General features: G+C 43.4%; 53 protein-coding genes (2 of these 53 running past the window's edge). 25 read left to right on the top strand and 28 right to left on the bottom strand.

What is annotated here, in order from left to right; all coding sequences use genetic code 11:
- Together purL and E7X57_RS03820 are read right to left on the bottom strand one after the other, a co-directional pair.
- Positions 1-1,854, bottom strand: partial view of a phosphoribosylformylglycinamidine synthase subunit PurL gene (gene purL / locus E7X57_RS03825; RefSeq protein WP_135610737.1) — the 5' portion only. The gene continues 294 nt to the left of window position 1, outside the view; 1,854 of the gene's 2,148 nt are visible here — the first part of the coding sequence; its start codon is at positions 1,852-1,854; its stop codon lies beyond the left edge, outside the window.
- Positions 1,855-1,938: 84 nt separating this feature from the next.
- Entirely contained in the window at positions 1,939-2,292 is a 354-nt protein-coding gene (locus tag E7X57_RS03820; protein ID WP_135610735.1) for a DUF192 domain-containing protein, read from the bottom strand.
- Positions 2,293-2,372: 80 nt separating this feature from the next.
- Here E7X57_RS03820 and yciH point away from each other — a divergent pair, with 80 nt between their 5' ends.
- The 6 genes from yciH (at position 2,373) to E7X57_RS03790 (ending at position 7,223) form a co-directional block, all read left to right on the top strand.
- Complete coding sequence (gene yciH / locus E7X57_RS03815; protein ID WP_048193589.1) at positions 2,373-2,681, top strand: stress response translation initiation inhibitor YciH; 309 nt, start codon at positions 2,373-2,375, stop codon at positions 2,679-2,681.
- Between the two features lie 181 nt (positions 2,682-2,862).
- Entirely contained in the window at positions 2,863-3,225 is a 363-nt protein-coding gene (locus E7X57_RS03810; RefSeq protein ID WP_135610733.1) for a transcriptional regulator, read from the top strand.
- Positions 3,222-4,442 (top strand): Nre family DNA repair protein, encoded by a 1,221-nt coding sequence (locus E7X57_RS03805; protein ID WP_135610730.1) that lies wholly within the window; start codon positions 3,222-3,224, stop codon positions 4,440-4,442. The genes E7X57_RS03810 and E7X57_RS03805 overlap by 4 nt, the downstream gene beginning before the upstream one ends.
- A gap of 43 nt (positions 4,443-4,485) precedes the next feature.
- Positions 4,486-5,421, top strand: a complete 936-nt coding sequence (locus E7X57_RS03800) for a tetratricopeptide repeat protein (RefSeq protein ID WP_135610728.1) — start codon at positions 4,486-4,488, stop codon at positions 5,419-5,421.
- Between the two features lie 75 nt (positions 5,422-5,496).
- On the top strand, positions 5,497-6,537 hold the full coding sequence (locus tag E7X57_RS03795; RefSeq protein ID WP_135610726.1) for an inorganic phosphate transporter: 1,041 nt from the start codon (positions 5,497-5,499) through the stop codon (positions 6,535-6,537).
- Positions 6,534-7,223 (top strand): TIGR00153 family protein, encoded by a 690-nt coding sequence (locus E7X57_RS03790; RefSeq protein ID WP_135610724.1) that lies wholly within the window; start codon positions 6,534-6,536, stop codon positions 7,221-7,223. The genes E7X57_RS03795 and E7X57_RS03790 overlap by 4 nt, the downstream gene beginning before the upstream one ends.
- Here E7X57_RS03790 and E7X57_RS03785 read toward each other — a convergent pair whose 3' ends face one another.
- Together E7X57_RS03785 and purC are read right to left on the bottom strand one after the other, a co-directional pair.
- Positions 7,224-8,657: an NAD(P)/FAD-dependent oxidoreductase gene (locus tag E7X57_RS03785; RefSeq protein WP_135610721.1), complete on the bottom strand. Its 1,434-nt coding sequence runs from the start codon at positions 8,655-8,657 to the stop codon at positions 7,224-7,226.
- 7 nt (positions 8,658-8,664) lie between these two features.
- Complete coding sequence (gene purC, locus E7X57_RS03780) at positions 8,665-9,375, bottom strand: phosphoribosylaminoimidazolesuccinocarboxamide synthase (protein WP_135610719.1); 711 nt, start codon at positions 9,373-9,375, stop codon at positions 8,665-8,667.
- 153 nt (positions 9,376-9,528) lie between these two features.
- Between purC and nikR the strand changes: the two genes are divergently transcribed.
- The 4 genes from nikR (at position 9,529) to E7X57_RS03760 (ending at position 14,104) form a co-directional block, all read left to right on the top strand.
- A complete protein-coding gene (nikR, locus tag E7X57_RS03775) occupies positions 9,529-9,951 on the top strand; it encodes a nickel-responsive transcriptional regulator NikR (RefSeq protein ID WP_135610717.1) in 423 nt (140 codons plus the stop codon).
- Positions 9,952-10,519: 568 nt separating this feature from the next.
- Positions 10,520-11,419, top strand: coding sequence for a GDP-mannose 4,6-dehydratase (locus E7X57_RS03770; protein WP_135610715.1), 900 nt, complete (start codon positions 10,520-10,522; stop codon positions 11,417-11,419).
- A gap of 167 nt (positions 11,420-11,586) precedes the next feature.
- On the top strand, positions 11,587-13,803 hold the full coding sequence (locus E7X57_RS03765) for a CDC48 family AAA ATPase (RefSeq protein WP_135610713.1): 2,217 nt from the start codon (positions 11,587-11,589) through the stop codon (positions 13,801-13,803).
- Positions 13,804-13,834: 31 nt separating this feature from the next.
- Positions 13,835-14,104, top strand: coding sequence for a PRC-barrel domain-containing protein (locus E7X57_RS03760; RefSeq protein ID WP_135610711.1), 270 nt, complete (start codon positions 13,835-13,837; stop codon positions 14,102-14,104).
- Between the two features lie 16 nt (positions 14,105-14,120).
- On the opposite strand, the gene E7X57_RS03755 is transcribed toward E7X57_RS03760, so the two are convergent.
- Together E7X57_RS03755 and radA are read right to left on the bottom strand one after the other, a co-directional pair.
- Positions 14,121-14,804: a phosphoglycolate phosphatase gene (locus E7X57_RS03755; RefSeq protein ID WP_135610709.1), complete on the bottom strand. Its 684-nt coding sequence runs from the start codon at positions 14,802-14,804 to the stop codon at positions 14,121-14,123.
- A 106-nt stretch (positions 14,805-14,910) separates the two neighbouring features.
- Positions 14,911-15,888 (bottom strand): DNA repair and recombination protein RadA, encoded by a 978-nt coding sequence (radA, locus tag E7X57_RS03750; protein WP_135610707.1) that lies wholly within the window; start codon positions 15,886-15,888, stop codon positions 14,911-14,913.
- Between the two features lie 181 nt (positions 15,889-16,069).
- Between radA and E7X57_RS03745 the strand changes: the two genes are divergently transcribed.
- The 3 genes from E7X57_RS03745 (at position 16,070) to E7X57_RS03735 (ending at position 18,914) form a co-directional block, all read left to right on the top strand.
- On the top strand, positions 16,070-16,534 hold the full coding sequence (locus E7X57_RS03745; RefSeq protein ID WP_135610705.1) for a phosphopantetheine adenylyltransferase: 465 nt from the start codon (positions 16,070-16,072) through the stop codon (positions 16,532-16,534).
- A gap of 228 nt (positions 16,535-16,762) precedes the next feature.
- Positions 16,763-17,623 (top strand): polysaccharide deacetylase family protein, encoded by an 861-nt coding sequence (locus E7X57_RS03740; protein ID WP_135610703.1) that lies wholly within the window; start codon positions 16,763-16,765, stop codon positions 17,621-17,623.
- A gap of 163 nt (positions 17,624-17,786) precedes the next feature.
- The gene (locus E7X57_RS03735) at positions 17,787-18,914 is read left to right on the top strand and encodes a GNAT family N-acetyltransferase (RefSeq protein ID WP_135610701.1); all 1,128 of its coding nucleotides are present in this window, start codon (positions 17,787-17,789) and stop codon (positions 18,912-18,914) included.
- A gap of 247 nt (positions 18,915-19,161) precedes the next feature.
- Here E7X57_RS03735 and E7X57_RS03730 read toward each other — a convergent pair whose 3' ends face one another.
- Both E7X57_RS03730 and E7X57_RS03725 read right to left on the bottom strand, forming a co-directional pair.
- Positions 19,162-20,787: a right-handed parallel beta-helix repeat-containing protein gene (locus E7X57_RS03730; RefSeq protein ID WP_135610699.1), complete on the bottom strand. Its 1,626-nt coding sequence runs from the start codon at positions 20,785-20,787 to the stop codon at positions 19,162-19,164.
- A 173-nt stretch (positions 20,788-20,960) separates the two neighbouring features.
- Entirely contained in the window at positions 20,961-23,927 is a 2,967-nt protein-coding gene (locus E7X57_RS03725) for a sugar-binding protein (protein ID WP_135610697.1), read from the bottom strand.
- A gap of 1,040 nt (positions 23,928-24,967) precedes the next feature.
- Between E7X57_RS03725 and E7X57_RS03720 the strand changes: the two genes are divergently transcribed.
- Together E7X57_RS03720 and E7X57_RS03715 are read left to right on the top strand one after the other, a co-directional pair.
- On the top strand, positions 24,968-25,981 hold the full coding sequence (locus tag E7X57_RS03720) for a polysaccharide deacetylase family protein (RefSeq protein WP_371413156.1): 1,014 nt from the start codon (positions 24,968-24,970) through the stop codon (positions 25,979-25,981).
- Positions 25,966-26,976 (top strand): GNAT family N-acetyltransferase, encoded by a 1,011-nt coding sequence (locus E7X57_RS03715; RefSeq protein ID WP_135610695.1) that lies wholly within the window; start codon positions 25,966-25,968, stop codon positions 26,974-26,976. The genes E7X57_RS03720 and E7X57_RS03715 overlap by 16 nt, the downstream gene beginning before the upstream one ends.
- Positions 26,977-26,988: 12 nt before the next feature.
- Here E7X57_RS03715 and E7X57_RS03710 read toward each other — a convergent pair whose 3' ends face one another.
- The 10 genes from E7X57_RS03710 to E7X57_RS03665 form a co-directional block, all read right to left on the bottom strand.
- A complete protein-coding gene (locus E7X57_RS03710; protein WP_135610693.1) occupies positions 26,989-28,413 on the bottom strand; it encodes an oligosaccharide flippase family protein in 1,425 nt (474 codons plus the stop codon).
- Between the two features lie 90 nt (positions 28,414-28,503).
- Positions 28,504-29,568 carry a non-hydrolyzing UDP-N-acetylglucosamine 2-epimerase gene (gene wecB / locus E7X57_RS03705; protein WP_135610691.1) on the bottom strand — a complete coding sequence of 355 codons (1,065 nt, stop codon included), beginning with the start codon at positions 29,566-29,568 and terminating at the stop codon, positions 28,504-28,506.
- 136 nt (positions 29,569-29,704) lie between these two features.
- Entirely contained in the window at positions 29,705-30,280 is a 576-nt protein-coding gene (locus tag E7X57_RS03700) for a serine O-acetyltransferase (RefSeq protein WP_135610689.1), read from the bottom strand.
- Between the two features lie 86 nt (positions 30,281-30,366).
- The gene (locus E7X57_RS03695; protein ID WP_167880876.1) at positions 30,367-31,380 is read right to left on the bottom strand and encodes a glycosyltransferase; all 1,014 of its coding nucleotides are present in this window, start codon (positions 31,378-31,380) and stop codon (positions 30,367-30,369) included.
- Between the two features lie 161 nt (positions 31,381-31,541).
- Positions 31,542-33,455, bottom strand: a complete 1,914-nt coding sequence (locus E7X57_RS03690) for a hypothetical protein (protein WP_135610685.1) — start codon at positions 33,453-33,455, stop codon at positions 31,542-31,544.
- 114 nt (positions 33,456-33,569) lie between these two features.
- The gene (locus E7X57_RS03685; protein ID WP_135610682.1) at positions 33,570-34,739 is read right to left on the bottom strand and encodes a glycosyltransferase family 4 protein; all 1,170 of its coding nucleotides are present in this window, start codon (positions 34,737-34,739) and stop codon (positions 33,570-33,572) included.
- A complete protein-coding gene (locus E7X57_RS03680; protein ID WP_244603582.1) occupies positions 34,739-36,070 on the bottom strand; it encodes a phenylacetate--CoA ligase family protein in 1,332 nt (443 codons plus the stop codon). Before E7X57_RS03680 ends, E7X57_RS03685 begins: the two co-directional genes overlap by 1 nt.
- A 28-nt stretch (positions 36,071-36,098) precedes the next feature.
- A complete protein-coding gene (locus E7X57_RS03675) occupies positions 36,099-37,142 on the bottom strand; it encodes a DUF354 domain-containing protein (RefSeq protein WP_135610680.1) in 1,044 nt (347 codons plus the stop codon).
- The gene (locus tag E7X57_RS03670; RefSeq protein ID WP_135610678.1) at positions 37,139-37,909 is read right to left on the bottom strand and encodes a hypothetical protein; all 771 of its coding nucleotides are present in this window, start codon (positions 37,907-37,909) and stop codon (positions 37,139-37,141) included. Before E7X57_RS03670 ends, E7X57_RS03675 begins: the two co-directional genes overlap by 4 nt.
- A 40-nt stretch (positions 37,910-37,949) precedes the next feature.
- The gene (locus E7X57_RS03665; RefSeq protein ID WP_135610676.1) at positions 37,950-39,500 is read right to left on the bottom strand and encodes a glycosyltransferase family 2 protein; all 1,551 of its coding nucleotides are present in this window, start codon (positions 39,498-39,500) and stop codon (positions 37,950-37,952) included.
- Between the two features lie 377 nt (positions 39,501-39,877).
- Here E7X57_RS03665 and E7X57_RS03660 point away from each other — a divergent pair, with 377 nt between their 5' ends.
- Positions 39,878-40,210 (top strand): hypothetical protein, encoded by a 333-nt coding sequence (locus E7X57_RS03660; protein ID WP_135610674.1) that lies wholly within the window; start codon positions 39,878-39,880, stop codon positions 40,208-40,210.
- Entirely contained in the window at positions 40,207-41,043 is an 837-nt protein-coding gene (locus E7X57_RS03655) for a TIM barrel protein (protein WP_135610672.1), read from the top strand. Before E7X57_RS03660 ends, E7X57_RS03655 begins: the two co-directional genes overlap by 4 nt.
- Positions 41,044-41,103: 60 nt before the next feature.
- Here the strand turns inward: E7X57_RS03655 and E7X57_RS03650 are convergent, their stop codons facing one another.
- On the bottom strand, positions 41,104-41,673 hold the full coding sequence (locus E7X57_RS03650; protein WP_135610670.1) for a GMP synthase subunit A: 570 nt from the start codon (positions 41,671-41,673) through the stop codon (positions 41,104-41,106).
- A gap of 171 nt (positions 41,674-41,844) precedes the next feature.
- Between E7X57_RS03650 and E7X57_RS03645 the strand changes: the two genes are divergently transcribed.
- From E7X57_RS03645 to E7X57_RS03620, 6 genes are read left to right on the top strand one after another with little or no spacing between them, the layout of a single operon-like run.
- On the top strand, positions 41,845-42,642 hold the full coding sequence (locus tag E7X57_RS03645) for a 2-amino-3,7-dideoxy-D-threo-hept-6-ulosonate synthase (RefSeq protein WP_135610667.1): 798 nt from the start codon (positions 41,845-41,847) through the stop codon (positions 42,640-42,642).
- Between the two features lie 22 nt (positions 42,643-42,664).
- On the top strand, positions 42,665-43,807 hold the full coding sequence (locus E7X57_RS03640) for a 3-dehydroquinate synthase II (protein ID WP_135610665.1): 1,143 nt from the start codon (positions 42,665-42,667) through the stop codon (positions 43,805-43,807).
- A 3-nt stretch (positions 43,808-43,810) separates the two neighbouring features.
- Complete coding sequence (aroD, locus tag E7X57_RS03635) at positions 43,811-44,512, top strand: type I 3-dehydroquinate dehydratase (protein WP_135610663.1); 702 nt, start codon at positions 43,811-43,813, stop codon at positions 44,510-44,512.
- Positions 44,509-45,321, top strand: coding sequence for a shikimate dehydrogenase (locus tag E7X57_RS03630; RefSeq protein ID WP_135610660.1), 813 nt, complete (start codon positions 44,509-44,511; stop codon positions 45,319-45,321). The genes aroD and E7X57_RS03630 overlap by 4 nt, the downstream gene beginning before the upstream one ends.
- Positions 45,318-46,643, top strand: a complete 1,326-nt coding sequence (locus E7X57_RS03625; protein ID WP_135610657.1) for a prephenate dehydrogenase — start codon at positions 45,318-45,320, stop codon at positions 46,641-46,643. Before E7X57_RS03630 ends, E7X57_RS03625 begins: the two co-directional genes overlap by 4 nt.
- 58 nt (positions 46,644-46,701) lie before the next feature.
- On the top strand, positions 46,702-47,022 hold the full coding sequence (locus E7X57_RS03620; protein WP_244603581.1) for a hypothetical protein: 321 nt from the start codon (positions 46,702-46,704) through the stop codon (positions 47,020-47,022).
- Between the two features lie 66 nt (positions 47,023-47,088).
- On the opposite strand, the gene tpiA is transcribed toward E7X57_RS03620, so the two are convergent.
- Entirely contained in the window at positions 47,089-47,754 is a 666-nt protein-coding gene (tpiA, locus tag E7X57_RS03615; RefSeq protein ID WP_135610655.1) for a triose-phosphate isomerase, read from the bottom strand.
- Between the two features lie 44 nt (positions 47,755-47,798).
- Positions 47,799-48,989: a bifunctional 5,6,7,8-tetrahydromethanopterin hydro-lyase/3-hexulose-6-phosphate synthase gene (locus E7X57_RS03610; protein WP_135610653.1), complete on the bottom strand. Its 1,191-nt coding sequence runs from the start codon at positions 48,987-48,989 to the stop codon at positions 47,799-47,801.
- Between the two features lie 125 nt (positions 48,990-49,114).
- On the opposite strand from E7X57_RS03610, the gene E7X57_RS03605 reads away from it, so the two are divergent.
- Positions 49,115-49,918 (top strand): hypothetical protein, encoded by an 804-nt coding sequence (locus tag E7X57_RS03605; RefSeq protein ID WP_135610651.1) that lies wholly within the window; start codon positions 49,115-49,117, stop codon positions 49,916-49,918.
- A 1-nt stretch (position 49,919) separates the two neighbouring features.
- Here E7X57_RS03605 and E7X57_RS03600 read toward each other — a convergent pair whose 3' ends face one another.
- The 6 genes from E7X57_RS03600 to E7X57_RS03575 form a co-directional block, all read right to left on the bottom strand.
- A complete protein-coding gene (locus tag E7X57_RS03600) occupies positions 49,920-50,678 on the bottom strand; it encodes an AAA family ATPase (protein WP_135610649.1) in 759 nt (252 codons plus the stop codon).
- A 194-nt stretch (positions 50,679-50,872) separates the two neighbouring features.
- On the bottom strand, positions 50,873-51,220 hold the full coding sequence (locus E7X57_RS03595) for a transcriptional regulator (protein WP_135610647.1): 348 nt from the start codon (positions 51,218-51,220) through the stop codon (positions 50,873-50,875).
- A 151-nt stretch (positions 51,221-51,371) separates the two neighbouring features.
- The gene (locus E7X57_RS03590) at positions 51,372-53,018 is read right to left on the bottom strand and encodes a tRNA uridine(34) 5-carboxymethylaminomethyl modification radical SAM/GNAT enzyme Elp3 (protein ID WP_135610644.1); all 1,647 of its coding nucleotides are present in this window, start codon (positions 53,016-53,018) and stop codon (positions 51,372-51,374) included.
- Between the two features lie 15 nt (positions 53,019-53,033).
- Positions 53,034-54,059: an AAA family ATPase gene (locus tag E7X57_RS03585; RefSeq protein ID WP_135610643.1), complete on the bottom strand. Its 1,026-nt coding sequence runs from the start codon at positions 54,057-54,059 to the stop codon at positions 53,034-53,036.
- Between the two features lie 24 nt (positions 54,060-54,083).
- On the bottom strand, positions 54,084-55,778 hold the full coding sequence (locus tag E7X57_RS03580; RefSeq protein WP_135610641.1) for a preprotein translocase subunit SecD: 1,695 nt from the start codon (positions 55,776-55,778) through the stop codon (positions 54,084-54,086).
- Entirely contained in the window at positions 55,775-56,677 is a 903-nt protein-coding gene (locus E7X57_RS03575; protein ID WP_135610639.1) for a protein translocase subunit SecF, read from the bottom strand. Before E7X57_RS03575 ends, E7X57_RS03580 begins: the two co-directional genes overlap by 4 nt.
- Before the next feature lie 106 nt (positions 56,678-56,783).
- Between E7X57_RS03575 and E7X57_RS03570 the strand changes: the two genes are divergently transcribed.
- Positions 56,784-57,239, top strand: coding sequence for a cytidine/deoxycytidylate deaminase family protein (locus tag E7X57_RS03570; RefSeq protein ID WP_135610636.1), 456 nt, complete (start codon positions 56,784-56,786; stop codon positions 57,237-57,239).
- Here E7X57_RS03570 and E7X57_RS03565 read toward each other — a convergent pair.
- Positions 57,224-57,671, bottom strand: the 3' portion of a protein-coding gene (locus E7X57_RS03565; protein WP_371413155.1) for a coenzyme F420-0:L-glutamate ligase. The gene runs 320 nt beyond the window's last position; the window shows 448 of its 768 coding nt (coding positions 321-768); its start codon lies beyond the right edge, outside the window; its stop codon occupies positions 57,224-57,226. The genes E7X57_RS03570 and E7X57_RS03565 overlap by 16 nt on opposite strands.

Here is a 57,671-nt window from a genome sequence, read left to right as displayed (position 1 = left end):
AAGTCCACCAGCAGACACATCATGAGCTGCTACGACATTTCCACTTCTTATCATATCTATAATGGACTCTACTATCTTTGGAGCATCTTCAGGTACCTTTGGTGCACGACCATTGTTCCTTAGCCCTTTTATGTTATAATATTCAGAGCCGCCCATTTCATCAAAGGTGTTTCCAACAAGGATAACAGAATTACCCTCTCCTTCAAAGAAGGAGCCCGGGACAGTCTCAATATCGTCGGTTATTCCAATAAGACCGATAGATGGCGTTGGTACGATAGCTGTTCCGTATTCACCACTTTCATTGTAGAGGGAAACATTGCCTCCGACCACCGGAATGGAAAGGTCCCTTGCAGCATCACCGAGACCGAGGATAGCCTGCTTGAACTGCCAGTATATGTCAGGTCTTTCAGGATTTCCGAAATTGAGACAGTCCACAAGGGCTATACCCTGTGCACCTTTTACAGCAAGGTTCATGCTGTTCTCAACGAGAGTTCCTTTTCCGCCTTCGTACGGGTCAAGAAGAGTATGTCCCGGGTTGCAACCACAGGACATTGCAAGACCCATTCCATCTGCAATGCGAAGAACTGCTGCATCTGAGCCGGGTTTTTCCACTGTACGGATCTGGACCTCATGGTCGTACTGCCTGTAGATCCAGTCCTTTGATGCAATGTTATGAGATGAAAGAATGTCCAGTACCGCCTGTTTCAGGTCAGCTGGAAGTTCTGGCTTGTCCCCGATGTCACGTTCCTGAGGAGCTGTTGAGGGGCGTTCAAAGGTCGGTGCTCCTTCTGTGAGAAGCTTGACAGGCATATCTGCGACGACCTCGCCTTCGAACTCGACGGTATAGTAGAGACGCTCTGTAAGCTCACCGATCATGCTGGCGTGAAGATCATACTTCTTTGCGATGTCAAGAAGCTCATCTACGTTCTCAGGTTCAACTTCGAAGAGGATACGTTCCTGGGACTCAGATATCATGATCTCATAAGGAGTCATTCCTGACTCGCGAAGTACTACTTTGTCAGCCACCAGACGCATTCCAAGATCGCCTTTGGATGCCATTTCTGAGCTTGCTCCGGCGAGACCCGCAGCACCAAGGTCCCTGCATGAAAGCACATGCCCGGTACCTATTGCTTCGAGTGTTGCCTCGATCAGGAGCTTTTCAGTGAAAGGGTCACCGATCTGGATGCTTGGACGGTCTTCTGCTTCTGCTTCTTCAGAAAGGTCACGGGAAGCAAATGAAGCACCACCAAGACCATCACGTCCTGTGGTGGAACCTACAAGAACCAGTTTGTTGCCTGCCTTCTGTGCACAGGCAGTCACGATGTTCTCCTCGCGGGCAAGGCCTACACAGACAACGTTGACAAGCGGATTTCCGCTGTAGGTCTCGTCAAAATATGCCTCTCCCCTGACAACAGGAACTCCGATACAGTTACCGTATCCTGCGATACCTTCCACGATATGTTCAAAGAGATAGAGGTTCTTAGGAGTGTCCAGCGGACCGAAATAAAGAGGATCCATCAGTGCGATAGGTCTTGCACCCATGGAAATGATATCACGCACAATACCACCCACACCAGTTGCAGAGCCGTTGTAAGGGTCCACATATGAAGGATGGTTGTGGCTTTCCATACCAATCGCAAGTACCCAGCCATCACCAAAACGGATAATTGCAGCGTCATCACCAGGTCCGATGATCACACGGTCGCCAACAGTGGTAAAGGTCTTCAGCAAAGGAGCACTGGAACGGTAGGAGCAATGTTCGCTCCATAGGTTCAAAAAGCATCCCTGTTCAACAAGGTTTGGTTCTCTGCCCATCTCTTCTGTTATGATCTTCAGGTCATTTTCCGGTAACATTTGTGCGCCTCATTATATAAGGAGTATGATTTAGGCTTAAATAAACCATAGATTAGATAAAGATTTCCAACGGTAATAACAGTTTCAGGTTTCATCGAACATAACCTTGTCACCAACCGAAAGATCTGAGCGGGAAATTGTGCCTGCAGGAAGCTCTATTATATACTTCACCTTTTCACCGGAGTCACCCAGGCCAACCCATGGTCGAAGATAAGTAGTCTTCACGATTCGCTTTTCATCATCCAGGAAAAGAACGTCAAGAGGGAAAGGAACAAAGAGCATATGCAGGGAGATCTTTTTCGGTGAAGATAGTATGAAGATCATAGCATAGCTATCAGGAACAGAGCTTCTGAACATCAGGCCCTTTGCCTGACTGAACATGCTTTTGGCATATTCAACATCCGATGCGATGGTATTACCATTAGATTTTAATAGCATTGTTGATTACATAGAATATCTGTTTATAATTTATATAATTAGTATACAGGTGAGTAAATAATCGGAGGAAATACCAGAAGATGAGTTCAGAAATGTGCCCGGTTTGCGGTTTGCCATCAGAGCTATGTATATGCGAAGAAGTGGCAAAAGAGCAACAGCGAATTACAGTGAAAGTGAACAGAAGACGATACGGTAAAGAAGTTACAGTTGTGGAAGGATTCGATGCAAACGAGATCGACCTACATGAGCTATCCACATACCTTAAATCAAAGTTCGCATGCGGTGGAACTGTAAAAGGAAGTGCCGTTGAACTACAGGGCAACCATCTGACCCGTATGAAGGAAGTCCTTGTCCAGAAAGGTTTCTCTCCGGAACAGATCAAAGACTGATCAATGGATATGCACGTTGTGCATCGCTATTTCACTTAAGTTTTCGAATACATAACATGGCCATATAAAATTGCCATGTTTCCTTTTTTAAATTTGAAGGCATCTACCCTAAGGCTGAAATGCTCAAACTTGAACAAACTGACGAAAAAAGACATATAGGACGAAAAAAGGAAATATAATTATGAAACCTACCTGTGAGATAATGGTACAGAAAGTATTGCCTGCCATACGTGCCGAACTTGCACGTTCCATGATGATCGATCATGGATGCACCCAACAGCAAGTTGCAGACATATTAGGCCTTTCAAGAGCAGCCGTCTCCCAGTACGTCAGTGCAAAACGAGGAGCAGAGGTTGGTTTTTCAGAAGAGACCGTGGAAGAGATCAGAACGTTCGCCACAACACTTGTGAACGGCTCCTCTGACAAGGTATTAACCGAAGGGATGTGTAATGTCTGCAAATTCGTACAGCGTTCAGGTTGGTTATACAAAAATGTACCCGGAGCAGAATACTGCATTCTTTGCAAGAGTGACGAGGAAGATTGAGCAAGAGCCTTTGTATTAAATGTAAAGGAAAAGGACTTTGCGGGCGACCTCTGTGTCCCATCCTTGAAAAATTCAGAACAACAGAAAATACCACAGCAACTATCTCAGCCGACGGTTCTGTTTTTGGTGCATCCCCACCGGCGGTTTTTGTGGGAAGATACGGCTATCCACAGGTAAAAGCAGGTCCGATGATACCACCCCAGGTGGATGCAAAGGACGCAATGGCACTTGAAGATCCAAAAGAGTGGCTATCCATGGATATCCAGGATGTAATATCCGCTCGTTGTCAGCTTGTCAGGGCAAACACCACCGTTAATATAAAAGATGCGATGAAGCCCCACAAATTACTGGAAAAATCACAGGAGCTGGCTCTCTCCAAATCACCGGTAGACACAGAGGCATGGTTCACGAAACCCCTTCAACAAAAACTGAAGTTTGACAGTGTCCTGACACCCATGGGACCATCCGGGGCGGTAAAAGACTTCGATATAGCTGAGAACCCGAAGGTACCGAAGAAGGTTGACTACCTGGCATATGATACCGATGCACTTGCAAAGGATGTCGTATGCGAACTTTTCAGGAGCGACATACCTACCGAACATATCACAAGGCTGCTATCCATCGGCCTTCTGGGACAGCAGCGTAAACTTGTACCCACCCGATGGGCCATAACCGCAACCGATGATATGGCAGGAAAAGATATCATCGACCGTGTCCGGGACATGCCACTGGTAAGTGAGATATCCGTGTTCAGTGGCGGATGCTTCGGCAACTATTTTGAGATAATGCTCGTTCCAAGAGTATTCTCCTTCGAACTTTTGGAGATCTGGATGAAACGGTCCGTCTGGTCAGGCGGATCCTCCTGGATCGGACAGGATATGGAGGATATCAATGGTAAGAAAGGATACTCTAACCTTGCAGGAGGTTACTATGCAGCCCGCATCGCTGCCCTGGAATATATGGAAGACGTTGGCAGGCAGGCATCGGTGTTCATGATAAGGGAGATCACACCGGAGTACTGGGCACCACTGGGCGTCTGGGTCGTGCGGGAAGCTGCCCGAAATGCAATGTCATCCATTCCACGTACCTTTGAAACGATAGATGAAGCGCTTGATGATATGGCAACACGTGTCCGTACACCTGCACCGGAATGGAAAGCTAAGACCAAAATGCTTTCAGACGTCCGTTTCCAGAGAACACTGGACTCTTTTTTGTAAGCTTTCCGCAAGACATTAAAATGGTACGATACAATTGGACATTATGTCTGACAACCAAGACAATATGTCACCACAGGAACTGGCAGATTTCCTGCTTAACAAAGTACGTCTTCTGTGCAGGGAAAGCCAGCATGAGCAAGCGCTGGATGTTGTGGAACAGGCCATCCAAAATGCCCCCGACCCCACAGTAGCATGGCTCATTAAAGGACAGATCCTCTTTGGACTTCACCTTCTTGATGAAGCCATTGAAGCTACTGAAGAGGCACTGAAACTTGGTGACGATGCAGAAGTGCTCAAACTCAAAGGTAATATCCTTGCGACAAAGGGAGACCTTGCAAATGCACTTGAGACTTTCAATAAACTTGCCGAGATCGCTACCGATGATGCTGATACATATTTTTTAAGAGGTAGCATCCTTGCTGAAATGGAAAATGCAGATGAAGCGATCTCAAACTTTGATCATGCCATAGAAATAAAGCCCGATATGGGACATGCATGGTACAACAAAGCAATGGTATTTTTCAACTTAGAGAGATATGGCGCAGCGATCAACGCACTGGATTCTGCAATAGAGCTGATGGAAGATGCCACCGAACCCATATTCATAAAAGGAGTTGCACATCGAAGACTCGGACAAACAAAGGATGCACTTGAGTGTTTCCTCACAGCTGCTGAGATATGGGAGATGAAAGCACTCCTTAGCAATAGTCCGGATACATACATGGATTCCCTGAATGCAATCGAGAGCGCCATTGAGATCGATGTGACCAACGTGAACCTCTGGAGGCAGAGAGGCAAATTGTTATACAAGCTCGGACACAAAGAAGAAGCAAAGGACATACTTGCCAATGCTGCTGAACTTTGCGTACAGGAAGACAACATTGCAGATGCACTGAAAACCTATGACCTCCTGCTTGAGCTTGAGCCTGATAATGAAGAGGCACAAAAGGCAAGGGAAGAGATCACATCAATTGCATGAGTAAAAAACTGATATTGATACATTTATAACAGATGTGACCTTAACGGCGTGAAGACTAAGATCAGGAAGAGGATTATGATAGAATTATTTAACCCAATTGTGGTTTTATTAATACTTGCAGGCCTTTATATGGCCTGGAACATAGGTGCTAATGACCTTGCTAATGCCATGGGAACATCGGTTGGAAGTGGAGCACTCTCGATCAAACAGGTTATCATCGTAGCTGGTGTCTTTGAGTTCGTTGGAGCTGTTTTCTTCGGAAAGAGGGTCACATCCACCATTGCAAAAGGAATAGTACCAATAGATGCCATAAAGGCAATCGATCCGAACCTTGTGGCTATCGGAATGCTTGCAGCAATTCTTGCAGCAGGATTCTGGATCACATTTGCTACATTTTATAACCTGCCGGTATCTACAACACATTCGATCGTAGGAGCAGTCCTTGGTTTTGGAATTGTTGCCGTATATCAGGACATTATTTTACTCTCAGACATCAACTGGACAGTGCTGATGAAAATAATAGGCAGCTGGCTGGTCTCACCTGTACTGGGAGCGGTATTGGCATATCTGATATTCTCTGTTATCAGGGTGTTGCTATTGCAAAAAGCAGAGAACCCGTACCACATCGAGAAGAAGTTCGTATTTCTGCAGATAGGGACCGCCTGTTTCATTGCGTTCGCACATGGTTCTAACGATGTTGCAAATGCTGTTGGGCCACTTTACGCAGGCCTTAATGCACTTAACTTAGCAGAAGCAGCGGTACCTATATGGGTGCTTATTGTTGGTGGTATCGGAATGGTGATCGGACTTGGAACATGGGGATACCGTGTGATCGAGACCATTGGTACAAAGATAACTGAACTTACCCCTACAAGGGGATTCTCTGCAGAATTTGCAACTGCATCCGTTGTCGTTCTTCACAGCTATAGTTCCCTGCCGATCTCCACCACCCATACCCTTGTGGGCTCAGTCATTGGTGTCGGGCTTGCAGGAGGTCTTGCTGCTGTTGACCTTAGTGTTATAGGAAAGATCGTTATGTCATGGATCATCACAGTGCCTGTTGCAGCAATTACATCAGCACTTGTTTTCGTGGCATTATTGGGGGTTGGATTATGAAGAAAATGGAATATATACGTTCTGTACTTGACGTGTTTGCTAGATCGCCTTTCAAACCACTCTACCTGCATGCATCCAAGGGAGTGGAAACCGTAAGGATACTGGACCAGGCAGTCAATGCATACTGTACCAACATGCCACTTGTGGAAGAATTAAGCCATCAGATAGACGGCATCGAACATGAGGCAGATATAATTAAGCAGACCATCAGGGGACAGCTATCATCTTCCATTATGCTACCTGTAAAAGCAGAGGACCTGCTCAATTTTCTTAAGCCACAGGACTCCATTGCAGATGTAGCACAGGAAGCTGCATTTATACTGACATTGAGACCCTGCGATATGCCGGATTCAATAAAGACAAACCTCTGTGAGCTATCAGCACTTACACTTGAGACAGTGCAAAAATACGAAGAGTTAGTAGATTCACTAAGCGAGCTCCTGGAGACATCCTTCAGTAAACGTGAGGTTGACGAGTCTCTGGTACTGGTACCTACTATTGAAGAAATGGAGCACAGGGTAGACCTCATCGAAAAGGATCTCCTCAAAGAGATATACGCACATGAGGAAGAGCTGGGCGCTGTAGGAGTATTTCACCTTATAGAGCTTGTGCGCACCATTGCTGATATCGCAGACAAGGCAGAGCATGCAGCTGACAGGCTCAGGACAATGATACTCAGACGGTGATCAGTGAAGATTACCGTCCTCGTTCAATACTTTTAACAATTCAATGACAGAATAAGCAGCCCGGGTCACGCCCATGCTGCGCTTGTCAGTATCAGTTCCCGCAATGTAGAGGTTCTTTACAGGGGAGCGAATGTCAGCAAACTTACCATCGATTGTCACTGCTGCCTTTTCGGGCACAAGTAACTGGTCGTGATTCATTTCCACGCGATCCTGTATAGAAGGAATGGCACTGTAGATTGTCTCATAAGCATTCTTTATTCCCTTTTTTACATCCTCATTCTCATCAAGGAAGAATGCAAAACCAACAAGTTGTTTGTCCTTGGGAGCAAGAGATGCATCATAATTACTGATGGGCATGGCCCAGTATGGAGTGTCCTTGAACCAGATCTCAGAGCCCATGTAATTGAACTCATCCATGAGCCTGTCAAGACCCAGCCAGACAGTAAGGCTTTTGCTATGCACAACCCCATCCAGAAGTTCCAGATATGGTGTGGGAAGGTTATCCATAAGGGATGGTAAAGATGATGCAAACCCTGTGTATACCACAAGATCGCTTTCATAGATCGTGTCTGCTTCGACACCATACGCTTTCCCGTCCTTCGTAAGTATACGCTCTACTTTGCACCCGGTCTTGATCTCCACAGATGGAGGCAGGGAGTAAAGGATCGCATTAAGCAGTGCCTTTAAGCCCTTACGAGGATAACCCTGTGAGATGTGGACCTTGTTCGTGGCAAGCCTTCCAAGACTGGAAACGTTGTTTATTCTTGAATGAAGGGAGGTGTGCAGATTCGAAGGCAGCACTGACTGAAGAATGGACTCCGGCCGTGGTACTTTTTCTTCTTTGATGAATTCCTCGAACTGCTCCTGTGTTACACTGTCCCTGACAAAACTGCTGCCTGCAAGTACTCTCTGAACAGAGGTCTCACTCATGGAGCGGCCTGAAAGGAAATAGGATATCGCATCTGCAAACTCATAGGTCTCTTTTGAGAGGTTTGCCGGAAGGGAGTCAGAAACAGACTGTTTTGAGAGGTCGACCCCGAATGAGGAAAGAGTAAGGGCCTTTGTGATGGACTGAGTGATAGCAAGGCGATCAAGCCTTGGGAACACATCAAAGGTCACAAAGTCACGGATAGTGGATGGGACCTTAAGGAAACGGTCCTCGGTCCTCACATAATAGTGACCATAGTTCTCAAAGACCGGCTGGTAATCAAAATAATTGTCCATCAGACGCCTGAGCGGACCTTCAGCAAGATGAGTGATAGCATGAGGGCCGGTGTCCACCTGGTAGCCATCTACCGTATAGCTGTTGCAGTTTCCCCCCACATCATGCATCTTTTCAAGCACCAGCACTTTCTTGCCATGCTTGGATAATGTAAGTGCGGTCAGTAGCCCGCTTGCACCGGCTCCGACCACGATGACATCATATTTTACCATTTACTCCTCAGAAGATCTCAGGAACGAGACGGCGTGCAACCTCTTCATATGCTTTTGAAAGGTCACCCTTATCGAACCTGAATATGTCTTTGTCCATAGAAGCTCCGGTCTCAACATCCCAGAACCTACAGGTGTCACAGGAGATCTCATCTGCAAGTACGATCTCGCCGTCCACCCTTCCGAACTCCAGCTTGAAGTCAGGAAGCAGGAAACCTTTGCTCTCGAAGTAGCTCTTGAGGATGTCATTGATCTTAAAGGCCATACTGCGTATGTAATCGATCTCTTCGCGGGTGGCAATACCCATTGCAACTGCAATGTCATCATTGATCATCGGATCAGCGTACTCATCGCTCTTGTAATCGAACACCAGGACCGGTTCCTTGAAAACAGTACCCTCTTCTACCGGATACTTGCGTGTGATTGAACCTGCTGCGATGTTCCTTGGAATTACTTCTATGAGAACGATCTCCACTTTCTTCACGAGCATCTCTGTGTCAGATACCATTCCAAGATAATGTGTCTTGATGCCTTCTTCCTCAAGCATCTCAAATATCTTCCTCGAGATCTGAGCATTGTAATAGCCTTTCTTTGCTGCCTCGCTCTTCTTCTTACCGTCAAAAGCGGTGAGACTGTCCCTGAACTCTGCAATGAGCTCAGAAGGATTGTCAGTCTTGTATATGGTCTTAGCTTTGCCTGAGTAAAGTTCTTCCGTTTTCATGAAATACCTCTCCGGATTATAACTGCTATATAGGAATCCTGAATATAAATACATGTGCTATGTGTACTTTTTAGGAAAGAAACGCAACAAAAATAAGAAAAATGATACATAATTTTATTACCTTTTATGTCAATTACACACCTAGGTGAAAAAATGGAACAGGAACTTATGAGAATAGGAGTGTCCCTTCCGGACAACCTTCTGACCAAATTTGACTCGATCATTGAACGCAGAGGGTATTCATCCCGCTCCGAGGGTATCAGGGATGCCATTCGTAACTACATAAACCAGTATGAATGGATGAATGACATAAGGGGACGCCGTGTTGGTACTATCACTGTTATCTATGACCACACAAAAAGAGGCCTTTCCAACGCTATCGCTGATATCCAGCATGATTACTCAGAACTTATTAAATCATCCGTACATATCCACCTTGACCATGACAATTGCCTTGAAGTAATAATATTCGATGGGGAAGGAGAGCATGTTAAGGATATGGATGAGAGGCTCATGGCACTTAAAGGTGTAAAATACGTTAAGCTCAATACAGCACCTCCGGCAGAAAAGATCTAAAGCTCTTTTCACTTTTTTATTCTTTTTTAAAAAAACAATACCCGAAAATTGAAGTTCTCAAAAATAGAGGGGATGAAGGGAGACTGAATAAGTCCCCCAGATTCGGTCATATAAATGACGAAACAAAGAACGTTTTTCTCGTACGATAACACCACCACACAACATAGTAGTATTAATCGTACGCTAGCCCCACTACCTGACAATAGTATATTAACTTTGCGAATGATTTTCCAATGTTATTATTATAATGATAATGATATAGACCGTATGGGAAATTAAAGGAAAGAATATAAGACAACAGGTAAAGAGCAGTGGACCCCCATGACCCACCGATCGGACATGCCTTGTGCCGCCCATGCCACTAAAGTCGTACCACCACAACCTTTTGTGCTTCAGAACGTACCGCCATAATTGTGAAATAGCAGCATGTTCCCCAATATATAATAATAAACTGATGACATATTAACTTAATGAATGATTTTATAATGTAATTATACTCATCATTATCCTTTTTTAAATTAGGCACATTCCCCAAATAATTATAAACAAAGCAACCATTGTAGATGTTATGCAAAGGATCCTCATAACAGGAGGCCTGGGACAGGTCGGAAGCTATCTCGTAGATCGATTCCATGAAAACAATGAAGTTGTTGTATTGGACAATCATTCATCCACCACACGGGAAGATGTGCCTGAAAATGTGGAAGTTGTAAAGATCGATATCCAGGATGATGTTTCAGATCTTGTAAAGAATTCCGATATACTTATACACACTGCTGCCCAGATCAGCGTTGCAAGGTCCATGCAGGAACCTTTTTTCGATGCACAGAACAATGTAATGGGTACACTGAACCTGCTGGAGGCAGCAAGGAATGCAGATCTTGAAAGATTCGTATATTTCAGTTCAGCTGCAGTATACGGAAACCCCATCGAAATGCCGATCAGTGAGGGACATCCACAAGATCCCCTTTCACCATATGGCGCCAGCAAGCTGGCAGCTGAAAAATACTGCCTCATGTACAACAAGGCATACGGGTTACCAACTACATGCATACGACCATTCAATATATACAGCCCCAGACAGGACCCTTCAAATCCTTATTCCGGCGTGATCTCTAAGTTCATGGAGAGAGTACGAAATAGCCAGAATCCGATGGCCTTCGGAGACGGAATGCAGACAAGGGACTTTATCTCAGTGCATGATATTGTCAACATGGTGGAACTTGTCATTGACAAAGAAGAGGCGGTTGGAGAAGTTTTCAATGCAGCAACCGGCAAGAGTACCACGATCAATGACCTTGCAAGTATCATTATCGAAATCTTTGGTGAGGATGTTGATATCGAGCACAAAGAACCACTGGCAGGAGATATAAGGCATAGTGTTGCGGATATTTCAAAGGCAAAGGAACTTGGTTTTGTACCAAAGGTGGCGCTTAAGCAGGGGCTTGAAGAATTCCTTAAGATCTGATCAGAGGCTGACCACGGGCATATGTATCAAAGGTCTTTTTATTTTCATGTTATTGATATACCAACACCGATGTCCGGATGTTCCGGAATGCAAAAACGGGGCATGGAACCATATATTATTTATGCCTTGGACAGAATAAAATATTAAAACAATTAAGGATGAGACCAATGGAAGAACTACAGATCAAAGTAGAAAAAGCACATCCGATAGATTTCGGGCGTGGAATCATAAGGCTTGATCCGAGCACTTTACTCAGCTTGCAGCTTTCGCCAGGGGATATCGTTGAGATAGAAGGCAAGAAAACAACGGCTGCAAAGGTCTGGCGTGCAGACAGACAGGACTGGGGACAGGGAATTGGTCGCATCGACGGATTCACCCGGCAGAATGCCGGCGTGGGCATCGGAGAAAGGGCCGTTATCAAAAGAGCAGAGGTCACACCTGCAGAGAAAGTAGTACTTGCACCTCCCGAAGGAATTAGCATGGAATTCGGGACCAATATCCAGGCCATTATCAAACATAATATTCTGAAACAACCCTTTGTTGCCGGAGATGTCATACCGATCACAAGTTCGATGACACAACCAACACCGGGTAACCAGGCAATACCTCTTGTTGCTATCGAGACAACACCTGAAGAAGGAATACTGATCATTACTGAAAATACGGAGATCGAATTACGCCAGAAACCGGCAAAGGGCTATGAGGACGCTGCCCGCGGGATCGCCTATGAAGATATTGGCGGACTTGGTGATGAGATCCAGAGGGTACGCGAGATGATCGAGCTGCCTCTGAAGCACCACGAGATATTCCAGCGTCTTAATGTAGAACCTCCAAAAGGAGTCATACTGTACGGCCCACCGGGCACCGGAAAAACACTTATCGCAAAAGCTGTTGCCGGTGAGTCAAGGGCAAACTTCCTCTACATTGCAGGACCGGAGATCATGGGAAGATTCTACGGAGAAAGTGAGGAACGCCTGAGAAAGATATTTGAAGAAGCTGCAGAGAATGCACCTTCTATTATATTCATAGATGAGATCGACTCCATCGCACCAAAGCGTGAGAACGTGACCGGAGAAGTGGAACGCAGGGTCGTCGCCCAGCTTCTTACACTTATGGACGGTATGGAAGAGAGGGGACAGATCGTAGTTATCGGTGCCACCAACCGTGTGGATTCCATTGACCCTGCACTGCGCCGGCCAGGAAGGTTCGACAGGGAGATCGAGATCGGCGTACCGGACAGCGATGACCGTCTGGAAATATTGCAGATCCATACAAGGGGAATGCCTCTTTCAGAGGATGTTGACCTTGAGTACATGGCAGATCACACCCAGGGATTCGTGGGTGCAGACCTTCTTTCACTGGTACAGGAGGCATCCATGCGAGCCTTAAGGAGGATCATCCCGGAGATCAACCTTGACGAGGACGAGATACCCGATGAGGTTCTGGAGAAGCTTATAGTCCGGACAGATGACTTCGAAGATGCCCTGACAGAGGTTGAACCATCCGCAATGAGAGAGGTGCTGGTAGAGGTACCTTCTATTAAATGGGATGATGTCGGAGGTCTTGATGAAGCAAAGCAAGAGATCGTGGAGGCTGTTGAATGGCCTCTAAAACGACCTGACAGGATAATGGAAATGGGGATCAAGGCACCAAAGGGAATACTCCTTTATGGTCCACCGGGAACCGGAAAGACGCTGCTTGCACAGGCAGTTGCGAACGAGTCCAATGCAAACTTCATCAGTATCAAGGGACCACAGATGCTTTCAAAGTTCGTAGGAGAGTCCGAAAAGGCAATCCGTGAAACGTTCAAGAAGGCGAGGCAGGTCTCACCATGTATCATTTTCTTCGATGAGATCGATTCTATTGCAACTACCCGTATGGCTGACAGCGAAACAGGAAGAGCTTCACAGCAGGTGGTCAACCAGCTGCTGACCGAAATGGATGGGCTGGAAGCCCTGAAGGAGGTAGTGGTCATTGCAGCTACCAACAGACCTGATATGATCGACCCTGCACTGATGCGTTCAGGAAGGTTCGACCGGCTGGTGCTTGTGGGCAATTCCACCATGGAGGGAAGGGAGAGCATATTCAAAATACACACACGTGATATACCGCTGGACGCCGAGGTCAGCATTTCGGAGCTTGCAGCTACGACAGAGGGATATGTTGGCTCCGACATCGAGTCCGTGTGCAGGGAAGCTGTGATGCTTGCACTGCGCGAGAACTTTGATGCAGAGTCTGTGAAGAACCGCCATTTCCTTGCAGCAATGGAAAAGGTCAAGCCTACTATTACTGAGGATATGACCACGTTCTACAACAAGATGCAGGAAAAACTCAAGGGCAGTGCTCACAAACAAGAAACAAGTTCTTATATGGGATATATGTAAATAATCTGTTAATTACTAAGGGAGACGAAAGATGGCAAAAGTGTTTGCAAAGAACCTGTCCAACAAACAGGTAATGGCTACTGACGGAACCGAGCTTGGCATATTGAACAACATCGTAATGGATGGAAAGACCGGAGAACTGGAAGACCTTATTGTTAAGCCCGATATTGGTCTTGACACTTCCAAGTACCAGAAAGACGGTCAGTACCTCATTGTGCCTTTTGAAGCGGTAAGCGCGATAAAAGACTATATCGTGGTGGACAAGGTCCTCGCAAAAGGACTCCCATACGATCGTCTGTAAAGTCCTTTACTTTTTTTTATTCCAGAAGGCCATTGGAAAGAGCATATTCAATGGCCTCCAGCGCACCTTCTCCAAATGAGGCTTTCGTAATCATGGATGCAGCCTGTCTGGCCTCATCATCAGCATTGCCAACAGCTATACCAAGGCCTGCCTCGCGCATCATTTCGGCATCATTGCAGGAATCACCTATAGCCAGAAAATCAGAGGCCTGAATGCCCATCAGTTCAGACACTGTATGAAGCCCTGTGCCCTTGTTCATTTTCTTGTTCTTGATATGAACGGCATAGCCCGTGTCAATGATCTCCACACCCATACCGTTGTCTGCAACGATCCTGCGAAGCTCTGACACATCCATACCCCTGCGCAGTACGACCTCAGTCTTGCGGTATGTAGCATCAAGCTTTTCAAGATCAAAATATCGGGATAACAGATCATACGCTTCTTCACATTCTTCCATGCCATCTGCTATGATGGAAGGACTGTCAAAACCGGTAGATATAACCCCTCCGTTCTCTGCAATGACCATACCGCTGATGCCGATGAGCCTGGCTACAGCGTGGACGTAACAGAGAGGATTGCCTGTGGACAAGATGACCGGAACCCTGAGCTCACGGAATTTCTTCGCGACCCGAAGATCCAGGGTCCTGTCACTGTTAGTTATAGTTCCATCAATATCAACGACAAGGGCTTTGAAGACCATGCATTCAGATATGACGGAAGGTATCTTAAACTTATTCTTGAAGGTTGTCTTAAGACCAACTTAAATTGATCTTAAGTTTCAGTTTCAGTTTCAATATCAGTTATTCTCATGCATCACCAAGTCCGTCCGTGGTGATGGACATGATGGCCTCGCCATCCGGAAGGTTGGGTGAGTCCACCAGCTTGACGATTCTCTTGTCCCCTTTGGACTTCCTGATGTACAGCCTGAAGGTGGCTGTGTGGCCCAAGATGTGACCGCCGATAGGCTTGGTGGGGTCCCCGAAGAATGCATCCGGCTTGGACATGACCTGGTTGGTAACGACCACGCAGGAGTTGAACAGGTCACCGAAGCGCTGGATGCCGTGAAGATGCTTGTTGAGCTTCTGCTGCCTGTCGGCAAGCGTACCCCTACCAATATACTCTGCCCTGAAGTGGGCAGTGAGGGAATCCACGATCAAAAGACGGACAGGCATCTCGGAATCCTTAAGCTCGTTGGCAAGCTCGGAGGCCGAATCCACAAGAAGTATCTGGTGATTGGAATTGTAAGCACGTGCCACGTGGATGTTCTTGAGGAACTCCTCAGGATCATACTCCACGCCGTGTTTCTCGGAAAGCCCCTTGACCATCTGTGTGATCCTCTCAGGTCTGAAGGTGTTCTCAGTATCGATGATCACAACAGAACCGCCCAGTCCACCCTGCTCCGGAGGCAACTGCACGTTCACGGCCAGCTGATGGGCGACCTGGGTCTTACCACAGCCGAACTCGCCGTACATCTCTGTGATGGACTGGCTCTCAATGCCACCGCCCATCATCTCGTCGAACTCCTCGCACCCGGTGGTGAGCTTGCCCACGAGTTTCCTGCGCTCAAGCACAAGGTCCCCGGTCTCAAAACCCCCAATATCCGCAGCCTGCCTGGCAGCGTTGATGATCTTGGCTGCAGTGGACTCTCCTATCTCAGCACTGTTGGCAAGTTCTGCAGGGGATGCCACAGCGATGGCCTCCACCGTAGTAAAACCGGCGTCCTTAAGTTTCTGTGCCGTCGCCGGCCCCACATTATCAAGATCTTCCAATAAAACTTCACTCATTTTGATAGCTCCTTATGGTGCACAGTTTTTCTCGTAGCGTGCACATTCGTTCTTCTTTATCTCTGCTGAGTATTTAAGCATAAGCTAAGCGTTGTGAAAGTATTCGTCCATCCCGGACCAGCCCAAAAACTCCAAAACCAACACAAAGACTTATGTTACACAAACCCCATTTCAGAAAACAATGGGAAGAACAGCAGTCGGAGGAACTTTTGAACAACTCCACGACGGACACAGGCAACTGATAAGAAAAGCCTTCGAGACAGCCGGAGACGACGTACTGGACATCGGTCTCACATCCAACAACATGGCCGGAGAAAAGAACCGCGATATCCCCGACTACCCAACCCGAGAGAAGAATCTCACCGATTTTATCAAAGAACTCGGCATCCCGAAAGACCGCTATCATATCCAGATGCTCACCAACCCCTACGGAACCACCCTGGAAGATGACTACGATGCGATCGTGGTCTCCCCCGAGACCTACCCCGTAGCCCTGAAAATCAACGAACTGAGAAAGGAATCCGGCAAGCCCGAGATCAAGATCGTCAGGATAGAATACGTCATGGCCGATGATGACATTCCTATTTCTTCCACAAGGATCGTACACGGAGAGATCGATGTACATGGTCATTTGAAGCCCAATTGAAATGTTGTCCTGATGTGATATATACCCTCAACCATCTACAAAAATACTAAATATTTATTCAGCTGGATATCACAAAACTCCACATTCCATAAATTTTCACCTTTTTTTGATTCAAGTGTCTAGAGAACTTACATTTTGCAAGTATCATATAAGATAAACCAGACATCAAAAAAATAATAAAAACCCATATATACTACGGAACTTATCTTTAAGTGTGGGGCAAACAAGATGCTTAGAAAAATACCATTCCTTTTGTTGCGGCTAACAGGAATACCCTTCTTCTTCAGGGAAGTTCTCCAGAAAAAAAAAGTGTCAATCATTCTTTTTCACGATATCGATCCTGACATAATAGACACGTATCTAAGGACGCTAATACCTAAATACAATATTATCTCCCTGAAGGATTATATCAAAGCAAAGGAGACAGGAACGGTTGATGAACTGCCGCCAAAATCATTGATCATAACACTGGATGATGGACATAAGAGCAACTACGAACTCAAACCCCTGCTGGAAAGATATAATGTACCAGCCACTATTTTCCTCTGCAGTGGCATAGTAGATACAAACAGGCATTTTTGGTGGAAACAAGACACAGGTAAGGAATATAGCCGCGAGCATCTGAAAAGGATTCCAAATAAAGAGAAATTGGAGATCTTGAAAGAATTTGGGTTCGAGGTAACAAAAGAGTTTGAGGACAGACAGGCATTATCAAAACATGAGATCGAGGACATGAAGAACATGGCGGACTTCCAGTCCCATACGGTATTCCACCCGATCCTGCCGAACTGTACCGATGAGGAAGCAGACGAGGAGATCTCGCAGTCAAAGAAGGAACTTGAGGAGAAATACGGGTTCAAGATATATGCATTGTCCTATCCAAATGGAGACTACTCGGACCGGGATATAGCACTCGCTAAGAAAGCGGGTTATACGTGTGGGATCACCATTGAGCCGGGATTCAATTCCCAGGATACGGATTTGTTCAGACTGAAACGCGCCAGTATTCGGGATGGGGCAGACATCAACGAACTATTAGTCAAAGCAAGTGGACTGTGGTGGTACCTCAGGAAGATGATGGGACAGTAACATCAATACAAATCAGGCAATAACACAATTCAAGGTGGACAAAAACCATCCTTGTAGAATAATTAAAAATTGATATTGGTATTTTTGAGGTTAAAGCTTTTACCTTGCAACTGAATTAGACAATTATTTAAGTAGCCATCGCACTAATAATAATGGGGAATACATGCCATCAACAAAGATACGTCCACTGGAGGAAAAGGACTTTTCGGAACTGGCAGAGTTCTTGAAAGAGGGATTTGGCACCTCACCTGATATATGGCATCGTCGTTTCGATATGTGGTGGATCAACAATCCCTGGGCAGACAAGTCCATCCCATATGGCTGGGTAATTGAAGACGAGAAATCGGAAATTGTTGGTTTTCTGGGGAATGTCCTTGTAAAATATCAGATCAAAGGAAGAGATGATCTCGCTGCAGCCGGTACATCACTATATGTCCGACCTTCGGTACGAGGAGTTACCAGCATTCAGTTGACACTGTCATTTGACAGACAGAAAAATATTAAGCTCCTGCTACATACTACACCAAATGAGATCGCGGCAGAGATATACTCCAAATTTGGATCTACTGATATCGATGTTCCGTTTAATAATTTAGAATACTGGCATATTCGGGATTATGGGAAAATTTTTGACCTATATGTACAAACTAGCATTATATCCCACAATCTGTTACCTTTAATGAAAGGTTTATTACCCCCCATTAAGTTGATCTCACCTATTGGTCAATGGTTCAGCGACAAGAGAACCTTAAAGCCACAACCGAATCATTACAAATGTTCTCTATGCACAGATTGTGGGGATTCGTTCACACAACTATGGGAGAACAACAGAAAGGAAAATGTAACAACACTATGTCGAGATGCAGAAACACTGAGATGGTTATACTTTTCAAAAGCTGTCGCTGACAAAAGGCATCTGGTCAAATGCACAGATACCCGAAATGATGAACTGGTCGCATATTTTATATTTGATATTGAATGTCCTGAAAAGGATATAAAGATCATGAAAATGAAAGATGCCTATATACCACAATTCGAAGAAGAAATAATTTTATCATTAATTGAATTCTCAATGAATCTTGCAAAAAAACACAATGTTGCTGCATCAGTATTCTGGTCGTTCGATCAGAAAATGGACGAAATACTGAAAAAACGAATTAAGATTAAAAGAAAGCACAAGCGTCCATATCTTTACTATTTTGTCAATGAAGAGGACAGGCCGCATTTGGATGGACATGAAGATCACGAATTTATTCCTTCGCCCATTGATCCGGATAGAGGAGTTATATAAGAAAATGGCATGCACGTTCAAAATTTGAAGACCATAGCCGTTTCTTTGAAACATTGACACGCTCAAACAGAGACATTGGACATCATTATTATATAGGAGCTTTCAACATCGATTACCGCCAGTGTTGCTGTAGAGGTTCCCGCTAAACAGCAACATCCGTGCCATCCTGCCGGAGGACATCATAGGAACCGAACTCCCACACATCGAATTTGATAATCACATCATCTGTTGGTGCGTAAGCGGCGGGTTACTCGGAAAAGCTCTTGGATGCTTCGACAGTGTTACCATATCGACCAATATTTATTCTGTTACCATTTGGATCAGGTTCGTTGGAATAACTACTGGATATATGCCCTGCATCTATACACGAACTATGAGTCGCCATTAGTTCCCAACTTGTTCCAGTCCATGTCCCATATGTTGATTTTAAATGATAATTTCCATTGGACATATCATAGAAATCCGGATTTAAATGAATATCATGTGCACCTTCGACCACATTATTGTAATTTCCTAATTCGTTGTCATAGATGTTATTATAGTCTGAAATTATGGTGTGTTTCCCGGATTCAATATTATTGATACCATACCCACGACCATTATAATAATCCATCCCGGATATTATATTATTTGTTGCTGTGATGGTAAAGCCAGTCGTAGAGGTTGAACCGAAATATTCTTTTGTTGAAATACCGTCACCGTCACCATTTACAATAGTATTAGATTCAATAGCAACATCTTCATACCCATAAACACTTATACCACCGCCATTACCATCATCTCCAATTGAATTATATATCAAATTGTGATGAATATAATTGCCAGTCGTTTCTGACTTTTCCACTATTCCCCCTGCCACTTCTGCAGCAAGAATAACACCGTATTCTCTCACATTATAAATCGTGTTGTAAGCAATTTCATTGTCAGACGAGCCAATGTTGGATTTATCGTTTTTGTATGAGAGATAAATAGCAGAATCACCCTTATTAAATGACGTAAATGTATTGTTTTCAACTAAAGCACCAGAACATTCATCCAGGCGAACACCAGTGTTTGCTGACACATAACCAAATACATTATCATGTATCCAGATTTTATTATCACCTGTTGAACCCATGTACAATGCATATACACCGGCATGCCCGGATCTGCCAAAATAGTTATTATATATATTCAAATTTGGATTTTTTTCCCCAGAATTTATGACTTTGATAAAATCACCAAGACCGGTCGTGAATGACAGATCATGGTATGTGTGATCCTTACCCCGAATCTCAATTGTAGGATAGTGGTCGACCTCATCTGGTGGAATGAGTTGCTGATTCCACCTATCTGCATCAAATGTAAGATTAGTAACTGTTACATTGTTTGACTGTTTATAGCCACGTCCACTGAGTTCAGTTGCACCTGAAACCATTTGCCAATCAGCCCTTGGAGGATTGAAGTTGGATACAAGTTTGACCGTTGTACCCATATCCCCTGTGAGAATCGTATTGTCTGGAATTTCGATTGTTCCATGAATGATGTAATCGGTTGTTCCACCATCATCCAGTAGATAAACAGTATGATAATCTGCATTATCCCTTACATACTGAAGGGCAGCATTGATCTCAACTTCGTCTTTTACGCCATCACAGTTATAGTTACCATTGCCATCTGCGGAAACATATACAACAGGCATTGCAGTCGGAGAAGCGGGCAGGAAGTTAAGGAACAGTATATATAAGCAACCCACAAACAGCAAAACCAGGATCGGCATAGCACCCCTTGAGGTCAGTTTTTTATGAATGAGTGCTGGAGGAAAGATTACATAGATCACAATCGCACTGATACAAAGTACAAAGAACATAATATGTGCAACTGGATAGAGCATATTAATAGATAGAACATTTAAAAATATAAATCTATCCGGGATATTGTTATTATAAGGAAGATTTCAGATTAGCTAATTCATTTTTCAATTCCAAGCCAATAAATAATATCCCTCGATAAAAAAATCTGATTCATTTGGTATAAATAAAAAAAGGATGGCGCAATATTTGCGCCTCAATTTACAGATTCACCGAAGTAATGTGCTACAATGGTGAGATCCTGAATGTTTACTTCACCATCATCATTTACATCCCAGCTTGGATGTGGTTTGTTAGTACCGAGATTCTGAGCCACTATCGTGACGTCCAGAATGTTTACCACACCATCCTTGTTCACATCCCAGCGTGGATGGATATTGATTATAGTGAGGACGTGTTGGGATGTTACCTGACCAGTCCCATCATTTACAACTGCTTCGATAGTATGAATTCCTGAATCAGAATTATCGGTATTCCATACATAACTGGAAGTTGTGCTGACGGTAACTCCATCGATCTTCAGGAGATAATTCAATTCCTGTCCATCTGCATCAAAGGCACTTACTCCAATGTTGATTACGTTTCCTTCCTCAAAGACTGCATCATTAATAGGTGAAAATGTAGTTATTACCGGAAGGTTGTTGACCAGAGAATCATCGCTTATTGCATTCACAGTAATGATACTGGCTTTTGAATCAGTCAGTTCACCATCGGTAACTTCAAACATCACACCATAGGTGCCGGCCTGGCCAACTGATGGCGTCCAGCTGAATACACCTGACGTAGCATCAAATGATGCACCACTTGGAAGACCGGTGGCTGAGTAGGTAAGGGTGTCATCTTCAGCATCCGAGGCACTGACAGTAAAGCTTAGAGTACTTCCTTCATCCACTGCCCTGTTATCGACAGGAGTCAGGACAGGCGCTGTGTTGCTTGTAGCTGCAATGGTTGCATCTCCCCAGAGATCAGGAACAGAATAGGAACTGGTCAGATCGCACCAATTAAGGAGATATACAGTACCTGCATTATCCTGGTCATTTACTGCAAAGAATAGACCACTGACATCGATTGAAGGTTGTCCACCGATGTCACTCCATGGAATTGCAACCTCGACGATGTAGCCGATATCCGCACTGGCATCGTTCTTGGTACCCTGCAAATTCACACTATTGAGAATATTACTTGAGTAACTGTAATCCTTTCCACTACCAGTACCCACATCATCTACTACTGCACCATTCAGATTTATGATAAAGTGGTAGTCATCTGCCTGCATTGCAGCTCCAGCGTTGTGTAAAGTGTCAAGATAGATCTCAACACTATCATCTAAATGAAGACCATCCGTCTCGGTCAGACCATCTGCCTGAAGGTTAGAGTCTGTCACATCATATGAAATGTAAAGGTACGTGTCATCATACATTGCCTTTACTGTTGCAGTATTGTCGGAAACACCGGATATCGTAGTTCCTGCGGCGTATTGCCAGTCAGTAAGATCACCGTCGATCGTAGCTGTGCCACTTACGATGTCCAGATTTACGTTGCCATTGTCCGATGGAGTATCCTGTACTGTTACAAGAACAGTGTCTGTGTCAACCTCGCTATCACCGTCTGTCACTGTCAATGTTGCTGTATATGTTCCTGCAGAACTGTAGGAATGCTGAACAACGACACCAGTGGCATCCTGCTGGATTCCGTTAGAATTATCGAAATCCCACTTGTAGGATGTGATACCCACATCATCTGTTGATGCGGACCCATCCAGAGTTACAGCCTCATCAACAGAAACTGTGCGGTCAGGACCGGCGGAAGCAGTAGGCTTCACAGGATCAGGAGTTGTTGGTTCCTCTGGAGTTGTAGGCTGATCGGGAATTGTAGATTGGCTGGCATCATGGATGTCATGTGCACCCTCAGCTACATTTCTATAATTACCCAATGCATTGTCATAGATGTTATTATAATCGGAAATTATGGTGTGTCTACTGGATTCAGCGTTATTGATACCATACCCACGACCATTATATGATTTCATGCCATTGATGATATTGTTATTAGCAGTAATGGTAAAACCAGACGTAGAGGTTGAACCATAATATTCGTGGGTTGATATTCCGTCACCGTCACCGTTTGCTATGGTGTTGTATTCAATCAGAACATCATCATAACCATACACATTGATACCACCGGCATTACCATCACCAATAGAATTGCGGATCGAATTGTGATGGATATAGTTACCAGTTGTTTCAGATTTGTCCACTGCGCCCCCACTGACCTCTGCAGCAAGAGTGACACCGTATTCCCTCACATCATAGATCGTGTTATATCTGATCTCGTTGTCATGTGAACCAGTGTTGCTTCCCGCATTCCTGTACAGGAGATAGATCGCGGAATCTCCCTGATTATAGGAAGTGAACACATTATTTTCAACTAGAGCACCGGAACACTCATCCAGACGGACACCGGTATTTGCTGCCACATAACCAAATTCATTGTCATGTATCCAGATCCTGTTATCGCCGGTATATCCGGTATACAGAACATATACGCCACAGTGTCCGGACCTGCCGAAATAATTATCGTATATTTCAATGTCCGGATATTTTTCGCCATAGTTACCGATCTTGATGAAATCGCCAACACCATCTTCAAACCTACAATTATAGATAGTGATGTCCTTTCCCCTAATGGAGATAGTCTCTCTTTCATCTTTCTTGCTAATAGGCATGTTGTCCTGATTCCATCTGTCAGCATCAAAAATAATGTTCCTGATTATGATGTGATTAGCACTGTTGTATACCTGACTTGTAGGAGTTGCACCCGTAACCATCTGCTCAAAATCGTATTCAGTAAGACCGGCCTTTAATTTTACACGTACACCGGCATCACCATCAAGAATGGTGTTGTCGGGAATCTCAATTTGATCGGAGATTACAAAATCATTTTCTCCACCATCATTCATCAGGTAAACAGTGGTGTACTCTGCATTATCGTTAACGTATTGCAAAGCTGCATTAATCTCCACTTCGTCTCTTACTCCATCACAGTTATAATCACCATTTCCATTTGCTGAAACATATACGATCGGAGCAGTACTCCCTAACGCAGTTGGAATGGCAATTAATGAAATGAATGACAGTATTAATAATATTTTTATTTCCCTCATAGTGACCACAAAATCAAACTTCTGTAATTTTATGTAGCATTTTTATATTGTTATTGAATATTAGTGATTGGGAGAGCAGGGTTATTATCACATATAAATGTTGTGAATTTTACCCTGTCAAAAACTTAGGGATATAATAAACCAAAGTTGTCTTCCCTCAACATCACAGGTAGCAAATAACGATTTTCATGTACACCAATAAGAACATTGTGTACACTTCTTTTGCTTTTTGTGAACATAAATCATCTATATGCGCACATAGAAGGATAATGTAGTCGGACGATTTTTAGAAAAGTTAGAAAATATTACCATTGATACGCTCACAAAACAAGCAGTTGGAACAAAATTGAAATTGAAGAAAAAATGAGGCATATTTATAGCTGAATTAGAGATCAGAAGTACCGATACTAAAAGTATGAGGAGCTCTGAATGAATACTTGAGAGGTGTTAACATTACTGACCTCGTGGGGCAAGAAGGGTTCAGATAAAATGGTGAACACATGAAGCTTGAGAGAATTGCAGCTTATATCAGCAGTTGAGGCACTTTGGTCAACACGAAATATTTGAGAGATATAATTCACAAAGAAGTCCTATCACCTCAACGGAAGACAAGAGTAACATCCACATCCTGCAAAATTACTAATCATCATTAGTTATGCATCTTCTATACTACGTTCAAAAGGAAGAGAACCAATTTGCTTAAATAATTTTATAACCTTTAATATAAAGGGTTAAAGGGATAGGTCTGACTGATATAGAGAAGACATGCCCGATAGTGGTAATTAGTAATTGAAGACAAGCACGTAGCCAAAAGAGATCTGTGGCGTATGCCAGGGGTTATTGGAAGAGCACGAGCAGTACTTTACAGTATATTTTAGTGCAGGTTTGAGAAGATCAAACTCTCGTGGTAGATCGCAGGATCGTGATTCTTCTGACAAATGTATTGGCGAGGGTCCGTTAATCAAGAGATTATAAGGAGAGGATGTTAACCGGACATCCGATGAGATCAGATGATACCTAACAGCACATTGATTGAAAAGTTGAAAGAAGAAAAGAAATTATGGGATCTTTTCACAAAAAAAGAGGAATATGATCCTCCTATTTTAGATGAATATGAAAGATTCCCTTACTATTTGAGCAAATCCCGGGATATCTTTGAACCGAAGGTATCAAAATTCCTGATCGAAAATGGTTTCAAACCAGAATATCCGGATAAAAAGAAATTTGCGGTTTGTCTTACGCATGACATTGACGTAATTAAACAGAGATATTTAATATATGCCTTCAATTCTTTCAGATCTGTTATCAAAGGCAACATTAGAGATGCACTAAAATATCCAACCTATGCAATAAACAAAAGAAATCACCCTTACTGGAACTTCCGTGAGATAATGAAACTGGAAGAGAAGTATGGAGCTACATCAAGTTTTTATTTCCTTGCACTTGAACCCGGGGAACAGAATTACAACTATGACCTGAAAACCCTCAGGGATGAAATAAGATATATAGATGCCAGAGGATGGGAAGTAGGCCTCCATGGGGGACACCGATCATACAACAATTACGAAGACCTCTACAAGAAGAAAGAAAAGCTTGAAAATGTTCTTGGAAAAAACGTAATCGGATATCGGAACCATTACTTGAGGTTCAAGACTCCTGAAACCTGGGAGTTGCTAAGTAAAGCCGGTTTTAAATATGACACAACGTTTGGCTACAATGACTGTGCGGGTTTTAGAAATGGAATGAGCCACCCATTCAAACCAATAAACCTGAAAACAGGAAAAGAGATTGACATCGTAGAGATCCCTCTAACGATCATGGACTGCACACTTCTCAGGGATTATATGAGATTAGACTTCAACGGCGCATGGGACGTCACAAAGAAGCTGATTGACACAGTTGCAAAATACAATGGAGTTATCACAATACTCTGGCACAACACATACATGCAGGATGAAAATTTGGAATTCTATGAGAAGATATTGAAATATTGTCATGAGAAAGATGCCTGGATGACAAGTGGAAAAGATATGATCAAATGGTGGGAACAATGAATTCGGGTGTTGTGGTCAGAGAGCTTGACCCTACTGAATATGAACTATGGGACGAACTGGTTGAAACTTCACCATACGGAACAATATTTCACACAATCGATTGGTTAACAATATGCAGAGATTCATTTAACCTCGATCTGAATATATACGGATGTTTCCATAATGAAGAATTAGTTGGAGGGTGCTCCCTTTTTGCTCACAAATTTAAAAGAATATTTAATGTAGCATCATCCACTTGCAATATGACACCCTATGGAGGGATTTTAGTAAAAAGGTCAACAAGAAAGAGATTACGAAATCAAGAAGAGCTTCAAAACAATGTTCTAAAGAATGTCCTGAAGCATATAAAGGAACAAGGATTTGACCGGGTTTCGATAACAAATTCGACTGATTTTATAGACATCAGGCAGTTTTCCCCTGAAAGTTGGATCAAGGAAATTAATTATGCTTACTATTTTGATTTGAGTGAAGATATTGAAGCAAAAATGCCAAAAAATATGAAGACGATCATTCGCAAAGCTGGCCAAAATGAGATCAAAATTAAAAAAGAAAGTAACCCCCAGTGTTTTTACGATCTTTTTAAAGAAACATATGAAAGGCAACAGCTGGCCCCACCTGCCCAAATAGAATTTTTCGAAAAAATATTGGATTTTTTACATGAAAACCATAAAGGTGAAATGTGGATTGCAGAAATGCCCACGGGGGAAGTTGCAGCTGCAGAAATCGTTATCTGGGATGATAAAAGAGCACATCGATGGTCATCTGCTTCAAATGCCGATCTGAAAAGCCATAATTCAACATCTCTTTTACTGTACGATATATTTCAAGATCTTAAAAGCAGAAATTTTAAACAGATAAACCTAATGGCTGCTAATACTCCAAAAATAACTAAATTCATAACAGCTTTTAATCCAAAATTGGTACCTTACTACACAGTAACAAGTTATTCAACGAAGTTTGATATTTGCCGACAAATAATAAATCTTATTAGATAATGCACTTGCATTTCATTTTTTTGTTGATTTTAGGACATTTAGTAATTTAGACCTTAAAGTCGGATCCTGATAAATTACCACACCATAATAGATAACTGAAAGCACCATGGACGTGATTAGAATTGCATATATTGAAGCTGAAAAGTAATTTACCAAAACCAGAGGGATGGAAACTAAAATTGCGACACACAGATATTTTATAAAATATTTGACCTCGCTGATCAATGCAATCCCTGATATCTTTAAAAGATAGAAATTAGCACTACTCCATAAAATTACACCAACCCCGGACAATAATATAAGTCCAAAGATCGGATCATTGTAACTTCCTCCGATGAAGAGTGTAACAAATATTGAACAAATGATCAGTATATTGAAAAGTAGTTCAATATTTTGCTTTTCAAGTATATCAAAAACAGACGATATTGGGGAATACATAAATCTTATAAATAGCCAGGGTGCAAGTATTTTTGCATAAATTCCTGCAGAATACCACTCAGCCCCTAAAAAGAAAGTAAACAGGTCTTCCCCAACAATCATGAATACAAGTAAGGGAAATGCACCAATTAAAATTAATTTCCTATGTACTTCACCCACTAATTTTGTAAAGTTCCCATTTTTGTTTTTAACTTCACTCGCCTTTTGGAAGAATACCTGACTGGTAGCACCCCCTATCAAACTTACAGGTAAAGCCAGTATTTGATTCGCAAATGAATAATGTCCAACTGTTGTAGAAGTAAAATAGAATGCAAGCATGAAAGGCGGAAGCTGAAAGGAGAGCGTGTTTGCAAACAAAGACCACATGGAAAATTTTGGGAATCGTTTATACCTGATGGCCAGTTCTTTCATCCTGTGTATTGAAACCTTCCTGAAATACTGAATATCAGATTTAAAGTAGCCTAGCATTAGAAGATTTGCCAGAAAAAAACCCGTGAAATAACCACTTATCAATCCAACTGGTGAAGGATTGTAAGACCCGATCCCTACCTGGGATAATCTTGAACCTAGTGTGTTTGCAATACGTGATTCAGCAACAACACCAAACCGAACCCTGCGAGATGACCAATAGTTTAGCACATTAAATAGACCACTCAAAAAAACGACCACTGGTAATAGAATAAGATAATCTGCAAGTTCAGGAGTATTAAGGAAACCTGCGATCTCATCAGATAACGGGATGAATATAAATCCGGATACAACAGAAGAAATTGCTAATAAAATGAAGCATAACGAAACAATATTTGCAGAGTCCTCGTTCTTTTTTGGGAGCATTATTGCAAGGTGATATGTAAGACAGGATATAATTGCAACAATACTTGAAATTGATAAGAATAACTGAAAAACTCCAAAATCATCCGGAGAATAAATTCGGGAAATAATAGGGAAGAGCAATATTCCAAAAAATTGGGCGATCATGCTCCCAGATACCAATTTCATAATATTACGAATAAAATCTGATATTGAATCACACCCTTTTCAGAATAATACAACAATGGATTAATATAATTTTTAGAATGTAGCTGACGGTTAACTGGATTCCTTTAATATAGTGCATATTTTATCACAAGCATCACCGGATCCAAACACATTCCCTTTCACACCTGCACCTTTAAATCCATCAATAGCATCCACGATCATGCCGCAGTCTGCTCCAACCAATATATTCCACCCATCGTCCACTGTTTCTACCCACTCAGTATTATCACGCATTGTAATACAGGGAACCCCAAGCATATAAGCTTCTTTCTGGACACCACCGGAATCAGTAAGGATCTTCCTGGAACTTGACATGAGCTTTAGCATATCAAGATAGCCAACCGGAGATATCACATTTACATGCTCAGACAACTTATCCCAGAGTCCATACTGCCGGAGATACTTTTCAGTCCGGGGATGGACAGGAAACACTATATTTGTATCCACACTACAAAAGGCCTTCACAATAGAGGAGAGATTTTCAATGCTATCTGTATTTGAAGCACGGTGTACAGTTGCAATCATAAAATCCTGATGAGAAAGACCCAGATCATCAAGTATCGTGGACTTATCCCCTGCTATCTTTATATTATACTGAAGTGCGTCCATCATCACATCACCAACGTTGTGAACACCTTCAGTAATACCTTCGTTCCCAAGATTTGTTACTGCTGTTTCTGTGGGACAGAACAATAGATCTGAGACATGATCTGTAACTATGCGATTGATCTCTTCAGGCATAGTCCGGTCAAATGATCGAAGACCAGCCTCAACGTGAGCTACAGGGATATGAAGTTTGGAAGCTGCAAGAGAACCTGCAATCGTAGAATTGGTATCACCATATACCAATACCATGTCAGGTCCTTCATTGATTAGAAGTTTCTCGATCGCGGTCAACATTTTACCTGTTTGTTCACCCTGTGTAGCGGAACCGATCCCAAGATTATAATCAGGTTCTGGAATACCCAGTTCTTTGAAGAAAACATCAGACATATTATGATCGTAATGTTGTCCTGTATGAACAAGTATATCTTCGTGAGATTTTCTTAGTTCACGGGAAAGTGGAGCACATTTTATGAACTGTGGCCGAGCACCGATAACTGATAAGATCTTCATGATAAAACCCCATACTGACAAATGTGACTTTTTGAATGTATTATCAAATTTAGCCTTTAATCAAATTTAGCCTTTAATCAAATTTAAAAGTTTCAATATTGTGAAATAATGGTATCTACAAATTTAAAGATTTAAATTATAAAATTTCGGTTGATTTTATCAACAATTCCTCGGAACCTTTGTCACTTATTTTTTTAGCTGGAACTCCTGCAATTGAAATGTTGGGTTCCAAAAATGATTTATTAACAACAGAATTTGCCCCAATTGCAATTCCATCAGCAATTTCTATATCACCAAATATCTTGGCACCCGGACCAATATAAACATTGTTTCCAATTTTAGGTGCTAAACCGGAATGTCCTGCCTTGGTCCCAATGTTTACACATGTGTGGAGTCGGCAATTCGATCCAATCCTGGCATTGTTATTAACAACTATGGTCCCAATATGAGCAATACTTAAACCAGGACCAAAAACATTTTTAGGTATCGTGAATTCCAATTTAACGCTCATTAAATGATATCTCCATTTTAAAAATAGAACGTACGGTTTCCAAAGTATTGAGCTTTTACAGTTGTGATAGTATTCTACTTTCCTTAACAATCTTTCAAATTTCCAGATATTATCAGCAAAAAAGGGTTTTTTACTGTTCCTCCCTAAAGCCACCTTATCTGCTTTTAAATAAGAATGATAATGCTGTTTTGTCTTGATCATTACAACCACCATTATTTGAGAGGTTTTGGAATTGTTAAACAAAAGTTACTTATCAAGCGCTCAAAATTGTATAGCACGTTCATCACTCACATATCTTCTAAAATTCCGGACTTTTTTACAATTTGCTCCCAATCAAATTCTTTTGCCAATATTTTGTTATTATGAGATATTTTCGAATACAACTCCGGATTGTTCATTAAATGGTCTGCATTGTTAGCCAGATCTTCAGGATTACCAGACTCATATTTTATGTAGTTGACATTTTCTTTTAGATATCCGGGAATTCCTTCAATATCTGCAATTAACATTGGCTTTCCTGCTGCAAGATATTCGGATATTTTCCTATTCGAGAAAAAATCCTTTACTTTCGACATATAGAAGTTTTTGTCATAAGGAACAATACAAATATCCATCCGTTTCAATAGTGATATCGCCAAATTGTATTCAAGACGACCAGTTAAAATTATATTTTGCTTTTGACCATATTTATTGAAAATTTTCTCGTAATGGTAACCTTGCCCAACAATCACAACTACCACATCTTTCAGATAATCAATTGAATCACATATATCTTCAATTTTCATTACCTGTTCCCAATTTCCGATAAAACCTATAACTTTCTTGTCTTCCGGAATATTTACAGGGCACTCAGAGTCGATCGATTTGATTTTGTCTACATCAACACCATTTGGCAAATAAATACACTTATAAGCATATTCTTCAATCTGAGATTTTATCCCATCACTTACAACAATTATATTATCACAATGTTTTAAAATAATCTTTTGAGACCATTTAACTACATGTCCTCTTAAGAAGCGCTTTTGTTGATATAATTCAAGATGACCTCTTCCGTGAAAATCATAATATATCTTTATGTCAAATACTTTTAAAAATGGAAATAATATAATGGTGTCATAGCCCCTCAGGATGACATAGTCGATCTTTTTTGAGAGAAGAAAATGAAATATTTGCAAGGACATTTGGAGTCTAAATAAAATCCCCTTCAATAAAGTGAGTTTCCCGCCAATAGGTATTATGGGTTTTATTTGTATTAAATTATCCAAGACCACTTCATCCTGTTCGTTCTTCTGCAACATTAAATAAGTATCCGGCAAATGTTTTTTGATCTCATGGAAGATATGCAAAGCTCGTGAGGATTGAACGATACTATAAGACACCTTTGTCTCCATAAAAATGATCAAACCTTTTTTCGAGATTTGGTTTTGATCATTTGCAAACACCCGCCTTAAATATTTCATCAAAATGCCCCATAAATACTAATAGCTGAATTTGAATAAATTTTATTGTTGGTTTCCAAATTTGAACTTAAGTTGTCCCATTCAAAACTATTATCGCCCCTAATTACCGTCGGCTCAAATGTTAAGCCCCTATCTAGATCAGTATTTCTCAAAATAAAATAACCATTTGTGAGATTGAAGTTCAAAACATCGAAGTTTACAATTCTATAATACTTGATCCCAAGATTGTCAGTTTCACTTAATTTACGGTTAGCAAAAAGTCTTGAAGTTGGGTAGTCTGTATATAACCTTGAATCATCCGGAACAGAATCGAAAACATGATCGAAACCTATTAGCTCATCTGAATAGAAATAGGTTCTACTGGAAATAACCTCATCATATTCCGGACTACCGCCTGTTAAAGATGGATACACAAAACCTGAAAAAAGTATTGTGATTATTAAACCGGCAGATAAGACCCTTTTCTTCTTTGATGCCAATAAATTGTAACAAAAGAGAAGACCAGCAGCCATTGAAAAAGCTATAAATGGACTTACAAGTAACATAAAACGGTCAAATCTAAAGAGGGTCATTGTTTGCCAGAGAGTTTGCAGTGGATTTGGCAAATACAATGGTAAAGAAAATAATGAAACCATAGTAAAAACTGCAGCATAGTTCTTCCCATACTTCCAAAAAATTGCTCCGATCCCAACAAAAACAAAGAGAGAAACGATCATAGTGTCAACATTTTGAGAAATAAATATCCACTCTAACCCGACCTTAATGTCCTGTTTTATTGCAAGTTCTGTGGACGCAAAAGCCACTCTGGAGGTCAGTGCCAGAAAAATAAATGAATATGCAACATAAAACCAATAGGCTAAGAACGTTACAATTAATAACAAAATATAATTATTATCGTGGAATTTAGATTTTAAACCAGTCAAATTCGTTAATATAAGTTCAGAGACAAAAAATAATGCCATTACAATGATTATTTGAGGGGTCGACACCTGATGAACAAGTACTATAAAAATAGTAACAATTATCCCTAATATTTTCAATCGAGGGTCTCTTTTCTCTGAATTCTTATAGATCAAATACATCAATAATAAAAATGCAATAAATGCTACAACCCTGGTTATCATATACATTTCGTAATAAACTACTGTACTCAGAGTTGAAAATAGAACAACTGAAAGCAGAGATAATTTAATGTTTTTAGTGGTATTTAAAAAAATACAATACAAAAAAAGAACTACAGTTGAGAATATCAGAGGACTGATCAAAAAATAGGTCGCATTTATATCTAAATTTAACAAATATGAAGCCTGTGATATCAAAATATGAAACAAAGGGAACTTCGCATAACCAACACTTAGAAATTCAGGAACCGTGTGTCCGGATAAATAGGTTACTTGAGACATGAAAAGATGTGGTAATATATCAGTGGCACCAAAATACAAATGACTCTTTAAAGTGAAACTATAAATTAAATTGACCATACACAAAATTATCTCTGATAAAACCAGATATTGATTTACTTCTTTCGAGAGAATTTGAAAAAGAATGATAGTATAAAGTAAAGACATAATTACGAAATAGTACCATGGTCTGACCGATGAGATCACTACAATGATCGAACTCAAAGCGTAAAGAATAAAGAAAATAATTGATAAGCGTTTTTGGTCGAAATTCATGGCAAAATTGAGACTTGCCTCTTTCGCCTCACTCTTATACATTTTAGTTAGAACTTTTGCTGCAATTATACCTGGAATTGCTATAACAAGACCCCTAATTGCAAAATCAGGCCTCCCTATCCAAAAAGCAAAAAGGAGACCAAACAAAATAACACCAGTTAACAAATAGGGCCAACTAAGAGCAAATCTTTCAACTAAAGTTTTGTCCCGATTTGTAATTGATTTTAATAAATTCATAGGTACCCATTCCCCAAATATAATATTTCTAAGATATTCAATTGTATCTAGTTGATTTTGCTTAATTATAATTTGTTATAGAAAGTATATTAATTTGCACTAAGAAATTAGACATTATAAGTTGAGGCCGACATAAATATCCGAAATCTGTTCTGCTATGTGTTCCCAACTATAGCATTGTGCATGATCAATGATTTTATTTCCATCCCAATTTGTGTCTAAAGAAAGATCTATCTTTTCAGCTAGATCAAAGGAATCACCAGGTTTGACCAGAAATCCAAAATCATCAGACGTTATAATTTCCGGGACACCCCCAACACTTGTTCCTACAAATGGTTTACCACAGCCTAAGCATTCAACTAGAACTGTTGGATTACCTTCATTCAAGCTTGGCAACACAAATATATCACAAGCATTCATCCAGAGAGGCACTTCATGGTGTGGTTTAATACCAACTATTTTCACATAATTTTGTAAATTGGATGATGAGATTTGCTTCTCTAATTTCTCCCTAAGGATACCATCCCCTACAATATAGCACAACACATCATCTTTTCTGGAGACAACTTTTTCCATAGCTTCTATCAAATAAGAATGACCTTTCACATCACCATATAAATTCCCAACATTGAGAATTATTTTTTTATCTCCTGGTAAGCCAAGTTTATCCCTACATAGCTGCTTATCTGAAGGATAAAACTTTTTTTGGTCATAACCATTTGGAATATGGTGTACTTTCTCTAGATCAATTCCTACATCCCCCATAAGAGAGATATCACCTTGTCTAACACGTATTATTGCATCAGACATTTGCCATGAATGAATAAATATTGGATCTTTTCGATCTATCGCTTTCTGAAATGTAATAGACGTATGTTCTGTGATAACCACAGGCACTCCAAACTTTTTCTTTAATTCTACTGCAACTGCACCAGATGGCCAGGTGAAATGAGCATGAATTATATCAAACTTAATATTTTGTTTTTTCAATAACTTAAAAACCGCATTTGCTTCAAATTTTACCCAAAACTCCTTTCGATACTTATAAAAAAAAGGTAGATTAAAATACCTGGGAAAAAAAACATGAACATTATCAAAAGAGTAATCTTCGAAATGCGCCTTTCTAACAAATTCCATGCCATAAGCAACAGGAGAGATCACATAAACATTCTCAAAATATTTGCGGATATATTTTAATTGCTCTTTTACAAATATCTCAGCAACGTAGGTATCAGAAAGATTAGGGAAATTATTAGTTATTATCAATAGATTTTTCAGTGCCATTATTTCAACTCACTGACAATGAATTTATACTTCCCAGCCTTCGTTTTTTTAATCGAATCAACAAATTCGAAATCTACATTCCAGGAAGATGATTTAGATTGTATTAAACTCTTAATAAGGGAAAGATTATCTGGATTAAAATTATCATCAACTACTAGTTTTATCAAGATTCTATCTATTTGCTTCTGAATTACTTGATATTTTTTGATACCAGCATCATGTTGCCAAAAGATATACATTAAAAAGTACCCATGAACCTGCTTACCTTCCGGAGTAATGAACATATCAGCCGAGCGACCAATTACTTCCTTTAATAGTTTCGACCCTCTGCCACAACCACATTCATCTTCGATAATGTGGCCCAGATCCCCTGTATCATACCTTATAAAAGGCATGGCACAGTTATGTAAACTTGTAGCCAAAATATTTCCAATACCATCTGACATTTGGGATCCATTATCATCAACAACTTCCATGATGCTCCGTTCTGTATCAATGTGTAAACCATTGTGTTCAGAACATTCATATGCACCTACTCCACCATCGTTCAGGCCATAAGCATCATAAACCTCACAGTCAAAGACATCACTGATATGATCACGCATATTTGGGAACAGTTTTTCTGCAGTCGTATAGACCGTAGGAATTTTAGGCAGATCAATACTATTATCTTCAACAAATGATGCGAATAGATCTATGGATGAAGGATACGCACGAATTGATTTGGGATTAAATGAACGTATTGTGTTCGCATATTTGTGCATGTCTTCGTTGCCCATGTCAAAAGAAGATAATCTACGAATATTGCGAGCAATTTCATGTACTTTACTTACAGTTCGTGAGTTACCATCAACACCCAGGGAAATGCCTGCCAGAAATACCATCTTATCTCCAAGCTCATAGCCTCCATACCCCCAGCCGCGATAGAGCATTGCTCCTGACATAAAACGATCATGTTTTAATAATCTGAATGGGAAGGGAGTACCTGTAGAACCCCCCGTGGCCAGAGAATAATATTTCATTTTGTTCAGATTAACTGGTTTGAAATCTTCCCAATTATCCATGATAATCTCTTTGTTCAAAACAGGGAGTTTTTCCAGATCATCTATTGTTTTAATATCTTCAGGCCTTAGATTCAAACCTTTGAATAATTTGTGATAATAAGGAACATTTTCATAAGAGAAAGAAATCAGGTTTCGAAGCTTAGCTTCTTGATCTTTTTTCAGATCAGGATAAGAATACCATTGTGACCTGACAGCAGAATTGTACATCGATAAGAAACGATAGTCACCCAGCATATGTGCAAATTTAAACAATGGAACATGAAACACAGATTAAACCCCCTTTATGAAATAGAATTCAATTCTTAGAATACTTTTCCATAAATTCTACCATAAATTTCGTAACATCGATCTTATCAGCTAACAAAATATCCCTTTTCTGCCTTCCTTTTTCTTTCAGATCCGGATCTTTCAATAACTCTAATGCCTTTTTCAATGAGTCTTTACCCATAGTATTTTCATTATAAAAGTTGTAGACCAGATCATACAACTCTTCTTCTTCATCCGTATAGCCCCTTCCTGCATAATCACAAAAAATAGAATGGGTACCTAGAACTGCACACTCTGAAGCCATGGTGGAACTGTCCCCATAAAGCAAAGTCGCATAATACAACAAATGATGCATCTTTTCCGGGGAAACAGTGATCCTATACTCTTCAAACTCAGGAGGGAGTTTATTTTCAGAAGTAATAAGGACACGACCGTATTCTTTTAACTTATTAACAGCAGTGAATTTGTCTTCTAATGTCAGTGTCCTGTGACCCTTATCATGACTGGCCTCCCAGGAAACAAATCTTAGAATTATGAACGGATCATCCTCTGTAAGTCCGAGTTCACTGAGGATTTCCGGATTTGGAGTGAAGTAATCCGGATGAAGATACGCCAGTTCATGATAACCATTATATCGTACCTGTTTTTCTCCAAGATCAAGCCGATAGCAGGACGGAGTGCATATAACAGATGCAAAAGGATCAGTTATCGTGTGCTCTATTTTTGCGTGCTCAGTATCATCAAAAACGATAGAAGGTTTCCGGATGATCTTTCCTACATGTGCAACATAGGCATTACCAACACCGCCAACCAGAATATCAGGTTTAAATTTTCTTGCTATCCCGTACAGATTATACTCTATTTTCAGCAGCTCCGTGGCTTTTGAAAATAAGGATGGTTTTGCACTTCCAACAACATCATATTCGAATCCATATGCCCTAAGTAAATGTAAAGATACGTCCTTGTCAACCGTGGTGATCTTACAAGCGTGTCCTCGTTCTTCAAGGGCCCAGATAGCATTTTTGAATAAGTGAACCTGTCCGGGATGTGCCATATTGAATAGGATCCTCATGTTCTCACCGCAGCTAAAACTTTCTTAACCAAATTGACCGCCATATCCATACCACAGTATAAGCCCAAGTCAACCATATTCAATGACCAGCGTTCCGGATGTGCAAGGATATAGAGGTTCTCCAGTTCGCAACTCTCGATAAGGTCGATCAAGTCATCCGTCGTGTCAGCAGTGAAATCTTCTATCTTGTTGGGAATGAAATCTCTCAAACTATTCTTATTGTTCCAGCTTCTGCCTGTGTCTGAAAAATAATTCAATTCCGATCCTACAGAGAGATAGGCTTCACCAATGATACCATAATCTTTAAAATCGTAAGTTTTCCACATATCCCTGTTATCATATTTCGACAGAGGTCTTCCATGCATGCATATTGTTTTTACTTGACAGACATCGTTGAAATCCTCAAGATGAGATTGGAACAATTCTATCCCCTTTTCCGGGTCTCCATTTGCCTCACTTAATGTCTCGTAGTGGTAACCGATCTCGTGACCCATATCCTGTATCTGCATCATTATTTCTGGCTTGAACACACTTTTGATTGATCTGAAATAATACGTTGCCCTGATGCCCAACTCATGCTCGACTCGAGCGGTTTCCAGTGCATGTCCTGGCATCCGGTCAACGTCGTGGCGCATCAACACGAACCTGGCAGGATGCTCCTTATTCATGTATTCCGACATTGTGACCGTTGGATAAGTTGCCACTATTGCCTCACAGAGGAGTTGAAACTTATGGATAGTGAAATCATGCTCATCAATACTCAACATCAGAGATCACCACACAGCAATATCTCAGACAAGAGTGAAATCATTCGATCTCACCTTCTACAGAACGTGAACCTGAGCCTCGCATGTCCTTTTCAGACTCCTGCATGTCGAACAGCATTGCAAATAACAGGAACTGAGTACCTGATATAAGGATCAAAGCATCCAGAATTACTAGGTTCGCAGATACCGGCCAGTGCATTAGAGTAGCTATAAGCATTGACAGACCAAACAGCACACCTACAGGAAGAAATGCCATGGCGAGGATGTAGAACAGGACGAGTGGATGGAAGTTTAGTACCATGTACTTCATCTTCAGCCTCCAGAGGAACTTCCTGAACAGCATCGTCGACACCTTTCCAATGTACGGACCGTACTTAATCGTTGATTTCTCCTGTCCGTATTTGGCAGGCATAACAACGTCAAGGGTTCTGAACCCAAAAGCATTCAATCTCACAAGCATGTGGTTGCAGTAACCATAGTACGTGTATATCTCATCCAGGCCGATCTCTCCCAGTGCTTCCTTTGAGATAGCGGTATAACCATTCTGAGGGTCCATGATATTCCAGTACCCACTGGCGATCTTCGTGATGAACGTGAGCATCGAGTTACCTAGCAGGCGAAATCCGCTCATGCCTCCACGATACTCCGTACTAAACAGGCGATTGCCTTTGGTATAATCGCCCCTGCCCTCGATAATAGGCATCAGAAGTTTTGGCAGCTGGGCAGGGTTCATCTGATTGTCCCCTCCCATGACTGCAACGACATCCACCTCTTCTTTTAGTGCCTGTTTATATCCATTGACAATTGCAGCACCCACACCTTTATTGATCTCGTGTGTTATCACGAAAAGCCTCGGGTCGTTCAATGCCTCCAGGACCTTTGCAGTATTATCAGTGCTAGCATCATTTATCACATAGATCCGGTCAACGTAATGGGGAATTCCATCAACGGTAGCCTTTATAAGCTTCTCTTCATTATACGCAGGCACTACCACACCTATGCGTTTGCTTGCCAGCAACTCCCTCTTGACCGGATCGATTATTTTAATAGGCACCTCATGTACCTTAAAGCCGGAATTGATAGCATCATCTATCAACTCGAGCTCAATCATATTATCGCCCTTTGTAAACTTGAAAACATCGAGTGTCTTTGACGAATACGCACGGAATCCACTGGACATGAAAAACTGACCCTTGCCCCTTTCTCCAAAATCCTCAAACGTAGTACCAAAGCCAACACCTGATGAAGTAACATAGGCACCGTTCACAACATCCGCATCCTCGGAAAGCACAGGATTCAATATTGCAGGAATGTCGTCAGGATTGTGAAAACCGTTCGCATAGAGGGTCACGAGCACAGACGGATTTAATTTTTTCGCTTCTTCAAAAGCTGTTTGCAATGCAGCGGCCTTGCCCAGATTATCACCGTGCCTGATCACTTTTGCACCCATATTCTTAGCAATATAGGCGGTCGCATCACTACTTCCATCATCAACAAGGATTATGTGATCCACATAGAGCTTCGTTCTTTTAATGATGTGCTTAATATTAACTTCTTCATTATATGCAGGAATGGCTGCCACAACATTCATAGTCACACCTCAATCCCAATTTTAATAATAATAATAATAATAATAATAATTGTATAGATGCACATCACCCACAACCTCCCAAAGTGCATATTTATAAACCATGTTATATAAAGGCTTATGATAACAGAACTTATTTGTTGGTCAAACTACAGACAGAAGTGGCCTCATGCTATCAATTATGGAAGAAATACATCCTAATGAGAAGTAGGTATATGCATCAAACCAAGCGGAAGCAAACCTCAGAATAAATAAGTTCGTGCATAAACGAATTAATTTAATATTTTTATAAACTTATGAATTATATATACATATACAGATACATACAAATTCATCACAAAAGACATTATTTTATACCACATACCACATAATCAAATTCCATGGGACGAGAATTTTCAGACATGGATAAGAAGATCTTCAATAAGCTTGCACCGGAGAATGGCGGGACCCATATGTCCGAGATGGGGCACCCTTACCCTTTCATACTCAGGCCTATATCCCACAAGATCGCAGAGGATGCAGATGACTTCAGGGAGAGGCTGGAGAGGCTTGACAGTGAGGAGCTTGAATACCTTGCAATGCTTGCAATGGAAGGCAAGGAGGATATCAGGTCCCTTGAGGATGAGGATGTTGATTCTTTCTTTGACCTGCTGACCGAGAAAGTCTCGGAAGAGCGGGCAAAAGAACTCAGGATCCATCTGGGGATATTATGAAGAAGCTACTTTTCGGCACTGCAGGGACACCCCTTAGTGCCAAGAAGGGAGGAAGCATCGAAGGGATTCAGCGCGTTCGTGAGCTTGGCCTGGGATGCATGGAGCTGGAATTCGTGCGCGGAGTGCGCATGAAGGAAGCCATGGCAGAAAGGGTCAGGGCAACAGCGGAAGAAGAGGCTGTGGCACTCAGCGTTCACGCCCCGTATTACATCAATCTCAATTCCGCAGAGGACGAGAAGATCGATGCCAGTATCGAGCGCATCTACCAGTCAGCACGAATAGGTGCACTCTGCGGCGCATCATCCATTGTATTCCATCCTGCCTACTACCACAAGCAGGACAGTGAAGAAGTGTTCGAAAGGGTAATAGGACTGCTTGGCGGGCTTGCATCAAGGCTTGAGGATGAGGGCATCAAAGCTGTACTTCGCCCGGAGACCACCGGCAAACCGACACAGTTCGGCGATCTGGAGGAGACCCTGATGATGGCGTCAGCCATCGAAGGAGTCATGCCCTGTATAGATTTCTCGCATCTGCATGCACGAAGCAGCGGAGAGTTCAATACACTTGAGGAGTTCCGGGACGTGCTCGGGAAGGTGGAGAAATATCTCGGGAAGGAAGGACTTGAGGATATGCATTGTCACGTTTCCGGCATTGCATACGGAGATAAAGGGGAAAAGAACCATCTGGCACTACGGGAGTCAGATTACAATTATACTGACCTTATGGCAGCGTTTCGGGAGTTTGGTGTGAAAGGTCTTGTGATATGCGAAAGTCCAAATCTGGAGGAGGATGCTTTGCTCCTGCAAGATACATTCAGGAACGCTGAAATTTAAAAAGAAGGAAAAGAAAGGAATTTTTTGCTCCTGCTTTGCGATAAGGCAGGAGGTGAGGCTTCAGTAGTCTTCACATACCTCAAAGAAGTTCATGAAAAGCTCTTCACCCTTATCTGTGTGAGCAACTTCAGGATGCCACTGCACGCCGTAGAGGGGTCTTTCGGAGTGGCGCATTGCCTCGATCTCACACACATCTGAGCGTGCAAGGTGCAGGAAATCTTCCGGAAGGACCGTGACCTCATCAGCATGGGAAGCCCACACGGATGTCCTCGGACCAAGTCCTTTGAGGATGTCATCCTCTTCCAGTATCTCCACATCGATCTCCGCATAGCCACCGAACTCACCGGAACCGGTCTGACCACCGAAGGTTCTGGCTATAAGCTGGTGGCCCAGGCAGATACCCAGGATAGGCTTGTCGATGCTCTCGACATATTCCTGACAGAGACCGACACGATCCATTGAAGGACCGCCACTTAAGATGATTCCATCCGGGTCTTGATCAAGAATATCTTCCACAGATGTTGTGTTCGCTATGATCTTCGTCTCCATATCGAGATCGCGTACGGTTCTGTGAATAAGGTGACAGAACTGGCCATAATTATTGATAACAAGGATCTTTAACTCTCTCATGATGAAAATCACACCGGGTTGAGTCGATATTGCCAGTAATGATGAATCTATATATAAGGCTATTCCAGATTTAAAGAAAGGGATAAAATAACAAGATTTAAATAGTTGTTTGTGCTACTATGTCACATACTAGCACGATTTAATGAATAGCGATAATAAGAGAGTGATAAAATGGCTGAGATAGGTAAAAAGATTCGAATCGAAAGGATCATGCACAGGGAAAGTAGGAACATGGTCATCATTCCGATGGACCACGGAATGTCTGACGGACCCATTCGGGGAGTAATAGACATTGCAGATTCTATCAACAAGGTCGCCGAAGGCGGTGCAGATGCAATCCTCATGCAGAAAGGAATGGTTTACCACGGCCACCGCGGATACGGTCATGACGTCGGGCTTATCGTCCACATGAGCGCCTCCACATCACTTGGACCTGACCCCAACGACAAGGTCCTTGTATGCAAGGTCGAGGAAGCCATGAAAATGGGTGCAGATGCAGTATCCATCCATGTGAACGTCGGTTCAGAGACAGAATCCGACCAGCTCAAGAAGCTCGGATACGTCGCAGAACAGTGTGACGAATGGGGAATCCCACTCCTTTCCATGATGTACCCAAGAGGCAAGAAGGTCACAGATCCACATGATCCGGAAATGGTCGCACACGCTGCCAGGGTCGGTGCAGAACTTGGTGCAGACATCATCAAGACCATCTACACCGGAGATGTTGATAGCTTCAAGGATGTTGTAAAGGGATGTCCCGTACCTGTAGTGATCGCAGGCGGACCAAAGACCGAGACCGATGAGCAGTTCCTTGAGATGATAAACGGCGCCATGGAATCCGGATCAAGGGGAGTTGCCATCGGCAGAAATGTGTTCCAGCATCCTGACCCTATAAAGATGACACAGGCCATCACACAGATCGTCCACAAAGGCCACAGTGTCGAGGAAGCACTACAAACACTTAAATGATGAAAGCAAATGGCGTATACATATGAAAGACAAGACAATTTGGATCAAAGCCGACAAAGGCGACTGGGAAGATCACAAGGACAGGATAACCACCGGACTTGAATCCGGTGCAAACTATGTGCTGGTAAACGCTGACGAAGTGGGAAAAGTAAGAGAACTTGGCGACATCAAGGTCGCTGCTTTTGCCCATGACGATAAGTCAGGCGCTGATGTTGTTGTCGTTGGGAAAGGAGGAGAAGGCGATGGTACAAGACCTCTGTCCCCTGACCCTATCGGATCCCTTGACGTGAGCACTGCCATCCGATTAAAGGAAAAAGGCCTTACGGTAGGCGCATACGTGGTCATACAGAACAAGGCATACGAGGAATTTGCAGCACAGATCGGAAAAGAATGTGATTTCCTGATCATCGTCGGTACCGACTGGAAGGTCATCCCTCTTGAGAACCTCATAGCAGGACTTCAGGACAGCAATGTGCAGATCATTGCCGGTGTCCGGGATGCTGATGAAGCAAAGCTCGCCCTTGAGACCATGGAGCATGGTTCAGAAGGTGTCCTGCTTGACAGTGAAGATCCTAACGCAATCAAGGCCACTGTAGTGGTAGGTGAAAGCTCAGGTGTGGAAGCACTGGAACTCGTCGCTGCAAAGGTCACAAAGGTCGAGCCCGTAGGAATGGGTGACCGCGTCTGTGTCGATACCTGTAACATGATGACACGCGGCGAGGGAATGCTCGTAGGCTCTCAGGCAAGCGGTATGTTCCTTGTTCACTCAGAGTCCGAGGAAAGCCCGTACGTGGCATCCAGGCCATTCAGGGTAAACGCAGGAGCAGTACATGCATACGTGAAGGTCGGTGATAAGACCAGATACCTCTCCGAGCTCAAATCCGGTGATGACGTTACCATCGTTGATGCACAGGGCAACCAGCGCGCAGGCATCGTCGGCCGGGTCAAGATAGAAAGACGCCCACTCATGCTTGTTGAAGCAGAGGTCGAGGGCAACATCATTAAGAACATACTCCAGAATGCCGAGACCATCAAACTCGTAGATACCAAAGGGGAGCCTATCTCAATTGCCGAGCTTAAGCCCGGAGATGAAGTGATGGTACACTACGAGGGAGGAGCACGTCACTTCGGCATGAAGGTTGAAGAGACCATAATCGAGAAATGAGACATGGTTAGCATAGGTAATTTCGATCTGGATAAGAAAGCAGCCCTTGTTGCAGCTATCAACGAGGACCCTCTGATGCAGGCAAAGGCAGCTGCAGATCAGGGTGCTGACGTCCTTGAGATCAGGTTTGACCTGCTCGGGATAAACGCCCCTGAAGATGCAGAAGATATCCTCAAAAAAGTTAGATCTGACACAGGACTTCCATGTATTGCAACCAATAGGTTACAATCTGAAGGAGGAAAGTGGGAAGGCTCAGAAGATGACAGGATAACTTTGCTTGAAGAGATAATTCCCTTCACAGACGCAATTGATGTAGAGCTCAGTGCAAACCCAAAACTTCGTGACAGGCTTGTAAAAAAGACTAATGAAGCGGGCAAAGCGGTCATCATATCATCCCATGATTTTGAGAATACGCCTGACAAGGCCACCATCAGGGATATCCTTGAGCGTTCAAGAAAGGCAGGAGCCGATATCGCAAAACTCGCAGTGATGCCGAACAGCATGCAGGATGTTCTAAACCTGCTCGAGATTACATTAAGTGAGAATAATGTCTGCACCATCGCAATGGGCCAGCTTGGAAAGCACACCCGGATCGTAGGACCCTGCTATGGTTCAAAACTTACCTATGCCAGCGTATCAAGCGCTGTAGCACCCGGACAGTTGAAAGTACAGGAACTAAAAATAGCACTGGAGATGCTTCAATGAAACAGGTATTCGGAGTCATGGGAGATCCGATCGCCCATTCACTCTCACCCATCATGCACAATGCAGCCTTCGAAGCACTTGGAATGGATTGTACATTCCATGCATTCAGGGTAAAGCAGCAGGACCTTGGCGAGGCTTTAAAAGGCGCAAAGGCCATGGGATTTGGAGGATTGAACCTAACGGTCCCGCTAAAAGAGACTGCTATCGGACTTATTGAGACCGACGACCTTGCTGCAAGGATAGGAGCTGTCAATACCATCGATTTTAAGGACGGTATCAAAGGTTACAACACGGACGGTATCGGCGCACAGAAGACTCTCGAAGATGCCGGGGTCGATATTCAGGACAAGAACGTACTGATACTCGGTGCAGGAGGCGCTGCCAGGGCAATAGCCTTCACGTTCACAGAAGCCGGTGCAAAGGTTAACATTGCCAACAGGACCCCCGAAAGGGCCATGAACCTCGCAGCAGAGGTCGGCAAGGTCAACGGCTTCGGGCTGGATGTACTGGACAGGTGCATGGAAGACACAGATATACTCATCAACACAACAACAGTTGGAATGGACCCCTGCATAGGAGACACCATCGTCACCGCTGACCAGATGCATTCCGATCTCACCGTTTTTGATGTCGTTTACAATCCATTGAGGACAAGATTGCTCAGGGAAGCCGAAGCTGCCGGAGCAAGACCGGTCACGGGCATCATGATGCTGGTCTACCAGGGTGCAGAAGCATTCCGTATATGGACCGGCGTGAAGCCTCCTGTGAACGTTATGAAAAAGACTGTGATGGAGGCCCTGAAATTATGAAAATGCTCATAATCGGCGGTACCGGAGGGATGGGGCAGTGGTTCACGAAGTTCTTCCTCAGTCACGGTTATGAGGTGATCGTATGGGGAAGCAGCGGCAAGACCGAGATCGCTGACCAGATGGGAGTGGAATTTGCCACCGACCTTGACAGAGAGATCAGGGAAGCCGATGTCGTGGTCATTACCGTACCCATAGACATCACTGCAAGGGTGATCAAGGAGACCGCTCCGAAAATGAAATCAGGAAGCCTGATAATGGACCTGACATCCATCAAGGCAGAGCCCGTCAACACCATGAGAGAATACGCTCCCGAAGGTGTGGAGATCCTGGGAACACACCCAATGTTCGGCCCTTCTATCCCCACATTACAGGGCCAGATAGTCATAATGAGCCCCACAAAAGGACGTTGTGACAAATGGTTCCCGATCATGCACGACCTCTTTGAACAAAGCGGTGCACATATTGAGATAATCGACCCACAGGAGCACGATCAGTTCGTCTCTGTGGTTCAGGGACTTACACATTTTGCATACATCACCATCGGGGCGACGTTCAAAAGCCTTGATTTCGATGTGAGCAAGTCACGCCGTTTCATGAGCCCGGTGTATGAGATAATGGTCGACTTCGTGGGCAGGATATTAGGACAGAACCCATACCTTTACGCCCATATCCAGATGAAGAACGATCAGGTGCTCAAAGTTCATGAGGCATTCATCAACGAATGCAATGTACTCTCGAACATCGTCCGGGAAGAGGACACAGAAGCCTTCTGTAAAAAGATGACAGAAGCAGCTGCCCATTTCAAGGATACGGCATCCGCCCTTCACAGGTCCGATAAGCTGATCAATGCAAAGATAGCCGAGTTCGAGGAAATGATAGCATCCGTCGGAAGAGAAAGAGGACTTCTGCATAACTATTCCGGCGTTACTCATGTTGGCATCATCGAAAAGGTAACACCCCGAACAGTAACGCTTTCAAAGGGAGACAGGACCGTGTCCCTGAGAACAGAGAATATCAGGTTGCTTAACGATGCAGAACTAAAAAAATGGAAGATCGATAACCTCGCACATCCCATCAGGGATATATCAGCCCTGATCCCTGCCGGAGCAGATCCACTGACCATCGAGAAAGTGGTCGAATGCGATGAAAGGATAGTCTCTGTAAGCATAATTGACACGTACACAGGCATATCCGATGACAGGCTTAGTGTTACATACCGCATTACCATACTCGGAGATCTGCCTGTTGCAGAGGTACAGGAAGACATCGAAAAACTGTTTGTTGGGCTTGGTTGCGGAATAAGGGGTCAGGATTCCATCTGATATTTATGCAATGAAAACAAATTTAGTATTCCGTTTAAACACTGATCGCGGTGATCTTTTGAAAAAGACTGAAAATTTGCAAACTGCCAATATGCTTCCCGGAGGTGTCGAAAAATATCTTCGATTCTACAAAATGGGACTTTTGATAATCTCCATTTTTGGAATATACCTGGGTATTTCGGGGCTCTACCTTATTATTGTGGTAAACAACTACATATCAGGCATCTCATTGTTCCTGGCAGCACTCCTGTTATCACCACCACCTATCGGAATATCCAACATGGTTGCACGCAACCTCCATATGGAACTTACCATGGGAATAAAAGTAGGATTCTCCTCATTGCTGTTACTGATCGGATGGTATTTCCTTGAAGGATAAAAAATTTAAAAAAAGGATGCCAAAAGGCATCACTTACTTCTTTTTAGTATAACTTCATTTAAAGCATCAGATCAGGCTTACCAGATCCTCAAGCGCTGCCTTTGGATCTTTGGCCTTAACAATACCGGATGCAAGGAGCACTCCAACAGAACCAAGCTCCATTGCGGCCTTAAGGTCCTCTCCTTTTGAGATACCTGCACCGCAGAGCACTTTCACATCGGGATCGATGCGCTCAACGGCAGTAACTGAACCCCTTACCACCTCAGGATCTGCTTTTGAAACAGGAATGCCTGAGCCGATAAGTTCAGGTGGCTCCACTGCAACAAAATCAGGCCCCAGTGCAGCAGCAGCTGCGGTTGTAGCGATGTTATTGGTACACACTATTGTGTGAAGACCTTCTTCCTTTGCAGCAGTAATGGATGCCTCGATGTCCGCAAGGTTCAGGCGGCGCTCGGAGTGATTGATAAGTGTACCAACTGCACCGGCGTCTTTGACACATCTTGCAAAAACATGGCCTGTGAAACTTCCGGCACCGACACCATCAATATGCTGAGAGTACACCGGCACATCCACCTGGGATGCAACCCTGTAAACATCACAAAGCTGAGGTGCTACTGCGATCTCAATGCCACTTGCTTCACCTACGGCCCTGCAGGCCTCAGCGATCCTGACAGCACCTTCTCCGGTACCTTCAAGATAGGTCTTCAGATTCAATACGATCAATGGTTTCATTCATACCCCACCATAAAAAAGGGAACGTGCGATGAAACGCACGCTTAGAAATCGGTCATTACTCTGAACTGGTCGATCTCAGGCTTGTTCAGACCTTCAATGAACTGGTCAGCTGCCTGCTTGATGTCCTTGGAGTTGGTAATAGCCCTTCCAACAACGAGGATGTCAGCTCCTGCACCGAGTGCAGCGGAGATAGTGTCAACACGTACACCGCCTGCAACTGCCACAAGGATCTTCTTGTTGCGCTTTTCGGCAACTGCCTTGATACCTTCGATACTGCCCCATGCATGAGCGGTCTCTTCGATGTCAATTGCACGGTGAAGCTCGACAACATCAGGAAGCTCGTCCAGCTGTTCAAGGATAGCTACAGGATCTGGCTGGTTCAGTGTGTCCATGACAGCGGAGATACCGGTCTTGTGAGCCTCTGCGATAGCCTTGTTAAGTGTTGCAATAGGTGCAAGTGCAGAAACGACAATAGCGTCTGCGGTTGCATCTGCTACCATACGTGCCTCAAGGTTACCTGTATCAAGAGTCTTAAGGTCAGCAACGATGAATGCGTCAGGTTTGATCTCACGCAGCTTGCTAATAACGTCCACACCATAGCGTTTGATAAGAGGTGTACCTGCTTCCAGGATAAGGTGGTCGCTCTTTGGAAGCTGCTTGACCACATTGAGGATAGCATCGATGTTCGGGTTGTCAAGTGCAACCTGCAGGTATGGGGCATCCCAGAGCCTTGATATCTTGAATCCCATAATTGCGTGTGAGGACTTGTCCTTCTCTTCGAGCACAGTGTCGATGGATGGGAAATTTTCCAGTGCGCGCTTAAGAGCAAGTTTTGTAGCACCGTAGTTGTACCTGAAGATACGGTTGTAGTCAACAGCCTGTGGGTGGATGAATACGCTTGCGATGATCACAAGGTCTTCAACCTGGTCTTTCGGGACAATTCCTTCTTCCACCGCATCAGCGATCGCCTTAGCAACAGCTGCCTGGGCAGGACCGAATATCTGTGAGGCCTGGTCCATGTTCTTCACTGTCACTTTTGGGACGATCAGTGTAGATGGCTTTGTGGGTAAGTTCGGGCGGATGACGGAAAGAAGAGGAGTGTGCCCTGCTGAAAGCTGGGTCATGCCTGTTGCGAATGCCTGTCCAACAGGTCCCTCCTTGTCCCCGATCATAAGATCGACGTGTGCGAGTTCTGGCGCCTCGCCAATTAGTGCTTCTCCAATAAACATCATAGTTATCAATCCGCTAAATTGCCATGACTATATATATCATTTCTGATGAGAACGCTTGAGTCAAATGCAAAAAAAGACAGATGTTTCATAAAAGGGTTATATAATAATGGAAACAATAGAATATTGTGATCATTGACATATACAACCAGCTCATAAAAAAAAGGAAACTTACAGCATTATATGTTCTTTCAGCCATTATAATAACATACTTTGCAAGCTGGTTTCCCGATTTTGAGAACCTCATCGGCATAGAGGGAGCAAGGATAAGTTCGGTAGTATCTTTCGGTGCATTGAACGGGATGATACTTGGTCCGTTCTGGGGAATGATCGTATCTTTTACCGCTGTTATGGGACATACGTTAGTAAGAGGAGAAGGAACGCCGGACACATTCCATCTGCTTACCCCTTTCTTTGTAGCAATGTCCTCTGTAGTGGCAGGCCTTTGTATCACAAGAAAAGAAAAAGTTGCAATGGCAGTTTTTGGAGTTCTTATACTGCTCTGGTACATCACACCAACAGGAAGGACCATATACTACTATCCATGGTTCCATGTTGTTATACTTGCCTCATTTCTCATTTTTTATTACAAGTTTAAGAACAGGGATGCAAACATATTCAAATTTACTTTCCTGCTTCTTGCAGCACTTATGGCAATCCTGGCAGATCATCTTGCGGGCAGCATAAGTGCAGCAATACTCTTTGACCTACCACCTCAGATGTTTGCATCAGTCATAACCATCTACCCCATTGAAAGGACAACTCTTGCATTTGCAGCAGCTGCGATCACATTTTTACTGATAGTGGCACTCCAGAACACACTCATGGAATCGGAAACATTTCAGGATAAAGTGGAAGAGGCAAAAAATGATGATGTCCTCAGCTATGTTAATGACGTGAAGGACATGCTTGAAGAAGACAATAATAAGTAATTCACTTATTGGAAAGGCAATCTTCGACAGCCATGATCACTGTGAAAACAGCTTTTGAGAAAGGATGTTCAGGATCAGCAACTGTCAGGATTTCTGAATCAGTCCTGGTGGCAACATCACAAAGACAGGGTATTGAGACCAGAACAGGAACATCATGATCTGTCAAACCGGATATTGGGATCGGCATATTATCATGGCACTTATTCATAATGACCCCGTAATCCTTACCGAGCGGAAGATAGATACCTTCGATTATCTGCTCCATGTATTTCTGGTGAGATTTGTCAGGTTTGGTCACCATTAGAACATAATCAGCTGCAGCTATTGCATTGACCGATGTGAAATCCACACCCGGACCGGTATCGATAATGAGCACATCTATGCCGGAAGAGAATAATTTATTCTTTGCAGCCATTATATATTGTAGAGCTTTTGATTGCCATTTGCGGTCCTTGCCCAACATATCACGAACTGCATCAATGTCTGGGCTGCAATATCCCACATATAACTTGCCGGGGGCCACTCTGCCATCAGCGACCTCAACGATCGCATCCATGATGTCGCGTTTGCCCTCAAGGACATCGTTCAGCCAGCAATCAGAATCAGGGAACATGTAATTAAAAAGACTCGGAGCCTTAAGGTCGGCATCGAGAAGGCATACGCTCTTCCCGGCAGATGCATAAGCAAATGCAAGATTGATCGAAAAGGAGGTTTTGCCCGAACCACCTTTTGAGGAGTGTACTGCAATACTTATTCCCATTTATATCCCCTGTGAGCAGATAATATTCTTATGAGATAGGACGATAAACTTCTATATAATAGTATTTCATAGAAGATTTGCGTTGAAATCAAATGTACTTGATTTGTATTAGTACGAAACTGTTATTGAGTATTCTTAAAAATTGATACATATTACATGTAGATAATATAAGCCTCTGGAAAGCACAAGAGGAATTACTTGCCCAGACCTTCCCCTATACTAAAGTAAACTTTTCTGCCTGAACGATTCTTTACAACATGCCCCATCCTCACAAGCTGATTCAGGTAATTACTCTCTACAGCACGTTCCTTATGGGTTTTCTCTGCGAGGTCTTCAGCAGTTGCTGACCCCAGCTCGAATAGCGCTGTTGCTGTCGCACGCAGATGATCAGGCAGTGTGAGCAGAGTCATTACATCCAGTACATCGAAGATACCGTCATCCGACTCTTTCACAGATGGACCTTGCATAAGGATACGGTCCAGCTTACCGCTGATCTCCTTCAAAAGTTTCACAATCTCTTCATTGGAATCATCAATGGTCATTTTGACCTCCCCGAGTAATTTTTATAAAAGTCTCGATCGAACATCATAATGATGGTTTCATAGGAAATACATCCAACCACATTATAAATGTATTGAAGAAATGCAGAAATACAACAGTTTTAAACATTCCCATCGATCTGCAAGATAAAGATCAAATTTCCTTCGACATATAGACACCATCACGATAGTATCCGAATTTGCGATAGTATTCCCTTACACCGATCCCGCTGATGATGGAAATCTTTGAATAACCCGCATCTGAAGCCATTTTCTCCGCATTCCCCAGTAGTTCCGCACCATATCCACGATGCTGCCAGTCGGTCCTGCTTGCATCCCTGCCCACAGGCACCATGGAACCATAGACATGCAACTCCCTCACAAGGGCAGCATCCTGTAACTCATCCCTGTGAGGAGAGTTAGGGAAGCGCAACCTCAGGAACCCTATCAGGATATCGTTCGTCATATCTTCAAATGAAATGAAATGTTCCTTCCCGCCACAGGAATCATAGCTCTCTACTGTGAGCTCTATACTTTCCGGATCCGGTTCATTGCCCTTGAGGACATTGTGACCGACCTCCCTGCATCGGATACACCTGCACCTGCCACCTCTTGATTCCAGCCTCTCTTTTGCAAGCTGGCGGATATTGCTCTTTCTAACCCCTGCAATGATCTGCGGGGAAGGAATATCCCTCTGTATGCGCTGCATCCTCACCCATTTGGGAAGTATGGACTTGATGTCTGCGAGGAGCTCCGTGGCAGCCTCATCGTCCAATGCTTCATACTCACCCTTTAGCCACATCTCATGAAGCTGTGTGCCCTCTGTGACAAGAGTGGGATAGATCTTCAGGTAATCAGGCATGAACCTGCTGTCCGTAAAAATCTTCTTAAAACCCCGAAGGTCCCTTGCAGAATCCATCCCGGGAAGATGCGGCATCATATGGAAACCGACTTTAAGCGCACTGTCCCTGAGAATGCGGTTGGAATCCACAGTAGCCTGTACCGTATGCCCCCGCCTCATCCTCTCAAGCACAAAATCATATACGCTCTGTACACCGATCTCTACCTTTGTGGCACCCAGTGCCAGCATACGGTCCACGTGCCCCACATCCGTCCAGTCCGGACGTGTCTCAAAAGTAATTCCCGTATTCCTTATAGCTGCGGTCTCATTGGCATTCTGCACATCTTCCACCGTGACATAAGGCTGGGTCTTTCCGATAAGCTGCACGTCATCACGCCACCCAGTTCCGGAAAAATCGTTCATCGCCTCAAGACAACGCTTTGTGAACCATTCCTGGTAATCGATAGCCCGGGCTGAAAAGGTTCCACCCATGACAATAAGCTCTGCTTTATCAACATCATGCCCGATCTGTTTTAGCTGGGACAGCCGACCTGAGACTATCCGATAGGGATCATACTCATGCTGCATGGCCCGCATTGTAGCCGGTTCTCTTCCCATATAGCTCTGCGGAGAATTGAAAGTAGAATTCGGACCTCCCGGGCATGGAACACAAACACCGTGAGGACAGGCACATGGTGAGGTCATGGCAGCGATCACCGCAACACCTGAGATCGTACGGACCGGTTTGCGGCGAAGAGTATCACGCACCTTTTTTTGCTCCTCTTCAGTCCCCACCATAATCAGGTCCGGGTTCTTTGGCAGCGTAGAAAGCCTGAACTCCTTGCTGACAGCTTTTTTTGCCTCATTGAGCTGTAGATTGCCAGATATCTTACCCTCAAGTACCATATCCAGCAACTTTCGGCATGCGGCCCTGAAATTCTCATCAGCTTCAGATGTCATGGTAAATACCCGAGATCAATAGAGTTCCGTAACAAGTAATTCCAGATGGATCCTTGCATTTGCACTATCGATGATCATTGCATCTGCATCTGCTATCCTGCAAACCGCTTTTGCGATCTCACCTTCGGTACGATCCGATTTCAGTACTACCGAATGTAACTGCTGCAAGACCTCATCACCGGTAAAACCTTCCTCGATGAGAAGAGTGTCGATAAGCTTCCTTGCTTTCAGGAACTCGTGATCGATAGCTGCGGCATGAAGTTCTGTCACGTTGTCAGATACCTCACAGAGGGATTCCTCGTATAGCAGGTCACCTGTGATCTCTGCACCCGGTTTGCTCATATTAGCAAACTGAAGTGTCAGTAAAGCCCTTGAGACATTGCCTCCGGCATAGTACATAAGGGCATCAAGACCATCTTCGGAAATAGAAAGGTCCTCTTGATCTGCAATTGAGACAATATATGGCCTTAACTGCTCATCAGGAACATAAGTGAAGAATAGTTCCAGTCCCCTTGAACGCAGGGGGGAGATTAGTTTGGAAGGCTGGGTAGTGGATAGGATGAACCTGCAGGTGCGAGTATACTTTTCCATTATACGACGCAGGGCATGCTGTGCACTAGTATCCAGTGACTCAACATTATCGATGAAAATGATCTTGAAATCCGCATCAATGGAACCCATTCCAGCAAATTCATTGATCACGGTCTTGAAAATGGAAATTACACTTGAGTAGATCTTCTTAGGATCATCCGTCCCTATAATGTGGGTAAAACGCTTATCACGAACAAGATAGCGCTTTCCCTGATCAAAGAAATCGGATGCATTGAAATATGTGAAATTGTTCTCGTAGCTATCGCCGTATAGTTCACGTGCCAGGGCAAAGGCAGTAGAGGATTTACCGGAGTTCACCGGACCGTGGAACACCAGGTGGGGCAGATTACCTGAATGAACAAGCTGACCAAGGGCGTTGAGGGAATTCTCATTGCCCAGGACATTCTTAAGCATCTCTGGTCGGTATTTCACAGTCCACATATCCTTCATCATTAACACCTCTTAAGGAACAGATCACTCTGCTTCATCAAGAACTACCTTTATGACCTTACCATATACCGGTCTTGCAATGAGCACACCAATGAGCACACCGATAATGGTAGTAATGGCGAATCCCTTGAGGGCACCGAATCCCATAACGACCAGTGGGGACATTGCAATGGTAGTTGTCGCAGCTGCTGCAAAGATTATACCGAATGCTTTTGTGATCCTTTCAAGATATACTTTTGTAGAAGGCAGTTTGCCTTCGTACAACACCTCATCAGTAATGATCACAAGGTGATCGATACCGGTACCTATCGCAGCAATTATACCCGCGATCGCCGCCAGGTCAAGCTGCCAGTTGATCGTTGCTGCAACTCCAAGGATCATGATAAGCTCACAAATGGATGTCCCTACCATTGGAAGCAGGATCTTTTTATTGCCGTATCTTCTGAATACGACCAAAGCCACTGCAAGAAGTGCAAAAAGCCCTGCAAATAGAGCCTGTTTCTTGAACTGTGCACCCAAAGCTGCGTCTACCTGTCCAGATCCCATAAGAACCACGTTCACAGGCAATGCACCTGCACGCAGGTGTATCTGAAGCTGTTCTGCCTGTAACTTGCTATCCTCATCAGGACCGCTTGAAGCTTCCCATGAAAAGATCGGGAACTCTGTAAGCCTTGTAGCTGCCGAATAACTTAAAGGGGCACCATAGATCTCATTGTCATCAAGATACATGTAGAGCCAGTGTGAGTTTGGATCGTTAGTTGCACCGGTCTCAATGGCGACCTTCTGCAAAGCCAGGGCACCGGCTTCATTAAGAGTGAAAGGAGTATGCCATTGCCCGTCGTGGAAGGTCACAACACCAACCTTCTCGATCGCATCACCATATAGCACATGGGCAGTCTCATTATTCTGTGTCTGCACACGGATCTCGAACTTACCAGGTTTTTCAACGATATCTTTTGCTGTTGTAAGATCGGTCCCTGCAAAGTCAATAAGAATATAGTCCTCACCCACGGTACGCACAGGTATGTCCTTAAGACCAAGTGAGTTCAGCTTGTCACTGAGAATATCACGGGTCAGATCACGGGTCTCGGTCCTGACACCTTCACGGTATATCGGGGTGCCATCTGCTTCCGTCACAATGGAACCGCCTACTGCATCCATCAGGACCTGAAGATCATCCTGTGAGACCTCTTTACGGATCTCGTACTCAACAGAATCACCAAGTGAGAGAGGAATTACCTCAGCATCAAGTGAATTGGAAAGATACTGGGTGATAAGCGTCTGTTTGTTAGTATAAAGAATGATCTCTGAAGTGTTCCCCGAATAGCTAACATCGGATTCACCGATGCCCGCAAGGTCCATCTGGAGATCTGAAACATGTGCATCAGTTGTAAAGACAACAGTAGTACCAACGGAAGAATAACCACTTCCCGTATCCCCTGTAACGCTTTTAACATCAATGGATGATCCGATAACAGGTTCAATAATTGCAGGCACTGTCTGTGAAATATCAGCATCTAACTGGGCTACAGCACCCTGGAGTCTGATCTGTAGCCATGAACCGCCTTCAAGGTCAAGTCCGTAATTGAGATCGGTGGTAGCACCCTCATCAGAGGAGTACCATGGATGGATCATAACGACTGAGAGCAAAACTGCTGCTACCAGTAACCATACCCGAAGATCGCTTTTCAGGCCTTTGTTCACTTCCTCTTCCCTCATGCTCTTCGCCTCCTTGGGTTGCTGCGGTTCACATGCCACCTCAGTATACCGGTGTTAAGCAACCAGGTGTTCATGATATCAGCCACCAAGCCGAATATCAGTACAATGGATATATCGGAAAGCAGGTTGACCTGGGAAGCTGACGATGTAACAAGGTATGAGAATGTGGATACGATGTACATCACCACAAGAGCTGCAAGTGTTGTGGTGGTCATAGTGAGACCTGTATGCATTGCACGCCCGATGTTCTCATTAACGGTACCTCTTCTCTTCAGCACACGTGTTGTCAGCAGTATGTCACTGTCAACTGAATAACCAATAAGCATCAACAAAGCTGCCACGGTCCCCAGGGAAAGTTCAATTCCGATCAGGTTCATGAAACCGACAGCGATAGCAATATCAGAGACTGCTGATAGCACTACTGCAATAGACGGAACAGCGGTCCTGAAAATGAGGAACACAACTATTGCCATTCCGAGGAATGAAAGTCCAATTGCCTTCAATGCCTGTGATTGAAGCTCTTTACCATATAGTGCGCCTATCTGCTTGATCTCGACGTTCGAATACTTTGAAGTTATATCCTTTTCGAGTTCTTTCTGGTCCTCACTGTCCATGGGACCGAACTGAAGGATAACACGATCTCCTGCCTTACGGGCATCATCCAATGAATAATCAGAATATGCCTGCTCAAGAACATCTGCGGATTCCTGCGTCTCGAACGCTATCATGGTACCACCCTCAAATTCAAGTCCGAGCTTTACAGGTGCACCCGTGCTTGAAAATACTATCAATGACACTAATAGTGAGAGTGCCAGAACTACGAGAGGAATGGTGATAAGCTGCTTGTCATCACGCCCCCTTATGAATGAATCAAGATATTCTGTTAGAATGGATCCCATTTTTTGATACTCCGTTATCAGAAAAGATATCAACTATCAATATCTGGTTTATGTCCAATTCATACACTACAACTTATATATACTACTTGCTGTTTTCTTTTCATATATGACTGAAAGACCATCAATTGATGAATATTTCCTCGAGATCGCAGAGGTGGTCGCAAAGCGTTCCACCTGCCTGAGAAACAAGGTAGGAGCTGTCATTGTCCGTGATAAAAGGATACTTTCGACCGGTTACAACGGTGCCCCAAGCAACATGGAACACTGCCTTGAGATTGGGTGTATCAGACAGCAGAACAACATTGCATCCGGTACCAGACATGAGAAATGCCGGGCAGTGCACGCAGAGCAAAATGCCATTATACAGGCAGCACTTCACGGGGTCGGGATCGGAGGAGCAACTGTATACTGCACACACCAACCCTGCATACTGTGCGCGAAAATGATTATAAATTCCAACATCAAGCGAGTTGTCTTCAGCACACAATACCCCGATACCGATACTCCGGAGTTCTTCGCTGCTGCCGGTGTTGAAATGGTGAACCTTCAGTCAGAAGACTGACGAAGGCACCTTAACCCTTTTCTTATTACATCCTCATTTTCAGGACGGTACATCTCCTTCACACTCACATCGTCCCTTGTATGAAGGTCAAAACCACGCACTACCACCACAGGGTTTCCTCCTGCAGCCTCGCCCATCAGCAGGTTTGCAGCCCCTGCAACCTCATCTGCAACCGCTTCCTCGGTGATCTCAAGCTCTTTTCCGAAAAGGTCCTTCTCCCCCTGCCAGTTCATGATAGGGTGCATGTTGTAAACACCAACCGCAACACCGGTCTGTCCGATCTTGAAAGCCCTCCCATTGGTGTCCGTTATGATCACACTGACATCCCTGCCACACAGATCAGCGATCCTGTCACCTATGGCCTTTGCAGAGGCATCCGGATCATGCGGAAGTTCCAGAAGATAAGCCGCATCCACATTGGAATCATCAATA

The organism is Methanococcoides sp. AM1, assembly GCF_900774055.1.
In the GTDB taxonomy this organism is placed as follows: Archaea; Halobacteriota; Methanosarcinia; order Methanosarcinales; family Methanosarcinaceae; genus Methanococcoides.
The sequence above is the reverse complement of the archived record's forward strand: the minus strand, read 5'-3'. Positions and strand labels throughout refer to the sequence as shown.

Excerpts from the sequence above, each read along its gene's own strand:
- E7X57_RS03820 (WP_135610735.1), bottom strand. The coding sequence starts at position 2,292 with ATGCTATTAAAATCTAATGGTAATACCATCGCATCGGATGTTGAATAT.
- yciH (WP_048193589.1), top strand. The coding sequence starts at position 2,373 with ATGAGTTCAGAAATGTGCCCGGTTTGCGGTTTGCCATCAGAGCTATGT.
- E7X57_RS03810 (WP_135610733.1), top strand. The coding sequence starts at position 2,863 with ATGAAACCTACCTGTGAGATAATGGTACAGAAAGTATTGCCTGCCATA.
- E7X57_RS03800 (WP_135610728.1), top strand. The coding sequence starts at position 4,486 with ATGTCTGACAACCAAGACAATATGTCACCACAGGAACTGGCAGATTTC.
- E7X57_RS03795 (WP_135610726.1), top strand. The coding sequence starts at position 5,497 with ATGATAGAATTATTTAACCCAATTGTGGTTTTATTAATACTTGCAGGC.
- E7X57_RS03790 (WP_135610724.1), top strand. The coding sequence starts at position 6,534 with ATGAAGAAAATGGAATATATACGTTCTGTACTTGACGTGTTTGCTAGA.
- E7X57_RS03785 (WP_135610721.1), bottom strand. The coding sequence starts at position 8,657 with ATGGTAAAATATGATGTCATCGTGGTCGGAGCCGGTGCAAGCGGGCTA.
- purC (WP_135610719.1), bottom strand. The coding sequence starts at position 9,375 with ATGAAAACGGAAGAACTTTACTCAGGCAAAGCTAAGACCATATACAAG.
- nikR (WP_135610717.1), top strand. The coding sequence starts at position 9,529 with ATGGAACAGGAACTTATGAGAATAGGAGTGTCCCTTCCGGACAACCTT.
- E7X57_RS03770 (WP_135610715.1), top strand. The coding sequence starts at position 10,520 with ATGCAAAGGATCCTCATAACAGGAGGCCTGGGACAGGTCGGAAGCTAT.
- E7X57_RS03765 (WP_135610713.1), top strand. The coding sequence starts at position 11,587 with ATGGAAGAACTACAGATCAAAGTAGAAAAAGCACATCCGATAGATTTC.
- E7X57_RS03760 (WP_135610711.1), top strand. The coding sequence starts at position 13,835 with ATGGCAAAAGTGTTTGCAAAGAACCTGTCCAACAAACAGGTAATGGCT.
- E7X57_RS03755 (WP_135610709.1), bottom strand. The coding sequence starts at position 14,804 with ATGGTCTTCAAAGCCCTTGTCGTTGATATTGATGGAACTATAACTAAC.
- radA (WP_135610707.1), bottom strand. The coding sequence starts at position 15,888 with ATGAGTGAAGTTTTATTGGAAGATCTTGATAATGTGGGGCCGGCGACG.
- E7X57_RS03745 (WP_135610705.1), top strand. The coding sequence starts at position 16,070 with ATGGGAAGAACAGCAGTCGGAGGAACTTTTGAACAACTCCACGACGGA.
- E7X57_RS03740 (WP_135610703.1), top strand. The coding sequence starts at position 16,763 with ATGCTTAGAAAAATACCATTCCTTTTGTTGCGGCTAACAGGAATACCC.
- E7X57_RS03735 (WP_135610701.1), top strand. The coding sequence starts at position 17,787 with ATGCCATCAACAAAGATACGTCCACTGGAGGAAAAGGACTTTTCGGAA.
- E7X57_RS03730 (WP_135610699.1), bottom strand. The coding sequence starts at position 20,787 with ATGCTCTATCCAGTTGCACATATTATGTTCTTTGTACTTTGTATCAGT.
- E7X57_RS03725 (WP_135610697.1), bottom strand. The coding sequence starts at position 23,927 with ATGAGGGAAATAAAAATATTATTAATACTGTCATTCATTTCATTAATT.
- E7X57_RS03715 (WP_135610695.1), top strand. The coding sequence starts at position 25,966 with ATGGTGGGAACAATGAATTCGGGTGTTGTGGTCAGAGAGCTTGACCCT.
- E7X57_RS03710 (WP_135610693.1), bottom strand. The coding sequence starts at position 28,413 with ATGAAATTGGTATCTGGGAGCATGATCGCCCAATTTTTTGGAATATTG.
- wecB (WP_135610691.1), bottom strand. The coding sequence starts at position 29,568 with ATGAAGATCTTATCAGTTATCGGTGCTCGGCCACAGTTCATAAAATGT.
- E7X57_RS03700 (WP_135610689.1), bottom strand. The coding sequence starts at position 30,280 with ATGATCAAGACAAAACAGCATTATCATTCTTATTTAAAAGCAGATAAG.
- E7X57_RS03695 (WP_167880876.1), bottom strand. The coding sequence starts at position 31,380 with ATGTTGCAGAAGAACGAACAGGATGAAGTGGTCTTGGATAATTTAATA.
- E7X57_RS03690 (WP_135610685.1), bottom strand. The coding sequence starts at position 33,455 with ATGAATTTATTAAAATCAATTACAAATCGGGACAAAACTTTAGTTGAA.
- E7X57_RS03685 (WP_135610682.1), bottom strand. The coding sequence starts at position 34,739 with ATGGCACTGAAAAATCTATTGATAATAACTAATAATTTCCCTAATCTT.
- E7X57_RS03675 (WP_135610680.1), bottom strand. The coding sequence starts at position 37,142 with ATGAGGATCCTATTCAATATGGCACATCCCGGACAGGTTCACTTATTC.
- E7X57_RS03670 (WP_135610678.1), bottom strand. The coding sequence starts at position 37,909 with ATGTTGAGTATTGATGAGCATGATTTCACTATCCATAAGTTTCAACTC.
- E7X57_RS03665 (WP_135610676.1), bottom strand. The coding sequence starts at position 39,500 with ATGAATGTTGTGGCAGCCATTCCTGCATATAATGAAGAAGTTAATATT.
- E7X57_RS03660 (WP_135610674.1), top strand. The coding sequence starts at position 39,878 with ATGGGACGAGAATTTTCAGACATGGATAAGAAGATCTTCAATAAGCTT.
- E7X57_RS03655 (WP_135610672.1), top strand. The coding sequence starts at position 40,207 with ATGAAGAAGCTACTTTTCGGCACTGCAGGGACACCCCTTAGTGCCAAG.
- E7X57_RS03650 (WP_135610670.1), bottom strand. The coding sequence starts at position 41,673 with ATGAGAGAGTTAAAGATCCTTGTTATCAATAATTATGGCCAGTTCTGT.
- E7X57_RS03645 (WP_135610667.1), top strand. The coding sequence starts at position 41,845 with ATGGCTGAGATAGGTAAAAAGATTCGAATCGAAAGGATCATGCACAGG.
- E7X57_RS03640 (WP_135610665.1), top strand. The coding sequence starts at position 42,665 with ATGAAAGACAAGACAATTTGGATCAAAGCCGACAAAGGCGACTGGGAA.
- aroD (WP_135610663.1), top strand. The coding sequence starts at position 43,811 with ATGGTTAGCATAGGTAATTTCGATCTGGATAAGAAAGCAGCCCTTGTT.
- E7X57_RS03630 (WP_135610660.1), top strand. The coding sequence starts at position 44,509 with ATGAAACAGGTATTCGGAGTCATGGGAGATCCGATCGCCCATTCACTC.
- E7X57_RS03625 (WP_135610657.1), top strand. The coding sequence starts at position 45,318 with ATGAAAATGCTCATAATCGGCGGTACCGGAGGGATGGGGCAGTGGTTC.
- tpiA (WP_135610655.1), bottom strand. The coding sequence starts at position 47,754 with ATGAAACCATTGATCGTATTGAATCTGAAGACCTATCTTGAAGGTACC.
- E7X57_RS03610 (WP_135610653.1), bottom strand. The coding sequence starts at position 48,989 with ATGATGTTTATTGGAGAAGCACTAATTGGCGAGGCGCCAGAACTCGCA.
- E7X57_RS03600 (WP_135610649.1), bottom strand. The coding sequence starts at position 50,678 with ATGGGAATAAGTATTGCAGTACACTCCTCAAAAGGTGGTTCGGGCAAA.
- E7X57_RS03595 (WP_135610647.1), bottom strand. The coding sequence starts at position 51,220 with ATGACCATTGATGATTCCAATGAAGAGATTGTGAAACTTTTGAAGGAG.
- E7X57_RS03590 (WP_135610644.1), bottom strand. The coding sequence starts at position 53,018 with ATGACATCTGAAGCTGATGAGAATTTCAGGGCCGCATGCCGAAAGTTG.
- E7X57_RS03585 (WP_135610643.1), bottom strand. The coding sequence starts at position 54,059 with ATGAAGGATATGTGGACTGTGAAATACCGACCAGAGATGCTTAAGAAT.
- E7X57_RS03580 (WP_135610641.1), bottom strand. The coding sequence starts at position 55,778 with ATGAGGGAAGAGGAAGTGAACAAAGGCCTGAAAAGCGATCTTCGGGTA.
- E7X57_RS03575 (WP_135610639.1), bottom strand. The coding sequence starts at position 56,677 with ATGGGATCCATTCTAACAGAATATCTTGATTCATTCATAAGGGGGCGT.
- E7X57_RS03570 (WP_135610636.1), top strand. The coding sequence starts at position 56,784 with ATGACTGAAAGACCATCAATTGATGAATATTTCCTCGAGATCGCAGAG.